Here is a 57,671-nt window from a genome sequence, read left to right on the forward strand (position 1 = left end):
AGCGCGTACCGCGAGCGCGCTGCTGTGCTTGCCAAGACGCGAACGGCAGCAGTCCAGCGCGATGCAGATGACGATGGGATCTTCATTCTGAATATGCTCAGTTAGACATCCAAAGCAGAAAACGGGTTGTTCAGACCTTCCCTTACTTTCTTTGCAGCAGCAAAGAAAGTAAGTCCCGCCCCGGACAGGGGCAGAGCCAATAGACCGACGCGAAAGCAAGTTCCACAACAGAGAAGCGCAAGCGCATCAGACGGCGTTCAACGAACCAAACCAGCCCCAACCATAAGCGCCAGCGGCAACCCTCACGGCTTGAACGAAGCAGTCCGAGGCGGCTCACTCATCGCCCGATTGCGGTGATGCGCGCCGTGGCGCAAAAGCCGCACCAGATCATGCGACATCGCATCGACGGTGAAGCGCTTCGTGAACGTGGCGAGCGCCTGCGCGCGCATCTTCGCGGCATCGGCGGCGGGCAGCGTGAGCCAGCGGCGCAGCATGTCGGCGGCACCTTCCACGGTGTCGGTCCCGACGATGCCCGCGCCATCGGTCTTCACTTCGCGCCAGATGTTGACCTTGTCGGAGATCAGCACCGGCAGCGAGCAGCCGAGCGCCTCCGCCACCGCGATCCCGAAGTTCTCCTGATGCGACGGCAGCGCGAACGCGTCGCTTGCATGGAACGCGCCCCACTTGACATCGCCCGCGAGCATGCCCGTCCAGGTGATGCGCTCCGCGATGCCCAGTTCGCGCGCGAGCGTCTGCAGTTGCGCGCCCCATTCGCCGCCATCGGGGCCGGCCATCACCAGATGCGCGCTTGCATCGAGATCGCGCACGGAAGCGAAAGCCTTGAGCAGCAGATCGCAGCCCTTCTTCTCGTGGATGCGGCCGAGAAAAAGGATCAGGCGCTTGTCGGCAAGTTGCGGATACGCGGCAAGGAAGTCCGCGCGCAGACGCTCGCCGTCGCCGGGAGGCGGGTTCGTGCCGAACGCGACGACTTCCTCGTTCGCGCGATAGAGCCGGAACGATTGCCGCGCGAGCACGCGCTCTTCCTCGGCGGTGAAGAGGACGCGCTCCGCATCGCGCAGCACGCGATATTCGGCCCACGGCCAGTAAAGCGATTTCTTCAGATGCTTGAGCGGATAGGTGCGCTTGAACCACGGGTCGAGCATGCCGTGCGGGAACACGTAGTACGGCACGCCCATGCCGCGCAGCGCCTTCCACGCGGCATAGCTATGGTATTGCCAGAGGCCGTTGACGATCACCGCATCGAAGCGCGCCGCGTGGTCGCGAAGCCACGGCACGAGGCGCGGACAGAGCCCGTAGTTCCCCTTCGACGGCCCGAGCGCGTGCACCTTCAGCGGAAAAGCCGCGAGCCAGGGCGCGTGCGGATCGTCGAGCGTCACGACTTCGACGTCGTGTCCCATCGACTTCAGGCTGATCCCGCTCTGGCGAACGCCTTCCGTAGGGCCGCCGGCGCGGGGGTCGATGGTCGAAAGCAGATGGAGGATCTTCATGTGCATGTACGGGTTGAACCGGAAGAAGCAGGAACGCGGCGCGGCGCCGTGGCCCGCGCGGATGCGTCAGGCGCCCAAGCGCCGGATGTCGTTCAGCCGAGCGGCGCGAGCGTGCTCGAGCCGGAAGGCGGCTGGTGTCGTCCATGCGTCAGGGACGGCGTCTGTGCCGGATGCGACGGCAGCATCTCCGGGCCGCCTTCGCCCATGCCCGGTTCGAACGGACCGTATTCCGGACCGAAATTCGGGCCGAAATTCGAACGATATGTCGGCCGGGCCTGCGACGGGCCGGCCATCGCACGCAGACGCATCGCGTGAGCAATGCGCCCGTAGCTCGCGACGAGCAGGCCGAGCGCGACGCCGAATACGAGCCCCGAAAAACGGTTGCCGAGCGGGTTGCCGCCGACCGAGGTCGCGGGCAGCGAGGCGAGCACGAGCAGTGCGCGGCCGAGAACCGGCAGGTACAGCACGTCGGGCGCGCGGCGGCGCCACGCGCGATAGGCCTGCGAGCCGCGCCACAGCGCGAAGATCACGCCGATCGGCAGCGCGAGCCCGAACAGGATGCCGCCCGCGAACAGCTGATAGACCCAGAAGTTGTGGCCGGCCGCCCATTCCTTGATCGCGTAGAAATCCTTCGCGCTCATCTGGCCTGCCAGGTCGGGCAGGTACGTGGGCGAATAGCGATAGTCGTGGCCGTATCCCATGCCGGCGAGCAGCGACACCGCCGACGAGGTCGTCTGATCGTACTGGTCCTTCATTTCGGCGAGGCGCGTGATCGTGGTCGGATCGCGCCCGGATGTCGTTTCCGCGGAGAAGAAGATGCGCTGCGTCCAGTGTTCCGCGACGCTTGGGAACACGGCGGCGGCGGCGAATACCATGCCGATCAGCAGCACGCCGATCATCGTCGCGCGCGCGCCGGCCTTGAGCAACAGGCGCGGCGAAGGCGCGGCGAGCCAGGTCGCGAACATGAAGAGCAGCACGGTGCCGACGAGCAGGCTGCGCGTGACGCTCAGGAGCTCGATCACGATCGTCACGAGAAAGAGCACGACCGACATCTTCGTGAGCCGTTTGGCGACGACGAATTCATGCAGCAGCAGTCCCTGCAGGCAAAGGAACGTCACGGAGACGATCCGGAAGCGGACGTTCTCGAGGCCGCCGCCCGTCGCCCAGCCGTAGGCGAAGCTGAAGAAGAGCGAGATCACCATCGACCAGAACATCACCTTTTCGATCTGCTCGAGGCGCTCCTGATTCCACGGATGACATCCGACGAAATAGCCGAGCAGCATCAGGAGAAACGGCAGGATGACGCGCAAGTAGTTGCCCATGTCGTTGCCCTGCACGAGCTGCGTGAAGACGCTGCCGAGGATGGTGACGAGCAGCGCGGCAGTGACGAAGCTGCGCAAGCGCGAGCGGCGCGCGAAGCGCGGAGCGATCAGCATCAGGGCGATGCCGCCGGCAACCGTCGGAACCACCAGAAGAATCTGCAGGATCTTGCTCGACGATTCCGCCCCCTTGAAGTCGAGCGCGAGGGGCAGCAGGAACATCCACATCCAGAAGAGGGCGTATTTGTTGCGCATATCGTTCTCTCTCGGCTCACTTGCTCTTTAAGCTCTTCATGGCGGCTGCGAGGCCGCTGCGTACTCGGCAACCCATTGTCGCGCTCCATTGGAACGCAGTCACGGACTCCCGGGTACCCCCGTATTTGTGGGTCGAATATATCAGCGGCACAAAGCGCACGCCGCCGCGGCGGCGCCTAAGAACTAGCCTTCGGCGCGAAACGACTGACGCCCGTGTGCGCCGCACCACGCTTGAGGCGCGCGTGCCGACGAGGGCCCGGAAAAGTGTTGCGGGTCGAACATCCGTGCCGTGCCGATGTCCGCGAACGACAGCATGTTGGCGGATCAAACCGGCATTCTCGGCAGAAGATTCATAGGCCGGAAAGCTTCGAGAAGACGCCAGGTAAAAAGCGCTTGCGGCACGCTGTCCGAGCCGTCGGACGCGTCGAAGAAAGGTCCGTCGCAGCGATACGAGGCGGCATTGCCAGGACCGTCATTAAACAAAGACCTTCGAATAATAGGGGGAGGCCATGGGCTTGTTCGGCGCGAAACGCACGCAAGTGGCGAAGCCGGCATCGAATTCCGCACCCGCGCGATCGATCGAACTCGATTTCATCCGCGGAATCGCGATCATTGCGGTGATGGGCTACCACTTCCACTCGTATCCGACGGGCAGCGCGTTCATTGCGGCGATCGAAATGCCGCTGAAAAGCTTCGGCCACGAGGGCGTCAACCTGTTCTTCACGTTAAGCGGCTTTCTCGTCGGCGGCCTGTTGCTCAAGCAATATTCGCAGGACGGACGCATCGACGCGGGACGCTTCATCGTCCGGCGGATGTTCAAGATCTGGCCGGCGTATTACGTGCTGATCCTCTTTCATGTGTTTGCAGGGCGCCATCCGACGAGCACCTTTCTCGTCCAGAACCTGACGCACATGCAGAACTACTTCGGGTCGTCGATTGCGCAGACGTGGAGTCTCGCGGTCGAGGAGCATTTCTACCTGTTCCTGCCGGTCCTTCTGATCGGCTTCGCGCGGCTCAAGCTCAAGGCGAACGCGATCATCGGCGTGCTGTTCGCGATCTGCATGCTGGTGCTCGTCGCGCGCAGCGCGGCGGTCGCGAACGGCGACCTGAACGGCACGTTCTTCTACACGCAATACCGCATCGACAGCCTGCTCTTCGGGGTGCTGCTCGCGACGCTCTACTGGCTCAAGCCGGCCGTCTACCGATCGATCGCCGCGCGCAAGAAGGCGTTGATCGCGGCGGTGGTGCTGCTCGTCGCGTGGCTCGTATTCGGCACGCGCAATGTCGCGCTCGACCAGAGCATCGGCTATACGCTCCAGGCCATCGGCTTCACCGCGCTCATCGTGCTGACGATCGAATACTCGGGCTCGATTCGCGATTCGTTCATCTATCGCGGCATCGGCTGGATCGGTCTCTATTCGTATGGCATCTATCTGTGGCACTCGCTCGCGCTCGCACCCGGCGACATCCTGATCCGCAAGGCGGCGGCTCTGGGCCTGCCAGCGATCCCGTCCTGGGCGTTCATCATGGCGGCGCAATTCGCGATTGCAATCGGTGTCGGCTACGTGACGACGCGCGCCGTGGAGTTTCCGTTCCTGCGCATCCGCGATGCGCTCTTCCCGGCGAAGCGCAAGGCGATCGAAGTGCCTGCGGCGGGCCACGTTTCCTGAAGCGGTTGCTCCGCAGGGCGGACATAAAGAAAGCGGCGCATGCGCCGCTTTCTTTATTGATGCGAGATTCGCGAAGCCTTCAGGCAACCGCCTGCCGCAGCGTCTGCTTGAACTGGCTGAGCGTGTTGCGTTCGAGCAGATGCTGGGCGCCCGGCGTCGCATGCGGCGCACCGGCGAGCACGGCATCGAGCGCGCGGTTGATCGTCGATGGGCTCAGTTCGTCCACGACCGGGCCCAGTTCGCCCGTGCGGCAGAACCAGCCGATGAGTCCGTCGGCCGTGGCGACCACCGGCTTGCCGAAGCGATACGCCTGCACCAGCACGCCGCTCATGCCGTAGTGCCCCTTGTAGCCGAGCCACACGACATCGCATGCCGAAAAGAGGTCGAGCTCGATTTCACTCGAAATGAAGGTGTCGAGCACGACCGGTTTCGGCACGATCTTCGCGATGACTGCCGCGAGCGTCGAGCGCACGTCCTCGTCCTGCGCGCCCGCGATTACGAGCGTCGGCGCGTTCGCGTCGGCCGGACGCGCGGCAAGCGCGGCGGCCAGTTCGAAGACGCCCTTGCGGTCGTTGATCGCGCCATACACGAGCACGTGCTTGCCGCCGCCGAGGCCGAGCCGCGCCTTCGCGAGCTGCGGTTCCGCCGCGCGCGCGTCGGGGAACGGGTCGGCGAGATATTCGATGGCAGCGGCCTGCTTCGGCGCGCGTGCGTCGCGGTGGCCGATGTCGGTCCACCAGTCGGCGAGCGTCGGATCGATCGTGAGCAGCGTCTTGAGTCCTGGCGCGCCGATCGCGCGCATGAAGAGGAGCGCCTTCGCCGCATTCACGAGCGGGCGGCGCGGTGCCCTCACGCCGACCTGCTCGTGATGGAAGTTCGAGCGCATCGTGATGCCGACCCACGGCGTCACGCCGAACGGCGAACCGAGAAACGGCAGCGCGAGAAAGAAGTAGTCGACGTAGGGCACGACGACGAGCGCGACGCGGTGGCCGCGGCTCGCGATATCGAAGGCGTGGCGGAAGTCCTGATGAAAGCGCGCGTAGCTGATCGACGACAGCCGCGACGACAGCCCCCGACGTTCATTGCGGCCCGGCGGCGCGACGAATTCGATCTGCAGTTCGGGGCGGTCCTCGGCGCGGATCTTCGTCGCGAGCGGATGGCTCGCGTTGAGCGGGTCGGTGACGATCAGACAGCGATAGCCCGCTTCCATGTAGGCGTTGGCCGCCCATTCGGCGTAGCGCCAGCGGTGGCCGCTGAAGTTCGGCTCGATGATGAGGACGGTGTCGTTTCGCATGCGTCGGTGGTATCCGAAAGGTGAGGAATCGCGGACCGTACTTTTGCGCCATCGGGCGCGAGTGCGGTGCATGAAGGGTGCATGAGCGGCATTGAGCCGACGAATCCAACACTAGCATTGCTCGATGGGCAGCACGCGCCAATTTCCCGCGATTTTCGGCGTCAGAAGACAGTGGCGAAGCACACACGATGTGAAATTTCGGGCCGATTTCGACTACGCGTTGGCGTCCATTGGGGACTTTGCCACGATACCTTTTGCATACTTCGTGGAAAAGTACGAGCGCACAGTCGTGGCGCCGAATCACACCACTTTGAAAGCGCGCCTTGCGCGTCCTGCGAGCCCATCGGTCCGCACGACGCGAGGCGCAGCGGTCCGGAACCACCAGCAGCGCGGGGAATACTTAGTGAGATCAGTCCGGCTTCCATTCTTACCGGCGCGCGCGCGATTCGATCACGATGCGGCGTTTTGGGTACTGCTTCAACAGGTCGTCGTGCGCGGGTTCGTCGCGGTCAAGTTTCTCGCCATCGGCCGCATCCTCGGCCCGGAGGCGATCGGCGCGGTCAGCATCGCGCTGCTCGCGGTCGCGATCGCGGAGTCGCTTTCCGATACGGGCCTCGCGCAGGCCGTCGTGCAAGGACGCGATGCGCCCGATTCCGGCGAACTGAGCGCCGTCTGGGCGACGCTCACCGCGCGCGGCGTGCTCATCGGCATTCTCATTGCCGTGTTCGCGCCTTTCATGAGCAGCCAGTTTCACCTCGGCGGCTCGATCGGGCTCCTGCTGCTCGCCGCGCTCCTGCCGATTCTGCGCGGCATCGCATCGCCGGCGTACTTCATCGTCACACGGCAACGCGGCTTCCAGAAGCTCGCGGGCGTCGAGACGTCGGTGGCGTTCACGGACTGCGCCGTCGGCCTCGTCTGCGCGCTCGCGGGACTCGGCGCGTATTCGGTGCTGATCGGCCTCGTCGCGGGCGAGGTGCTCAAGACGACGCTCACCTGGACCACGATGTCGCCGCGCCCGCCGCTGCGCCTGAAGTTTTCCGGCATCGGGCATTACGTGAACTTCAGCCGCTGGATCTGGGCGGGCAGCGTCGTGAACCTGCTTCTCAACCAGTTCGACAAGGTGATCGTCGCAAAGCTGCTTGGGCCGCTTCAGCTCGGCGCGTACCAGATGTCGTCGAAGCTCGCGCAGATGCTGCTCGCCGATGCCGCCATTGCGATGTCGCAGTATCTCTTCCCGACGTTCTCCGAACATCACCGCCGCGATGTGCAGTCCGCGCAGCGCCTCTTTCGCCGCTATCTCGTGCTCGCGGCGATCGGGCTTGCGCTGCTGGTGATCGTGCTGCGCCTCGTCGCGGAGCCGCTCTTTCAACTCGTGCTCGGATCGGCGTGGCTGCCCGCCGTGCCGCTCTTCAAAATCTTCGTGATCAACATGGCGATCGGCGCGGTGATCGCGGTGCTGGTGTCGTGGCTGCGCGCGGTGGGCATGCCGAAGGTGGCGACGCACGCGTCGATCATCCAGGCGATCGTGCTGTGCGTGACCGTGCCGGTCGCGACGCATTACTGGGGCGTCACCGGCATTGCCTGGGCGATGACCGTCGGACTGGGATCGGCTGCGGGCTGGATGCTCTTTAGAATCGTCAGGGAGGCGTGATGCGCATACTTCACCTGGTTCTGGCTCCGCGGTTGTCCGGCGCGGAGGTGCTGGCGAAGGATCTTGCGATACATCAGCAGCGCGGCGGCGAGACGGTCGGCGTCACGGCGCTCACGCCGGCTCACGACGATTTCGGCCCGCTCTGCGACGAGCTGACCGAAAACGGCGTGCAGTGTCTCTTCCCGGCGCGGATGCACGGGCGCGTCGGCAAGCTGTGGAATCTCTACCAGACCGTCAAGGGTTATCGGGCCGACGTGCTCTTCGCCCACGCGACGATCCCCGCGTTCTATGCGCGGACGCTGCCGCTCAAGGTGCCGGTGGTCTACGTGATGCATTCCGCGACCAACGACTTCGAGAGCTACGTGTTCCGCCGGGTCGAGCGGATGTTGTCGCGGCGCGCGCGGGCGGTGATCGCGGTGTCGCCGACGAATATCGACGATTACGTCGGCGCCGTCGGCCGTCATCCTTCGATGACGCTGATTCCGAACGGCGTCGACATGGCGCGTTTTGGCCGCCGGCCGCTCGCGGGCATCGAGGACGCGAACGGCGGTTTGCAGATCGTGCAGGTGGGACGCTACACGTCGGTGAAGAACCAGCTTTCGACGGTGCATGCGTTCGAGCGCGTGGTGCAGACCGTGCCCGAGGCGCGGCTTTTGTTGTGCGGCGTGATCGAGGACCCTGCGTATCACGCGGCCGTGGGCGATCTGGTGTCGAAGCTCGGGCTCGCTTCGCGCGTGACGCTGGACGGGCCGCGCTCGGACGTGGCGGACCTGTTGCAGCAATCGCGCGTCTTCGCGATGCCGTCGCGTTCGGAAGGGCACAGTATTGCGTTTCTGGAGGCGCTGGCCTCGGGCGTGCCGGTGGTCGCGAGCACGATCCGGCCGTTCAGCTTCGCCGCCGATTTTCCGGGCGTTCACCTGTGCGATCCCGACGATACGGCCGCCTATGCCAGCGCGCTCGTCGAGGCGCTCGGCGATCCGCGCTCGTTGCGCCCGCTTGGCGGCCTGACGCTCGCCGATACGGCGGCGCGGTATCTCGCGGTGGCGCAGGAAGTTACGCGGGGGATGCCGCGGACGGCGCCGGCGTGAGGGTTTTTTGTTTTTTTGTCTGCCGGCTGATGCGCTTTCGCTTGTGCTTCTGTGGAACTTCTATTCACGTCGGTCTATTAGCACTGCCCCTGTCCGGGGCGGGACTTACTTTCTTTGCTGCTGCAAAGAAAGTAAGCAAAGAAAGCAGCTTTTTAGTCAGCAGTCACAGCACGTCAACGCACTAGAAGTACTGAGTGGACATACCGCCTAAGTGTCACCCTCAAACATCCACGCGGCTAGGCACGCGCACGCACTGACACCTCCTGCACTTACACGGAGTGGTAAGCGCTCCGTACAGCTCCGTCCGCGCTTCGCTCGGACGAGGGGCACAACAAAAACCATCGGTTTTTAACCTTGCCCGCGAAGCTCAAGCGCGCGACTGATGTACCCCTCGTTAGCGAAGCCGAAACGGATGAATGACTGCTGTGCCAATCCCTTTGCTGTGCGATGACACAGTGGTTAATCGCACCAGGCCCCGCTTGTTCTTGAGGGCGACACTTAGGCGGTATGTCCACTCAGTACTTCGAGAGCGTTGCCGCCTCAAGGCTGCTGCTTAGAAGAGCTGCTTTCTTTGCTTACTTTCTTTGCAGCAGCAAAGAAAGTAAGTCCCGCCCTGGACAGGGGCAGTGCCATTAGACCGACGCGAAAGCAAGTTGCATAACGGAGAAGCGCAGAAGCACCGCACGGTGTCACTAGCGCCCACCCGCGGCAACGTCGGGCCCCTGGTCCCTGAAACTTTCCCCCAAATGAAGCACGATGCTGCTTGTGCCCGTCGCGAGCGGGCTGTCCGGCACGAGACCCAACCGTTGCACCAACCAAGGAGCTTCGCACGATGAGCACGATCAAGACGAAAGACGGCACCGAGATCTTCTACAAGGACTGGGGCAGCGGCAAACCGGTGGTGTTCTCCCACGGCTGGCCGCTCGATGCCGATGCCTGGGATCCGCAAATGCTCTTTCTGTCGCAGAAGGGCTATCGCGTGATCGCGCACGACCGGCGCGGCCACGGGCGCTCGGGCCAGCCGTCGGAAGGCAACGAGATGGACACCTACGCCGACGACCTCGCCGCGCTCCTCGACACGCTCGACATCACCGGCGCGACGCTCGTCGGCCATTCGACAGGCGGCGGCGAAGTCGCGCATTACATCGGCCGGCATGGCACGAAGCGCGTCGCGAAAGCCGTGCTGATCGGCGCGGTTCCGCCGATCATGCTGAAGACCGAAGCGAATCCGGGGGGCCTGCCGATCGACGTGTTCGACGGCATCCGCGCCGGCGTCGCCGCGAACCGCTCGCAGTTCTACAAGGACCTCGCGATGCCGTTCTACGGCTTCAACCGCGACGGCGCGAAGGTGTCGCAGGGCATCATCGACCTGTTCTGGCTGGAAGGCATGCGCGGCGGCATGAAAGGCCAGTACGAATGCATCAAGCAGTTCTCGGAAGTCGACTACACCGAAGACCTCAAGAAGTTCGACATCCCGACGCTCTTCCTCCACGGCGACGACGACCAGATCGTGCCGATCGCCGCCGCGGCCGAACTCGCGTCGAAGATCGTGAAAGGCTCGACGCTCAAGGTGTATCCGGGCGGCCAGCACGGCATGTGCACCGTCGAGGCCGACAAGGTCAACGCCGATCTGCTCGCGTTCATCGAGTCGTAAAGACGCGCGCCTTCGCCGGCCCTATTTCTTCAGCGGATGGGGCCGGCGGAACACGAGCCAGCGCGGCACCTTGAAGCGCACGATGCTCATGTAGAGCCACACGTAGGTCGCCGCGAACACGACGACGAAGCAGAACAGATGCACGGTATGGCGCCAGAAGAGCGTCGCGGGAATCACCGCGACGAGGCACAACAGCCAGAGATAAGGCGACGTCAGCGAATTGCGGCGCGTGAGTTCCCGTGCGTTCTGCGCGCCGACCGCCCAGCGCATCAGCCGCTTGTAGACGAGCATGTGCAGGTGCACGCCGTCGGGAATGCCCGGCGAGATGCCGCGAATGAACTTCTTCCGGTAGATCGAGAAGCACGTCTCGAAGATCGGATACATGAAGAGCAGCACCGGAAACCACGCGGAGACGTCGCGATTGCGCATCACGAGCATGATCGCGAGTTCGGCCAGCATGAAGCCGACGAAGTATGCGCCGCCGTCGCCGAGAAAGATCAGCCCCGCCGGGAAGTTCCAGATGAAGAAGCCGATCACCGCGCCCATCATGATGAGCGACGCGGACAGCACGATCGGGTCGTGCACCTGGAACGCGACATACGCGAGCGAGGCGAACATCATCACCGAGACCATCGACGCGAGGCCGTTGAAGCCGTCGATGATGTTGATCGCGTTGGCGAGCGCCGCGACCGCGAGCACCGTGACCGCGCATGAAATCACCGCATACGAGAGCAGGAAATCGAGCGGCGGCACGCTGATGCGCGTGACGTGGATGTCGAGCACGGCGTAGGCGAGGGCGGCCGCCGCCATCGTGCAGACGAGGCGCACGAGCGGGCTCACGCGCTTGGTCAGATCTTCGATCAGGCCCGAGAGGAACGCGGGCAGCCCGCAGCCGATGATCGCGAGAATGCCCGCCGAGACCACCGGATACGCCCAGTGCAACTGGATCGCGGAAGCCGACAGGCCGCACAGGATGCCGACGCCGCCGATGCGCGGCACCGGCCGCGTGTGGAATTTCTGGACGCCCGCGAGATCCGTATCGCCGATGAATCCCTCATGCAGATGCGCGAATCGCACGATCAGAAGCGTGACGAGAAGCGAAACCAGAAAAGCGAGCGCGAAACTGAGCATGAAAAATGACCGTTGATATGAAGCGGACCCGAGCGGCCCTTTAAGCGAACCCGTTGGGGTTCTGCGACTGCCAGCGCCAGTGGTCCGCGCACATGCGCGCGATGCCGTGTTGCGCGCGCCAGCCGATCAGCGTCTCGGCCGCCGAAGGATCGGCGTAGCAGGCGCCGACATCGCCCGGGCGCCGCGCCACGAGCTCGTAAGGCACCGGCTTGCCCGACGCCGCTTCGAATGCCTTCACCACGTCGAGCACGCTGTAGCCTTGGCCCGTGCCGAGATTCACGACGAAGCTGCGGTCGAGTGTCGTCAGCGCGTCGATGGCGGCGATGTGGCCGCGCGCGAGGTCGACGACGTGGATGTAATCGCGCACGCCGGTGCCGTCATGCGTATCGTAGTCGCTGCCGAAGATGCGCAGGCGTTCGAGCTTGCCCACCGCCACCTGCGCGACATACGGCATCAGGTTGTTCGGCACGCCGGCCGGGTCCTCGCCGATCATCCCGCTCTCATGCGCGCCGACCGGGTTGAAATAGCGCAGCGTCGCGATGCGCCAGGACGGATCGGACAGTTCGAGATCGCGCAGCACCTGCTCGGCGATCAGCTTCGACTGGCCGTAGGGATTGGTCGCCGAAAGCGGAAACGATTCGTCGATGGGCACGCTCTGCGGCACGCCGTACACCGTCGCCGACGAGCTGAACACGAAGTTCTTCACGTTGCGCGAGCGCATCGTGTCGAGCACGACGAGCAGGCTGTCGAGATTGTTGCGGTAATACTCGATCGGCTTCGCCACCGACTCGCCCACCGACTTCAGCGCCGCGAAGTGGATCGCGCCGGTGATCGGGTGAGTATCGAAGATCTTGCCGAGCGCGGCTTCGTCGCGCGCGTCGTTCTCGTAGAAAGCGATCTCCTTGCCGGTGATCTTTTCCACGCGCGCGATGGATTCGCGATTGCTGTTCACGAGGTTGTCCACCACGACGACGGCATAGCCGCCGTTGAGCAGTTCGACACACGTGTGCGAGCCGATGAAGCCCGCGCCGCCGGTGACGAGAATCGTGCCCTTGTTCTTTGCGTTGCCAGTCATCGAAGAATCTCCGGGATCTTGGTCAGAGTGAAATGCCGGTAATGGCGCGTATTGTGCCTTTATATCGCTCGACGACGGTTTTTTCGTCGAATTCCCGCGCGACCTTTTCGCGGCCCTTCGCGGCCATTTCCATGCGCTCGCGCGCGCCGAGGGTCAACATGCGTTCGAGTTGCTCCGCGAGACTGGCGGCGTTTTTCGCTTCGCAGAGAAAGCCGGTCACGCCGTCCTCGACGACTTCGCGGCAGCCCGGCACATCGGTCGCGACGATCGGGCGGCCCATCGCCGAGGCTTCCATCAGCGTGCGCGGCACGCCTTCGCGGTAGGAGGGCAGCACGACGCAATCCGCATTGGCGATGTGCGGGCGCACGTCGTGCGCTTCGCCGAGATAGTCGATCAGATCGTCGCGCTGCCACGCCTCGACGTCTGTGCGGCCGATCGCGCTCGGATTGTCTACACCCACCGGCCCGAGCAGTTGAAAGCGCACATGCGGGTAGGCCGCGCGCAGCCGCCGCGCGGCTTCGACGTATTCCGCGACGCCCTTGTCCCACAAGAGGCGCCCGATCAGGATGAAGACGAACGCTTCACGCTCTGGCAGCGGCGTGAACGCGTACTCGTCCAGATCGACGCCTTCGCCGTGCAAGAGCCGCGCGCGCTCCGGGTGCGCGAGCAGGTTCTGATCGAAGAAAGCCGTACGGTCGTCCTGATTCAGGAACCACACTTCGCGCGGAAAGCGGAACGCAAGGCGATAGAGGCGCTTCGCGATCATCGCGGTGCGGCTCTTCTGGATGAAGACGTAGCCGAGGCCGGTCGTCACCGCGATCGACGGCACGCGCGCGAGCCACGCCGCGATCGAGCCGTAGATGTTCGGCTTGATCGTGTAGTGAAAGACGGCGTGCGGGCGCGTCGCGCGGTACTCGCGCCAGAGCGCGGCGAGCGTCTTCAGGTCGTCGCGCGGATCGGTGCCCTTGGACGCCACCTTCAGTTCGACGAACCGGCAGCCCATCGCGACGAGCGGCTCGACGGTGCGGTCGCGCGGCGCGATCACCGTGACTTCGACGCCGCGTTCGGTCAGCGTGCGCAGGAGGCCTTGCCGGTACGTGTAGATTGCCCACGCGGTGTTGCAGACGAGTGCGATGCGAAGGCGGCTGGCGGGTGCTGTCATGGGGAAGGGGTTCGAGAAAGAGCGCGCGTCTTCAGGCGGCGCAGCGCACGATAAGGCAGCACGAGATGCGCGAGATTCTTCGCCACGCCGATCCAGTCGGGCAGGTTGCCCGCGCGGAAGTAGCGCAGTTGCAGACGCAGCGTCGAGAGAATCTGCGTGCGCCGCTTCGTGGCGCTGATGCCGGTTTCGTTCAGCTCGTAGTAGAGGCCGAACTCCGGCAGGTTCGCGCAGTCGTGGCGCTGCATGAGTCGCAGGAACAGATCGAGGTCCTCGGCCGCGCGATACCGCGCGCGGTAATTGCCCGCGTCAAGCACGGGCTCGACGCGCAGCATCATCGAGGGATGCGCGAAGCAGGTGCGCATCAGCATCACGCGGCGGATCGCGGCGGGATCGGCGGGCGGCGTGAGGTCGAAAAGCGGCGCGCCTTCGGTGCTCACCACGTGCGCCCACATGCCGAGCGCGGCCACGCGCGGATGCGCTTCCAGATACGCGCGCTGCTTCGCGAGCCGCGCGGGTGTCGCGAGGTCGCCCGCGTCGATGCGCGCCGCATAGCGGATGCCGCGTTGCGCGAGTGCGTCGATGCCCGCAGCCAGCGCGCGCTCGATGCCGCCGTTGGCGGCCAGGCGAAGCACGTCGATATCGAGGCCCGGAATCGGCGGCGCGACGATCGGCGGCGTGCTGCCGTCGTCGACGATCAGCACGCGCACCGGCGCGTCCTCGCGAAACGAAGCGAGCGTGCGTTCGACTTCGCCTTGACCGTTGAAGGCGGGAATCAGGATGGCGACGTCGTCGAGCGCGTTCATCGGCGCAACCTGAAGCGGATGTAGTAGAGATTGACGCCCGCTGCCACCAGATAACCGGCGGCGAGCCCGAGGAGCGCGCCGTGCGCGCCGAGACGCGGAATCGCGATCCAGTCGACGACGAATGCAACGCCAAGCGCAAGCAGCCACTTCGCGAGCAACACGAACTTGGCCTGGTATTTCAGCACGACGAGATTGCCGATCGCCTCGATCCCAGCCGGCACCGAGAGCCACACGGCCCAGCGGAAGATGTCGACGGCGGCCTCGAAGCCCGGCCCGAACACGCCAGTGATGATGAACGCCGCGAGCAGATCGAGCACGAGCGCGCCGGCTATCATCAGCGCGGCCGTCATCGCGGTGAGCCGCACGACGTTGCGCTTTACGCGCTCGACGTCCTGCACGCGGTACACGAATGCGGGCGCGATGGTCTGCGCGAGCATCAGCGCGAGCGTGATCCAGTTTTCGTTCAACTGCTGCGCGGCCGAATAGCGTCCGAGGTCGGCGAACGAAACGAAGCGTTCGAGCATCAGGCGGTCGAGCTTCAGGAACAGGTACATGCAGATGAGGCCGATCCAGAACACGGTGCCCGCGCTCGCGAACTGCCGGAACAGGCGCGGATCGAACCGCCAGCCGAGCGTGCCGCCACGCCGGCGCATGTAATAGAGCACCAGCACGCTTGCGATCGCCGCCGCTTCGAGCGCCCACAGCCAGCCGAAGCTCGCGAAGTTCGCGCTCGCGCGCACGAGCGCATAGACAAGCAGCGCCTTGACGATCGCGGCGGCCATGCTCGTCACGAGCTGCGGCTTGCTGTAGGTGAGGCTCTGCAGCCACGCGTTGATCACACCGACGAGCGGCTCGCGAAACAGCATCGTCACGGCGAGCCCGGCGAGCATCGCGCCGACGAGCGCATCGAGATGGCCGAACGCGATCCACGCCCAGGTGCCGACGAGCGCGAGCGCCGAGACGCCCATGCGCAGCACGAACGCGCTGCCGAGCACGCGGCCGAGCGTGTCGTCGCGTGTGTCATCCCGGCCTTTCGGTGCATGCGTCCGCCCGACGATGGTCGGCACGAGAATTTCCGCGCCGCACACCCACGTGACGGGCGCGAGCACGAGCAGCAGCGTGTTCGCGTACTGCCACTTGCCGAACGCATCGGGGCCGAAATAGCGCGCGAGCAGGCCGCTGACGGCAATCGCGACGACGATCTGCGTCGCGCGTTCGAGCCCGAGCCAGATGATATTCGCGAGCGCCTTCGCGACATCGGGGTTGCCGATGCGGGAAAGCCGACTCAGCATGGGCGAGGACCGGGCACGCGCCGTGCTCGCGTTGCTTGGTTACCCGCGTTCAGTATGTTTCGCGCCATGCCGCGCGTGCAGGAATGTGCGCTGGCCCGCTCAGGCGCCTCGTTTGGTGCCGGTTTTGACGTGTTCAGGGCTAAAGAGCGTCCGGGCATTGGATTAGAATGTTTGCGCAGGAAAATGCACAGGAGTTGCGCAGGAAAGCGCTGAAAGACTGCGATTATAAGTGTGAACGGGCACGCTCCCGATAGCTGCGCCCGGGCGCGAAGCTGCAATGTGGTATCGGCTGAATTTATTTCGTCACTTTTTCGAAATTGCCCGCACGCGTGGTCCGCATGGCGCGTGCATGTCCGTCAGTCACGACCTGCACGCCCCGCTGGCTGCATCGCCGAGAATCCATCAATTAAATAGACAGGTAGCCATTCCATGAGCCAGTCACAGATTTCCCAATCCATCTTCAAGGCATACGACATCCGCGGCATCGTCGGCAAGACCGTCGATGCGGACGTCGCACGCAATATCGGCCGCGCCTTCGGCAGCGAAATCCGCAAGCAGGGCGGCGATTCGGTCGTCGTCGCCCGCGACGGGCGGCTGTCGGGACCGGAACTCGTCGGCGCGCTCGCCGACGGCCTGCGCCAGGCAGGCGTCGATGTCGTCGATGTCGGCATGGTGCCGACGCCCGTCGGCTACTTCGCCGCGAGCGTCCCGCTGCCGCTGCCTTCGGGCGAACGCCGCGTCGATTCGTGCATCGTCGTGACGGGCAGCCACAATCCGCCCGACTACAACGGCTTCAAGATGGTGCTGCGCGGCGCGGCGATCTACGGCGAGCAGATTCAGTCGCTCTATCAGCGCATCGTCAACGACGACTTCACGCAAGGCGAAGGCACCTTCACCGAGTTCGACGTCCAGCAGATCTACCTCGACCGCATCGTCTCCGACGTGAAGCCGGTGCGTCCGATGAAGATCGTCGTCGATACGGGCAACGGCGTCGCGGGCGACCTCGCGCCGCGGCTTTTCAAGGCGCTCGGCTGCGAACTCGTGGAGCTGTTCACGGACATCGACGGCACCTTTCCGAATCACCATCCTGATCCGGCGCACCCCGAGAATCTCCAGGACGTCATCAAGGCGCTCAAGGAAACCGACGCCGAAGTCGGCTTCGCATTCGACGGCGACGGCGACCGCCTCGGTGTCGTGACGAAGGACGGCCAGATCATCTATCCGGACCGTCAACTGATGCTGTTCGCGCAGGAAGTGCTCTCGCGCAACAAGGGCGGCCAGATCATTTACGACGTGAAGTGCACGCGCAATCTCGCGAAGTGGGTGCGCGAGCAGGGCGGCGAGCCGGTGATGTGGAAGACCGGCCACTCGCTCGTGAAGGCGAAGCTGCGCGAAACGGGCGCGCCGCTCGCGGGCGAGATGAGCGGCCACGTGTTCTTCAAGGACCGCTGGTACGGCTTCGACGACGGTTTGTACACCGGCGCGCGGATGCTCGAAATCCTCTCGCGCGTGGCCGATCCGAGCAAGCTCCTGAACGATCTGCCGAACTCGCTCTCGACGCCCGAACTGCAACTGAAGCTGGAAGAGGGCGAGAACTTCGAACTGATCGCGCGCCTGCAAAAATCCGCGAAATTCGAAGGCGCCGACGACGTGCTGACCATCGACGGCCTGCGCGTCGAGTATCCGGACGGCTTCGGGCTCGCGCGTTCGTCGAACACGACGCCCGTCGTCGTGATGCGTTTCGAAGCGGACAGCGATGCGGCATTGAAGCGCATCCAGGAAGACTTCCGCCGCGTGATCCTCGCCGAGAAGCCGGACGCGAAGCTGCCGTTCTGAGCTTCATGCACCGCCAAACGGCGCGCTCCGTCGGGGCCGCGCCGTTTTTTTATGCGGCCCGCCGCTGCGCGCCGCGCTAAAATCGCCCATCTCATTTTGTCCACGCGCCGCTGTCGACTCGCGGCGCCCATCGTTCCCAGCGTGCAAAAGATCTTGATTGTCCGGGTGTCGTCGCTTGGCGACGTCGTCCACAACATGCCGGTGATCGCCGATATCCGGCGCCGTTATCCCGATGCGCAGATCGACTGGCTCGTCGAGGAAAGTTTCGCGAGTCTCGTCGAACTCGTCGACGGCGTGCGCCGCGCGATTCCGTTTTCGCTCAGGCGCTGGCGCAAGCGCTGGTTCTCGGCCGCGAACTGGCGCGAGATCGGCACGTTCCGGCGCGAACTCGAAGCCGAAAAGTACGACCTCGTGATCGATTGCCAAGGCCTCATCAAGACGGCGTGGGTCGCGAGCTGGGCGCGCGGGCCGCTCGTCGGTCTCGCGAACCGCACCGAGGGCGCGGGCTTCGAATGGCCGGTGCGCTTCTTCTACGACCGTCGCGTGCCGATCGAGCCGCGCACGCACGTGGTCGAACGCACGCGGCAACTGGTGGCCGTCGCGCTCGGCCTGCCGCGCCCCGAGCCCACCGACGACATCGACTTCGGCATGGACACGCGGCGCGCGGCGCTCGCGCTGTCGCAGACGGGGCTGAACCTGCCGGTGCCGTATGTCGTCTTCGTGCACGCCACGTCCCGCGCCGACAAGCAATGGCCCGACGCCGCGTGGATCGAGCTCGGGCAGGCGCTCGTGCGGCGCGGCGCGTCGATCGTGCTGCCGTGGGGCAGCGACGCCGAGCACGCGACGAGCGAGAAGCTCGCGAAGGAATTCGGCGCGGCGGCGATCGTGCCGCCGAAGCTCTCGCTGCCGGCGGTGGTCGGTTTGATCGAGGGCGCGGCCGCGACGGTCGGCGTCGACACCGGCCTCGTGCACATCGCCGCCGCGCTGAAGCGGCCGACCGTCGAGTTGTACAATTTCTCGACCGCCTGGCGCACGGGCGGCTACTGGTCGCCGCGCGTCGTGAATCTCGGCAGCGCGAACCATCATCCGACGCTCGCCGAGGTCAAGGCGGTGCTCGCGGGCTTCGGGCTGCTCTGAGCCGCTCACGCGTGGCGTCGACGGGAGGATTGCGCGCCGTCAATCGCGGTACTTTTCCGGCGCGGCCCGGGCGACCGGATCGACCCCTGCCGGGGCACAATCGCGGCACGGCGGCGGATACCCCGCCGCGCCCATCGGAATATCGAAGGCACATGACCGAATCTCAAATCATCGAAGTCGCGTCGGGCGACTGGCAGGGCCGGGACCTTTCGGTGCCGCGCGAGATGCTCCTCGCGGGCGTCGAGCGTGGCAAGGTGCTGTACTTCCCGAATCTGCGCTTTGCGATCGAAGGCGGCGAGGCCGCGCTGCTCGACCCCAAGATCGCCGATCCGCAACGGAAGAACATCAGTCTGGCGCCCAATGGCGGCGCGCTTGCCGGCGTGCTTGGCGACGCCGTCATGCAGTCGGCGGTACGCGCGCTCGTCGGACGCTATCAGGCGAATGCGCGCTCGCTCGTCGACGGGCTCTTTCCGGAGTACCGCGGCAAACTGCGCGTCGCGCCGACGAGCCTCCGGCTGCACCAAGTGGAAACGCGCGACACGTCCTGGCGCAAGGACGACAGCCGCCTGCACGTCGACGCGTTTCCGTCGCGCCCGAACTACGGCGAGCGCATCCTGCGCGTCTTCACGAATGTGAATCCGCACGGCGCGCCGCGCGTGTGGCGCGTGGGCGAACCGTTCGAGGACATGGCGAAGCGCTTCCTGCCGAACATCAAGGCGCAGATGCCGGGCGCCGCGTGGCTCATGAACCTGCTGCACATCACGAAGTCGCCGCGCAGCGAATACGATCATCTGATGCTGCATCTGCATGACGCGATGAAGGCAGATCTCGACTATCAGAAGTCTTCGCCGCAGCAGGACATGCCGTTTCCGCCGGGCTGCGTGTGGGTCTGCTTCTCCGATCAGACCTCGCACGCGGTGATGTCCGGCCAGTACATGATGGAGCAGACGTTCTTCCTGCCCGTCGACGCGATGGCGCAGCCGGAGTGCGCGCCGCTCGGGATTCTCCAGCGCCTGAAGGGCAGGGCGCTCGTTTGAGCGCCGCACGCGACGCGCGGACGCGCGCATGCTGAGGCTCGTCTATCGCGCGCTGTGGTGGATCGTCGCGCCGCTCGCGGTCTTGCGGCTCCTGATCCGTTCGAGGAAGGAACGCGGCTATCGCGAGCATATCGCCGAGCGCTTCGGCCGAGGCCCGGGCCGTCGTGCCGACGATCTCGCGCCGCTCATCTGGGTGCATGCGGTGTCGGTGGGCGAGACGCGCGCGGCGCAACCGCTCATCGAAGCGTTGCTCAAAGCGCATCCCGAAGCCCGCATCCTGCTCACGCACATGACGCCGAGCGGCCGCGCGACGGGCGAATCGCTGTTCGGCGATCGCGTGCTGCGCAGCTACCTTCCGTACGACGTCCCGCGCTTCGTGCGGCGCTTCCTGCGCGCATGGCGGCCGACGCTCGGCATCGTGATGGAGACCGAGGTGTGGCCGACGCTCATCGACGAATGCAAGCGCGCCGACATGCCGCTCGTCCTGGCGAATGCGCGGATGTCGGAGCGCTCGTACCGGCGCGCGGCGAAGTTCGGCCGCGCGACGCGCGAAGTGTTCGGCGGCTTCGCGCGTGTGCTGGCGCAGAGTCCCGCGGATGCGGAGCGGCTCACGGCGCTCGGCGCGCGCAACGTCGCGGTGCTCGGCAATCTCAAGTTCGACATGAGCGCGCCGCCCGAACTCGAGGCGCGCGGCCATGCGTGGCGCGCGGCGATCGGCGATCGGCCGGTGTGGGTCGCGGCGAGCACGCGCGAGGGCGAGGAGGCGCTGGTCCTGCAGGCGTTCGCCGCGCTCGATGTGCCGAACGCGCTGCTGATTCTCGTGCCGCGCCATCCGCAACGTTTCGATGAAGTCGCGTCGATGGCGGCGGGCGCGGGGCTGTCGTGCGTGCGGCGCTCGGAGTGGGCGCCGAAGGCGGTCGCGGCGGCCTCGGGGGCGGCGGCCGCGCGGCCGTTGCCGCAAAGCGTGCAGGTGCTGCTCGGCGACTCGATGGGCGAACTGGGCGCGTATTACGCGGCGGCCGATCTCGCGTTCATCGGCGGGAGCCTGTTGCCGCTCGGCGGGCAGAATTTGATCGAAGCGTGCGCGGCGGGCGTGCCGGTGCTGATCGGGCCGCATACGTTCAACTTCACGCAGGCGACCAACGATGCGATTACGGCGGGCGCGGCGTTGCGCGTCGACGATCCGCCGGGGCTCGCGCGCGGCTTGCGCGAGCTGTTCAACGACAAGCCGCGCCGGCTCGCGATGAGCGCGGCGGCTTCGGCGTTCGCCGCGCGGCATCGCGGGGCGACGGCGCGCTCGGTGAGCGTGCTCGGGGCGTTGCTCGAAGGACAGGAACTGGCGGCGAAGTGAAGCCGCTCGCGCCCTACACCGCCAGCAACCCCTTCTTCTCGATGAACGCGACCACGTCGGCCAGTCCATCCAGCGCCTTCAGATTGCACATCACGAAGGGCCGCTCACCACGCATCTTCTTCGCGTCCGATGCCATCACGTCCAGATTCGCGCCCACATGCGGCGCGAGATCGGTCTTGTTGATCACGAGAAGGTCCGATTTCGTGATGCCCGGTCCGCCCTTGCGCGGAATCTTCTCGCCGCCCGCGACGTCGATCACGTAGATCGTCAGATCCGACAACTCCGGACTGAACGTGGCCGCCAGATTGTCGCCGCCCGATTCGATGAACACGATGTCCGCATCGGGAAAGCGCGCGATCATCTGATCGACGGCTTCGAGGTTGATCGAAGCGTCTTCGCGGATCGCCGTATGCGGACAGCCGCCCGTCTCCACGCCCATGATGCGCTCGGCAGGCAACGCGCCCGCGACCGTCAGCAGGCGCTGGTCCTCCTTCGTATAGATGTCGTTGGTGATCGCGACGAGGTCGTACTTCTCGCGCATCGCCTTGCACAGCATTTCGAGCAGCGTGGTCTTGCCGGAGCCGACCGGCCCGCCCACGCCGACACGCAACGGCGGCAGCTTCTTGGTTCGGCGGGCAGCGGCGGAATAAGCGGGTGCGTTCATGTTGGATCGGTTGATTAGGAGCGAAAGAGCCGCGAATACTGCGACTCGTGCCGCGCCGACAGGATGCCGAGCTGCGGCGCAAAGGTGTTGATCTGGTCCGACGTCGTGGCGAGCGACTGCGCGACCGCGCGATGGATCGGTTCGCGCAACGCGACGATGATCCGCTGTCCCGCGAGCTGTCCGAGCGGCACCGACTTCAAGGCGGCCGCCGCCTGGTTCTCGACCCAGCTGAACGCATACGCGGCGAGCGCTGCTTCGGGCGAGACATCGTGAGCGCAGGCGGCGAACGCGAAGGCGGTCGGCAGCGCGACGGGCTTGAGCGTATCGAGTGTCGCGCGGCGGTCGTCGTCGCCCCATTCGAGCGAGGCGCACAACTGCGCGAGCGACCAGCCCATTTGCTGCGTCTCGCGCCGCAGTTCCGCCGATTCGCGGCTCGCGAGGAACTCCCCGTCGGCGATGGAAAGCGCGGCGCGATCGTGCATGCGCCAGCGTTCGATCTGATGCGCGAGAAACGGCAACTCCCCGCGCGCGAGAACATGCGCGAGGCCGCTCGCGATCCAGTCGCGGGCGCTGTCGCCATCGCGGATCAGATCGTGCTCGATCGCCGCTTCGAGTCCCTGCGAATAACTGAACGCGCCGATCGGCAGTGCCGGCGACGCCAGATGCAGCAGCGCCGTGAGTTCAGCGATGCGCATGACCGTGATGACCGTGTTCGTGTCCGCACGTCGAGTGATCGTGGTCGTGCGAATGATCGTGATCATGCGGGTGCGCATGGCCGTGATGCTCGTCGAAGACCTTTTGCGCGAGCGCGTAGTCTTCGCTGAACGTCTCGTCGTGACCGTGCTTGTGACCGCCGCCATACGCGCCGGTCTCCGGCTGGAATGGCGCCGACGCATGGTCGACCTGCGCGCCGAGGCGTCGCAGCATCGCTTCGAGCACCGGATCGGCTTCGAGCTTCAGATAGTCCGCGCCGACTTCGACGGGCGTGTGGCGATTGCCCAGATGGTAGGCCGCGCGCGTGAGCGTGAGCGCGTCCGGCGCGCGCACGACGAGCACGTCCTCTACCGCCGCGATCACGCGAACGAGCGCGCCATCGTCTGCGACGAGCACGTCGCCGTCGGCGAGCACGGTGCCGCGCGGCATCACGAGCGCCACTTCCTCGCCGCCGTCGAGCGTGGCGGCGAGGCGGCTCTTGCAGCGTGCATCGAAGGCAAGGGTGAGGGTCGCCGCGCGCTTGACGAGCACGGGCGCGAGTTTGGCGGTGAGGCGTTTGTCGATGGTGCGCATGGTCAGAAGAGGAAATAGCGTTGAGCCATCGGCAGGACGGTGGCCGGATCGCAGGTCAGCAGCTGGCCGTTCGCGACGACCTGATACGTTTCCGGATCGACCGTGACCGAGGGTTGCCAGGCATTGTGGATCATGTCGGCCTTGCTGATGTTGCGGCAGTTCTTCACCGGCACGACGAGCTTGCTGAGTCCGTAGCGATCCGCGATGCGCGCGTCCGCGGCCATCTGTGAGACGAACGTGAGGGAGGTCTTGCCGAGCGCGCCGCCGCGCGTCGCGAACATCTCGCGATAATGCACCGGCTGCGGCGTCGGAATGGAGGCGTTCGGGTCGCCCATCTGCGCGACGGCGATCATGCCGCCCTTGACGATCATCGCGGGCTTCACGCCGAAGAACGCCGGCTCCCAGAACACGAGATCGGCCCACTTGCCCGGCTCGATCGAACCGACTTCATGCGCGATGCCGTGCGTGATCGCCGGGTTGATCGTGTACTTCGCCACGTAACGCTTCGCGCGGAAGTTGTCGTTGCGCGCGTTGTCTTCGGGCAGCGCGCCGCGCTGCACCTTCATCTTGTGCGCGGTCTGCCAGGTGCGGATCACCACCTCGCCGACACGGCCCATCGCCTGCGAATCGGACGAGAGCATCGAGAGCGCGCCCAGGTCGTGCAGGATGTCTTCGGCTGCGATCGTCTCGCGACGGATGCGCGACTCGGCGAACGCGATGTCTTCCGCGATCGACGGATCGAGGTGATGGCAGACCATCAGCATGTCGAGGTGTTCGTCGAGCGTGTTGATGGTGTAGGGGCGCGTGGGATTGGTCGAGGAGGGCAGCACGTTCGACTCGCCGCAGACCTTGATGATGTCCGGCGCGTGGCCGCCGCCTGCGCCTTCCGTGTGATACGTGTGGATCGTGCGGCCCTTGAACGCGGCAACCGTCGTCTCGACGAAGCCCGCTTCGTTCAGCGTATCCGTGTGAATGGCGACCTGCGTGTCGGTGTCGTCGGCGACGGAAAGACAGTTGTCGATCGCGGCGGGCGTCGTACCCCAGTCCTCGTGCAGCTTGAGGCCGATCGCGCCCGCCTTGATCTGCTCGGTGAGCGGCTCGGGCAGGCTTGCGTTGCCCTTGCCGAGAAAGCCGAGGTTGACGGGCCAGCCGTCGGCGGCCTGCAGCATGCGCTCGATGTGCCACGGGCCCGGCGTGCAGGTGGTCGCGTTGGTGCCCGTCGCGGGACCGGTGCCGCCGCCGAGCATGGTCGTGACGCCGCTTGCGAGCGCCTCGTCGATCTGCTGCGGGCTGATGAAGTGGATGTGCGAATCGATGCCGCCTGCGGTCACGATCATCCCTTCGCCGGCGATCACTTCGGTGGCCGCGCCAATGGCGATGGTCACGCCCGGCTGGATGTCGGGGTTGCCTGCCTTGCCGATGGCGAAGATGCGTCCGCCCTTGATGCCGATGTCGGCTTTCACGACGCCCCAGTGATCGAGGATCAGCGCGTTGGTGACGACCGTATCGACGACGTCGTTGGCGACGCGCTGCGACTGGCCCATGCCGTCGCGAATCACCTTGCCGCCGCCGAACTTCACTTCTTCGCCGTAGGTCGTGAAGTCGCGTTCGACTTCGATGAGGAGATCGGTATCGGCGAGGCGGACACGGTCGCCGGTAGTCGGGCCGAACATTTCCGCGTAGGCGCGGCGGCCGATGCGTAGCGTCATTTCATGTCATCCGGAAAGAGAGTCAGAGCGGACCCATCACGAGACCGTTGAAGCCGTAGACGGTGCGGTCTCCCGCGAGCGCGACGAGTTCGACGGTGCGTTCCTGTCCGGGCTCGAAGCGCACGGCGGTGCCGGCGGCGATATTCAGGCGAAAGCCGCGCGTTTTTTCTCGCTCGAACGTGAGCGCCGTGTTGACTTCATAGAAGTGGTAGTGCGAGCCGACCTGGACGGGCCGGTCACCGGTATTCGACACGACGACCGACACGGTTTCGCGGCCCGCGTTGAGTTCGCGTTCGCCGTCGTCGATCAGATATTCGCCGGGGATCATGGCTTGCCTCTTCGTCGATTCAGGGAATCGGATGGTGGACGGTGACGAGCTTCGTGCCGTCGGGGAACGTGGCTTCGATCTGAATGTCGGGGATCATTTCGGGCACGCCTTCCATGACATCGTCGCGGGTGAGCAGCGTGGTGCCGTAGTGCATCACCTCGGCGACGGTCTTGCCGTCGCGGGCCGCTTCCATCAGCGCGGCCGAGATGAACGCTATCGCTTCAGGATAGTTCAGCTTCAGGCCGCGGGCACGGCGGCGCTCGGCCAGGAGCGCTGCTGTGAAGATCAGCAGTTTGTCCTTTTCTCTTGGAGTCAGTTTCATTTTGGCGCTCGGCGGACTGGGTTAGGGGTGAGAAACACCGTCGGATGGTTGTGCGCTTCTATGGAACTTGTTTTCACGTCGGTCTATTTGCACTGCCCCTGTCCGGGGCGGGACTTACTTTCTTTGCTGCTGCAAAGAAAGTAAGCAAAGAAAGCAGCTTTTTAGTCAGTAGTCACAGCACGGCAACGCACTAGAAGAACTGAGTGGACATACCGCCTAAGTGTCGTCCTTAAACATCCACGCGGCTAGGCGCGCGCACGCACTGAGACCTCCTGCACTCACGCGGAGTGGTAAGCGCTCCGTTCAGTTCCGTCCGCGCTTCGCTCGGACGATGGGCGTCCGAAAACCAGCGGACTGCAACCTCCACCGCGCGACTCGATTTGCCCGTCGTTCAGCGAAGCGAAAACGGATGAATGACTGCTGTGCCAATCCTGTCACTGTGCGATGACACAGTGGTTAATCGCGCCAAGTCCCTCTTGTTCTTTGAGGGCGACACTTAGGCGGTATGTCCACTCAGTACTTCAAAGGTGTTGCCGCCTCAAGGCTGCTGACTAAAAAGCTGCTTTCTTTGCTTACTTTCTTTGCAGCAGCAAAGAAAGTAAGTCCCGCCCCGGACAGGGGCAGAGCTAATAGACCGACGCGAAAGCAAGTTCCATAGAAACACAGAAAACGGGGTACCCGGAAACACCCATACTACGTACAAAAACTACATCATTGAATGAACTTGCGCAACTCGACGCTAGATGGCCGCTCGAAAATATCCTCTGGCGTGCCGCTTTCCCATACGCGCCCCTGGTGCATGAAGACCACCTTGTTGCTCACGCGCCGGGCAAAACGCATCTCATGCGTGACCATGATGAGCGTCATCCCGTCGCGGGCAAGCCCTTCGACGACGGCAAGCACCTCGCCCACGAGTTCGGGATCGAGCGCCGACGTGATCTCGTCGCAGAGCAGGACGGTAGGCTTCATCGCGAGCGCCCGCGCAATGGCGACACGCTGCTGCTGTCCGCCCGACAACTGCTCCGGGTACGAATCGAACTTGTCGGCGAGACCCACGCGCTCCAGCACCTGCTCGGCCGTCGCGCGTGCCTTCGCCCTGTGAACCTTCTTGACGACCGTCTGCGCGAGCATCACGTTCTGGCCCGCCGTCAGATGCGGAAAAAGGTTGTACTGCTGGAACACCATGCCGACTTTCAGGCGCAGCGCGCGCAGATCGGCATGGCGCGCATCCATGTGCTCGCCGTCGATTTCGATCGAACCTTCGTCGATGCTCTCCAGGCCGTTCAACGTGCGCAACAGCGTGCTCTTGCCCGAGCCGCTGCGGCCGATGATCGCGACGACCTGCCCGGGCTCGACCGAAAAATCGATGCCCTTGAGCACCTGGTTCGCGCCGAACTGCTTCTTCAGATTGCGTGTTTCAACGAGCGGCATTCCATTTCCTTTCCAGCGTGCGCGCGTAACGGGTAAGCGGATAACAGAGCACGAAATAGATCAGGGCGACGAGGCCATACACGATGAACGGCCTGAACGTCGCGTTGGAAATCATCGTGCCCGCCTTGGTAAGTTCGGTGAAACCGATGATCGAGACGAGCGCCGTGTCCTTCACGGCCTGCACGCCGAAGCCGACCGTCGGCCCGATCGCGATGCGCGCGGCCTGCGGCAGGATCACATGACGAAGCTGCTCGAAGTAGCTCATCGCAAGGCTCGACGACGCCTCCCATTGCCCCTTCGGCACCGCTTCGACGCAACCGCGCCAGATCTCCGCGAGATACGCGCTCGTAAAGAGCGTGAGCCCGACCGTCGCGGCGATCCACGGCGCGACTTCCACGCCGAGCAGCGGCAGCCCGAAGAACACGAGGAACAGTTGCATCAGGAGCGGCGTGCCCTGAAAGACTTCGATGTACGCCTTCACGATCGTGCGCAGCAGGCGCGACTTCGATACGCGCATCACGAGCAGCGCGAAGCCGACGACGCCGCCCGCGACGAACGAGACGATCGACAGCACGACGGTCCAGCGCGCGGCGAGCAGCAGGTTCGTGAGGATCTGTTCGAACGAGAATTCGATCATCGCGCGCCTCGCAGATTGCGCGAGAAAAGGCGCTTGCCCGCGGTGTTGAGCAGCCACCGCAGCACGATCGCCATCACGAGATACGCGGCCGTGATCAGGAAGTACGTCTCGAACGCGCGGAAGTTGCGCGACTGGATGTAGCTCGCGGCATACGTCAGGTCGGGCACCGAGATCTGCGAGACGACCGCCGAGCCGAGCATCGTGATGACGATCTGGCTCGACAGCGCGGGAAAGACCTTCGCCAGCGCCTGCGGCAGGATCACGTGCCAGAACGTCTGGCCGCGCGTCATCGCAAGCGATGCCGCTGCTTCGTGATGCCCCTTCGGCACCGCGGCAATCCCCGCGCGGATGATCTCGACCGAATACGCGCCGAGGTTCAGCGTCATCGCGAGAATGGCGGCCGTGTATTCGCCGAGATGCACGCCGAGCGCGGGCAAGCCGAAGAACACGAAGAAGAGCTGCACGATGAACGGCGTGTTGCGGATCGCTTCGACGTAGCCTCGCACGAGCGAGCGCAGCCACGCGTGCCGGCTGTCGCTTGCCGCCGCGCCCGCCACGCCGACACCGATGCCGAGCGCGGTCGACACCGCGGTGAGCCCGAGTGTCGTCGCGGCGCCACTCGCGAACATGCCGAGATATTCCCCGAGGTCGGCGAACTGAAGTTCATAGGCCATTAAAAGCGCTGCCTTTATCGAGTTGCACGCACATCACGCATTCACAGGCTCGCCGGCAGCGGCTGGCCGAACCATTTCTTCGACATCGCTTCGAGCGTGCCGTCCTTCTTCGACTGATCGATGGCGGCATCGACCTTCGCGAGCAGGCGCGGCTCGTTCTTGTTCAAGCCGACGAAGCACGGCGAGTTCTTGATGACGAACTTCGCTTCAGGACGGCGCGGCGGATTCTTCGCGAGGATCGCAGCGGCGACGATGTTGCCCGCCGCGATCAGTTGCACCTGGCCCGAGAGGAACGCGGAGATGGTTGCGTTGTTGTCCTCGAAGCGCTTGATGGTCGCGTTCGGCGCCATCTGCGTGAGCGCGATCTCTTCGAGCGCGCCGCGCGTCGCGCCGACCGTCTTGCCGGTCAGGTCGGCGGGGTTGCTCACCTTGATGTCGGCGGGACCGAACACGCCCTGGAAGTACGGCGCATAGGCGGTCGAAAAGTCGAGCACCTTCTCGCGCTCGGGCGTCTTGCCGAGCGACGAAATCACGAGGTCCACCTTGTTCGTCGTGAGATACGGAATGCGGTTCGCGCTATTGACCGGCACGAGTTCGAGCTTCACGCCCATCGACTTCGCGAGCAGCGCGGCCATGTCGATGTCGTAGCCTTGCGGCTTCATGTCGGCGCCGACCGCACCGAAGGGCGGATAGTCTTCCGGCACCGCGACGCGCAGCGTGCCGCTTTTTGCGATCGTGTCGAGCGCGTCGGCGTGGGCGGTGATCGGCGAGAGGGCGAAGAAGGGCACGGCGACGGAAGCGGCAAGGGCGGCGAGCGCCGCGCGACGCGCGCGAAAAAGCGTGTGGTTCATCGATGATCCTGTTGTGTGTGATGCGCGTCTTTCATCGAGCGCGCTCTGGAGCCGGATCACTTAAGCGAGAGTCGTGCCATCGCGCCGATACGCCGGAGGTGCGGGCGCTCGCGCGTTTGTCAACGCTATCACGCACAAATTCGGGGCGCAATAAAGCGCCGCGCTGGTGCGCTAAAGAGGCGGGATCAGGTGGACCACAGACGCAGCGGTTTTGCGCCGATGCCGTGAACCGCGGGTCGCAGACGCATCCAGCAATCGGTAAGGATGCGTTGCAGCGGCTCCATCGAGCAGCTCACGGCGCGCACGATCAGCACGCCGGGTGCCACGCACGAGGCGCCGGCACGCAGGCTGTCGTTGAAAGGGAGATGGTCCACGAGTGATTCGGCGAGCGCGTCGTTGCATAGAGCGCCGATGGCCCACATCGTGCCGTAGCACGCGAAATCCGCGAGACCCTGCGGGATGCCGCGCAGCGGATCGCCGGCGTCGATGCGCGCGCGCTCGAACCAGCGCAGCTGGCCGCGGTGATTGCGAATGCTCGACACGGCGCGGATCTGCCCCGCCGACCATCGCTCGCCGGCGGCCTGCCGTCCGAGCTGCATTGCATCCCAGCCGATGGCGCTCGCTTCGTCGTCGATCGTCAGCGTGAAGTCGAGTTCCACGTTCGACGAGTCGAACACGATGTTGTTCTGCGGCAGCCAGTCGAGCTTCGCGCCGGCGCCGACACGAATTGCGATGCGTTGTGTCGCGAGCTTGCCGTTCGACTTGTACCACTTGGTGGCGCCGGGTGTCGTGACAACGGCGTGGGTGTGTTCGGCGAGGTCGATATCGATGGCGAGACGGTCGCCGCCCGCGACGCCGCCCGGCGGATGCACGACGACCGCATGGCACGTCGCGTCGCCTTCGGGATAGAGCGGCCGCAGCAGACGCAGCGGCCCTTCATGCCGGCGATGCGTGAGCACCGTGCGTGCGTGCTGACGGGTAAAGCCGAGTTCGAGGCGGCCGTGCCATTCGTCGGCATGCAGGAGTGCGGCGTGGGGTGCGTGGTGCATGAACGGGAGCGTGGCCGGGGAGCCGCCATGGTACGGCGGCGCGCTGACGGAAGCAATGAGGAGGCGTTTCAGACCGCGATCAGCTCCCGCACGCCGTGCTCGTCCATCTCTGAGCCCGCGCCGCCCGCGACGATTTCTCCGCGGCTCATGACCCAGTAGCGGTCTGCGAGTTCGCGCGCAAAGTCGTAATACTGCTCGACAAGCAGCACCGTCATGCCCATTTCGTCGACGAGCTGGCGCAGCGTGCGCCCGATGTCCTGGATGATCGAAGGCTGGATGCCTTCGGTGGGTTCGTCGAGGATGAGCAGTTGAGGGTCGCTCATCAGCGCGCGGCCGATGGCGAGCTGCTGTTGCTGACCGCCGGAGAGGTCGCCGCCGCGACGGTTTTTCATGTCGCGCAGGACGGGGAAGAGTTCGTAGATGCGGTCCGGCACCTTCGACGGCGCCTTGCGGCTTGCCGCGCCGACGAAGAGGTTTTCTTCTACCGTCAGGCGCCCGAAGATGTCGCGGCCCTGGGGCACGTAAGCGAGGCCGGTTGCGACGCGCTTGTAGGTGGGCATCGACGAGATCTTCGTGCCGCGCCAGGCGATGGTGCCGTTTCGGGTCGGCACGACGCCCATCAGGCAGCGCAGGAGCGTGGTCTTGCCGACGCCGTTGCGGCCGAGCAGCACGGTCAGCTTGCCATCGGGGACGGTCATCTTCACATCGCGGAGGATGTGGCTGCCGCCGTAGTACTGGTTCAACGAGTCGACTTCTAGCATTTGCACGCGTCCTTTCTTGACTGCGTCGTGGCAGTCATACCGGTTGATGGTTTGATGCTTTTGCGCTTCTGTGGAACTTGCTTTCGCGTCGGTCTATTAGCACTGCCCCTGTCCGGGGCGGGACTTACTTTCTTTGCTGCTGCAAAGAAAGTAAGCAAAGAAAGCAGCTTTTTCAGTCAGTAGTCACAGCACGGCAACGCACTAGAAACACTGAGTGGACATACCGGCTAAGGGTCGCCCTCAAACATCCACCCGGCTTGGCGCGCAGTACGACTGACACCTCTCGAACTTCAACAAAGTGGTATGCGCTCCGTTCAGTTCCGTCCGCGCTTCGCTCGGACGACGGGCAGAACAAAAACCAGCGGCTTTCAACCTCAGCCGCGAAGCTCAACCGCGCGACTGATGTACCCCTCGTTAGCGGAGCGGAAACGGATGGATGACTGCTGTGCCAATCCGGGTCGCTGCGCGGTTTCACAGTAGTTAATCGCACCAAGCCCCTCTTGTTCTTTGAGGACGACACTTAGGCGGTATGTCCACTCAGTACTTCGAGAGCGTTGCCGCCTCAAGACTGCTGCTTAGAAAAGCTGCTTTCTTTGCTTACTTTCTTTGCAGCAGCAAAGAAAGTAAGTCCCGCCCCGGACAGGGGCAATGCCAATAGACCACTAAGAAAACAAGTTCCACAGAAGAAGCAGAAGCATCGAAAATCACCCGCGCATCAGCGCCCCAAGTACGATTCGATAACCGTCTCATTGCGCTTGACATCGTCAAGCGTGCCCTCGGCGAGCACGGACCCCTCGGCCATGACAGTGACCTTCCCGACAGCCCCCGACAGAGCCGCAACGAACTCCATATCATGCTCGACGACCATCATCGAACAGGTGCCGCGCAGCTTGTTGAGCAAATCGGCGAGTTCCATCGTCTCGTGATCGGTCATGCCGGCCGCCGGCTCGTCGAGCAGCAGCAATGCCGGCTGCTGCATGAGCAGCATGCCGATCTCGAGCCGCTGCTTCTGTCCGTGCGAGAGCTCACCCGCAAGCCGCGTCGCTTCATGCTGAAGACGGATCAGCTCAAGCGTCTCCTCGATGCGCGCCTGCGCCGTGCGGTCGAGCCGGGCGCGTAACGACGCAAACCAGCGCTTGTCCGTTTTCATCGCAAGCTCGAGGTTCTCCCACACCGGATGATTCTCGAACACCGTCGGCTTCTGGAACTTGCGGCCGATGCCCGTGCGTGCGATCACCGGCTCCGACATGCGCGTCAAGTCGAGCGTCTGGCCGAGAAACACCTTGCCGCCGTCCGGCCGCGTCTTGCCCGTGACGACGTCCATCATCGTCGTCTTGCCCGCGCCGTTCGGGCCGATCACGCAACGCAATTCGCCGACGTCGATCGAAAGCGTCAGCTTGTTCAGCGCACGAAAGCCATCGAAGGAAACGGTGACGTCCTCCAGGTACAGGATCGTGCCGTGCGACACGTCGATCTCGCCCGGCGCCAGCACGTGGCCGAGGCCGGTGATGCCGTTGATGTTGCGTTCGCTCGTTTCCGGCAGCGGCGGCAAGTCGACGATCAAAGCGTTGTGAGCGGTCAAGGCGCATGCCCTCCGGTTTTGTTCCTGCGCAGCGCCGCGTCGATGAGGCCCATGATTCCGTTCGGTAAAAGGAGCGGCACGAGCGTGAAGATGAGGCCCAGAAAAAAGAGCCAATATTCGGGGAAATTCGCCGTGAAGAAGCTCTTCGCGCCATTCACCGCGAACGCGCCGACGATCGGTCCGATCAGCGTGCCGCGCCCGCCGACGGCCACCCAGATCGCCATTTCGATCGAGTTGGCCGGCGACATCTCGCTCGGGTTGATGATGCCGACCTGCGGCACGTAGAGCGCGCCCGCGATGCCGCACAGCACCGCCGATACCGTCCAGATGAAGAGCTTGTACGCGAGCGGACTGTAGCCGAGGAACATGAGGCGCGCTTCGCCGTCGCGCACGCCGGTGACGACACGCCCGAGCTTCGACGTGACGATCCCGCGCGCCGCGAGAAACGCGAGCACGAGCACGGCGAACGTGATCAGGAAGAGGGCCGTGCGCGTGCCCGGATGCGTGATCGGAAACCCGGCGATGCGCTTGAAGTCGGTGAAGCCGTTGTTGCCGCCGAAACCCGTCTCGTTGCGATAGAAGAACAGCATCGCGGCGAAAGTCATCGCCTGTGTGATGATCGACAGATACACGCCTTTCACGCGCGAGCGGAACGTGAAGAAGCCGAATACCCACGCCAGAATCCCGGGCACCAGCACGACGAGCGCAAGCGCATACCAGAGGTGTTCCGTGCCTTGCCAGTACCACGGCAGCTTGTGCCAGTCGAGGAACACCATGAAGTCGGGCAGGTCGCTCTGATACGTGCCCTCGCGGCCGATCGAGCGCATCAGGTACATGCCCATCGCATAACCGCCGAGCGCGAAGAAGAGCGCATGGCCGAGGCTGAGAATCCCGCAGTAGCCCCACACGAGATCGAGCGCGAGCGCGCCGATCGCGTAGCACATGAGCTTTCCGATGAGCGTCATCGCGTAGGCGGACAGATGGAACGTGCTCGTCTCCGGCAACACGAGCGCGGCGACCGGCACGCAGATACCCATCGCGACGATGAGCGCGACGAGCGCAAGCCAGCCGCTGCGCGGCAGAAGCGCGGCGCGCGGCGGCAGACCGAGCGCGAAACCTTCGCGACGCGCGCGGTCGTCGGGTTGCGGAGCGACGTCGAGGTTCGCGCCGACGTCGGGTGAAGAAGCGGTCATCTCAAGCCTCCGCGCTGCGGCCCTTCAGGGCGAACATGCCCTGCGGACGCTTCTGGATGAACAACACGATGAGCACCAGCACCGCGATCTTCGCGAGCACCGCGCCCCAGAACGGCTCGATCGTCTTGCTGATGAGCCCGAGGCCGAAGCCGCCGATCACCGTCCCCGCGAGCTGCCCGACACCGCCCAGCACCACCGCCATGAACGAATCGATGATGTAACTCTGGCCGAGATCGGGACCGACATTGCCGATCTGCGAGAGCGCGCAGCCGCCGAGTCCCGCGATGCCCGCGCCGAACGCGAACGCATACGAATCGACGCGCGCTGTCTTCACGCCGACGCACGCCGCCATGCGTCGGTTCTGCGTGACCGCGCGCACGAAGAGGCCGAGGCGCGTCTTGGTGAGCACGCCCCACGCGATCAGGACGACGACGAGCGAGAAGCCGAGGATCGTCAGGCGGTTGTACGGCAGGATCAGGTTCTGCATCACGTTTACGCCGCCGCTCATCCACGAGGGGTTCGTCACCTGCACGTTCTGCGCGCCGAAGATCATGCGCGTCGCCTGAATCAAGATCAGGCTGATGCCGAAGGTGGTGAGCAGCGTTTCGAGCGGACGGCCGTAGAGATGCTTGATGACGAGCCGCTCGATTACGATGCCCACCGCCGCCGCAGCCACGAAAGACACGGGCACGGCAAGAAGCGGATACCAGTTGAACGCGGCGGGCGCGTAATGCTGCACGAGGTTCTGCACGACATAAGTGGCATACGCGCCGATCATCAGGAACTCGCCGTGCGCCATGTTGATGACGCCGATCAGCCCGTAGGTGATCGCAAGGCCGAGCGCCGCGAGCAGGAGCACGCTGCCGAGCGAGAGCCCGGCGAAGAGCGTGCCCGCGATCTGGCCGCGCCGCTGGATCGAATCGAGGTCTTCGATACCCGCCTGCGCTGCCTTACGCACGCGTTCGTCGGATTCGTTGTAGCTGCCGTCCGCCTTCTTCGCGACGATCGGGCGCAGCAGTTCGTTCATGTCGAGGTCGTGGCGCGCAGCGACCAGTTGCACGGCCTCAAGCCGCTTGCCCGCATCGGGATCGTGCAGGGCGGTCATCGCCCACAGGGTATCGAGGCGCTTCTTGAGGTCGGCGTCGGTTTCGGCGGCGCGCGCCTTGTCGATCAGCGGCTTGGCCGACGGATCGGGGTTCTTCAGCAGCGCGGCAACGGCTTCGCGGCGCTTCGTCACGTCGGTCGATGCGAGTTGCAGCGCCGACAACGCGCCCGCGACTTTCGCGCGCAGCAAGTTGTTCAGCGTGATAGCCTGCGCATCGGGTGCGTCGACGATCTTGCCCGTCAGCGGGTCCTTGTTGCCGTCGTCGCTCTGCACGAGCACCTGGCCCTTGTCGGTCGCGACGAGCGAACCGTCCGCGAGCGCCGAGAGCACGACGACCGACGTGGCGTCGGCGTTCGCGGCGAGCTTGTCGATGGCGGCGGATTTGGCGTCGAAGTCGTCGGCGCCGAGCGGGGCGAGATCGTCGGCGCTAAGGGCGCTAAGGGCGCTAAGGGCGCTAAGGGCGGCGAAGGCGGCGAGCGGCGCGCAGGCGATCATCACTGCGCAGATCGCGCGCCGAATCATCCGCGCGAAGGTGTGGCTGGGCAAACCGGTCATGATGGCCTTTCAGATCGAGCGGGGTCGTGCGTGAAGACGTCCCGCCCGTTGCGACGGATCGCGACAGGGCGGGACGGTACGACGCTCAGGCGGTTACGCCACGCGCGAGCGCCGCAGGAACGCCGGGATCGACGTGACGATTTCCGGCTTGCCCTGGTTGCCGGCGATATACGGGCTCCACGGCTGTGCGCGGACCGCGGTCTTCGTTTTCCAGACGACGTTGAACTGACCGTCGCCGCGAATCTCGCCGATCATCACGGGCTTGTGCAGATGATGGTTGCCGTCCATCGTCAGCGTGAAGCCGGAAGGCGCGGCCATCGTCTGGCCGATCATCGCGACGCGCACCTTGTCCACGTCCGTGCTCTTCGCCTTCTCGACGGCCTGCTTCCACATGTGGATGCCGACGAAGGTCGCTTCCATCGGATCGTTCGTTACGCGCTTCGTGCCGCCCGGCAGGTTCTGCGACTTGACCCACTCGGCCCATTGCGTTTCGAACTTCTTGTTGGTCGGGTTCTTCACCGACATGAAGTAGTTCCATGCCGCGAGATGCCCGACGAGCGGCTTCGTGTCGATGCCGCGCAGTTCTTCCTCGCCGACCGAGAACGCGACGACGGGAACGTCGGTCGCCTTCAGGCCCTGGTTGCCGAGTTCCTTGTAGAACGGCACGTTCGAGTCGCCGTTGATCGTCGAGATGACCGTCGTCTTTCCGCCCTGCGAGAAGGTCTTGATGTTCGCGACGATGGTCTGATAGTCGCTATGTCCGAACGGTGTGTAGACCTCCTGAATATCTTCATCCTTGACTCCCTTCGAGTGGAGGAAGGCGCGCAGGATCTTGTTGGTCGTGCGCGGGTACACGTAGTCGGTGCCGAGCAGGAAGTAGCGCTTGGCGCTGCCGCCTTCGGGTCCCATCAGATACTCGACGGCGGGAATCGCCTGCTGGTTGGGCGCGGCGCCCGTGTAGAACACGTTGCGCGACATCTCTTCGCCTTCGTACTGGACGGGGTAGAAGAGGAGGCCATTGAGTTCCTCGAAGACGGGCAGCACCGACTTGCGCGAGACCGAGGTCCAGCAACCGAACACGACGGCGACCTTATCCTGCGTGAGCAACTGACGCGCCTTCTCGGCGAAGAGCGGCCAGTTCGACGCCGGGTCCACGACGACCGGCTGGATCTGCCGGCCCATCACGCCGCCGTTCTTGTTGATGTCGGCGATGGTCATGAGCGCGGTGTCTTTCAGCGACGTCTCGGAGATCGCCATCGTGCCGGAGAGCGAATGCAGAATGCCGACCTTGATCGGACCGGTATCGGCGGCTTGAGCCTTGGAGATCGGCAACTGGCCTGCGAGGGCGAGCGCGCCGGACATCGAGCCGAATTTCAGGAGACTGCGTCGTTTCATGTGTTTCCCCTTGCCGATATGTTGTGGTGAGTCGTGGTGGACAGGCGGTCCGCCCTTGCTTGGGCGGACGGGCAGCGCATTTGTTACTGCAAGGGGTATGCCAATGTGCAATAGATGCTGGATTGGCGCGGGTTCGCGCGGCGTTTGGGTCGACGTTCGGAACGGGAAGGAGAGCGCCTTTGGGGGCGTTTTGGTGCATCGCGCCGGGACTGTGCCTCGCGGCGGTGCGTGCGGGAGGAGGTGAAGTCACCTTCGCGGGGCGAAGGCGACTGATTGCCCGCGCTCGCGGGCGAGATCAGGGTGGCGTGCTCGAACGGTGTCGAGCGCGGCGCCCCAAGCGCAAGTGCCTACCGATTGACCATCCGCGCCGGCACGCTCAACACGAGCACCGCGCCAAGAATAAGAAACGCGGCGAGCATATACATCCCGCTCGAATTCGAGCCCGTGACCTGCTTGAGCCATCCCACGAGATACGGACTCAGAAAGCCAGCGAGATTTCCGAGCGAATTGATCATCGCAATGCCAGCCGCGGCGCCCGTTCCTGCCAAAAACGCCGTCGGCAGACTCCAGAAGAGCGGCAGCGTCGTGAGAATGCCCATCGTCCCGAGCGTGAGGCCGAGCATCGCGAGCGCCGTGTTGTTCGCCCAGATCACCGACAACACCAGTCCGATCGAACCGATCACCGCCGGAATCGCGATGTGCCAGCGGCGCTCGCCGCGCTTGTCCGCGCTTCTCGCGACCAGCAGCATCCCGACCACCGCCGCGCCATACGGAATCGCCGAGAGCAGGCCGATGCTCAGGGCATCCGTGACGCCGGTCGCCTTGATGATCGTCGGCAGCCAGAAGCTCACGCCGTAAAGCCCCATCACGAACGAAAAATAGATGAGGCTCATCATCCATACACGCGGGCTCGACAGGATCTTGCCGATCGGCATGTCTTCCTTCTCGACGTTATCCGCCGCGATATTGCGTTCGAGCAGGTCGCGTTCCTCGGCCGTCAGCCACTTCGCCTTCGCGATACGATCATCGAGCAGCATCAGCACCATGATCCCGACGACGATCGACGGAATGCCCTCCAACAACAGCAGCCATTGCCAGCCGTGCCAGCCGTTCGCACCGTCGAAGCTCTTCATGATCCAGCCCGAGACTGGTCCGCCGATCAGCCCCGACAGCGCGATCGCGGTCATGAACAGCGTGGTCATGCGGCCGCGCCGATGCGCCGGATACCAGTACGTGAGGTACAGGATGATGCCGGGAAAGAATCCCGCTTCCGCGACGCCGAGCAAAAAGCGCATGACATAGAACATCGTCGGCGTGGTGATGAACATCGTCAGCGCCGAGACGATGCCCCAGGTGATCATGATCCGCGCGATCCATACGCGCGCGCCGACCTTGTGCAGGATGACGTTGCTCGGAATCTCGAAGATGAAGTAGCCGAAGAAGAAAATGCCGGCGCCGAAGCCGTAGACAGCATCCGACAAACCGAGATCGGCGCTCATCTGCAGCTTCGCAAAGCCGACGTTCACGCGATCCAGATACGCCACCACATAACAGAGCAGAAGAAGCGGCGAAAGCCGCCACGCGACCTTGCGATAGGTCGCTTCCTCGAAGGCGGAAGGCGCGCCTGCGCCGGGGCGATGCAGCGGCGGTGCGGTACTGGTCATGGGTTGTCTCCTCGATTTTTTAGTAGAAAGCGCTTTGCAAGAAAACGCCCGATGCTGCTGGATTCTAGCCGCTCGGATGGGCGCCAAACAGCTGAATTCATTGGGGAAAACACGGATGCGCGGGCGCGCTGGCGCGCCCGCTTGTGCACGCTCAGACGCAGCGTCCGCCGTCCACTTCGAGACTCACGCCGGTGATGAACTCGGCGTCGTCGGAGGCGAGATAGAGCGCGGCGTTGGCGATGTCCTGCGGCGTCGAGAGGCGCCCGAGCGGAATCGTCGCGAGGAATTTCTGGCGGTTCGCGGGCGTGTCTTCCATGCCCATGAATTCGGACAAGAGCCCCGTTTCACCCATCACCGGATTGATGCAGTTCACGCGGATGCGGTCCGGCCCGAGCTCGACGGCAAGCGCCTTGCTGGCGATGATCACCGCCGCCTTGCTGCCGTTGTACCAGACGAGGCCCGGACGCGGCCGCACGCCCGCCGTCGACGCGATGTTGATGAACGCGCCGCCGCCCTGGGCTCGAAAGTACGGCACGAACTGCTCGACGCTCCAATAGAGGCTCTTCACGTTCACCGCGTAGACGCGGTCGAACTCGGCTTCGGTTACGTCCAGCACCGGCTTGTTCCGGTGCGTCGTGCCCGCGTTGTTCACGACGACCTGCACGCTGCCGAAGTCCTCGATGGCCGCATCGAAGAGCGTCTGCCAGTCCTCGTGCTTCGTGACGTCGCCCTGCACCGCGATCGCGCGCCCTCCCGCCAGCGCGATCTCGCTCGCGACGCGCTCGGCGCCGGGTCCGTTCAGATCGTTCACGACGACGTTCGCCCCTTCGCGCGCGAACGTCTTCGCGATGCCCTCGCCGAAACCCGAGCCCGCGCCCGTCACGATGGTCGTTTTGCCTTGCAGTCGCATGGTGTCTCCTTTTCTGCCGGCTCGATCAGCCGTGTTTGATTGCAATCGTCTTCAGGACCGTGAAGCCGTAGAGCGCCTCGAAGCCTTTCTCGCGGCCGTGCCCGGAATGCTTCACGCCGCCGAACGGCAATTCGACGCCGCCGCCCGCGCCATAGTTGTTGATGAACACCTGTCCCGAGCGCACGCGGCGCGCAAGGCGCATCTGACGGCCGCCGTCGCGCGTCCAGATGCCGGCGACGAGGCCGTAGTTCGTATCGTTGGCGAGCCGCAATGCGTCGTCTTCGCTGTCGAACGGCAGTGCCGCGAGCACCGGGCCGAACACTTCCTCGCGCGCGAGACGGTGCGTCGGCGGGACATCGCGTAACAGCGTCGGCGCCTGATAGAAACCCGCTTCCGGCGCCTCGGCGACCACTTCGCCGTGCGCGGCCATCGCGATGCCGTCGTGCTGCGCGTCGGAGAGGAAATCCCACACGCGCTGCTGCTGCTTCGCGCTGATGAGCGGCCCGCAGTCGAGATCGAGCCTGCTCGGCCCGACCTTCAGCGCCGAAAAGGCCTCGGCGAGCCGCTCGACGAGCGGCTCGTAGGCGGCGCGCTCGATCAGCACGCGGCTGCCCGCCGAGCACGTCTGGCCGGCGTTCTGCACGATCGCCGCGACGAGCACGGGCAGCGCGGCGTCCATGTCGGCATCGGCGAAGACGATTTGCGGCGATTTCCCGCCGAGTTCCAGCGTCACGGGGACGTGGTTGTCGGCGGCCATTTTCGTGACGGCCGCGCCGGTCGCGGGCGAGCCGGTGAACGAGATGTGATCGATGCCCGGATGCCGCGCGAGCGCCGCGCCCGCCTCGTGGCCGTAGCCCGTCACGATGTTGAGCGCGCCTTCGGGCAGGCCCGCCTCGGCGGCCAGTTCGGCGACGCGCAACAGCGACAGGCACGCGTCCTCGGCCGGTTTCACCACGCACGCGTTGCCCGCCGCGAGCGCCGCCGCGACGCTGCGCCCGAAAATCTGCAACGGATAGTTCCACGGCACGATGTGGCCGGTCACGCCGTGCGGTTCGCGGATCGTCAGCACGGTGTAGCCGGTCTGGTAGGGCAGCGTTTCGCCGTGCAGCTTGTCGGCGGCGCCCGCGTAGAACTCGAAATAGCGTGCGATGCCCGCTGCGTCGGCGTGCGCCTGTTTGAGCGGCTTGCCGGTGTCGCGCGCTTCGAGCTGCGCGATCTCGTCCTGGCACGCGGCGATCAGCATCGACAGCCGCGCGAGGATGCGTCCGCGGTCCGCGGCGCTCGTGCGGCCCCAGGCGCCGTCGTAGGCGGCGCGCGCCGATTGCACGGCGCGGTCGATGTCGGCGGCGTTGCCGCGCGCGAGTTGCGCGAACACCTGTCCGTCGGAGGGATCGACGACGGGAATCGTTTCGCCGACCGCCGGCGCGACCCAGCGGTTGCCGATGAAGTGCTTTGCTTCTTCCATGCGCTGTCTCCGTTATTTTGCGGTGTGTCCGTCGGACGCCGTCGGTCGATTATCGCGCCATCGGGCGCGTCCGAACCCAAATCCCGATTGGCTATAATGACGCATTCGCGCGTTTTCATTTCCAATGCGTCCCGTTCGCGCGTCGCGCGGTGCGCGTCACCGGCTTCAGAACCTCAACTTTCTCAGAGAGCGCTCATGAGCTTCAACAACGTACCCCCGGGCAAGGACCTTCCGCACGATTTCAACGTCATCATTGAAATCCCCGCGCAAAGCGATCCGGTCAAATACGAAGCCGACAAGGACATGGGCCTGCTCGTCGTCGACCGTTTCATCGGCACCGGCATGCGCTATCCCGTCAACTACGGCTTCATTCCGCAGACGCTCTCCGGCGACGGCGATCCGGTCGACGTGCTCGTCATCACGCCGTTCCCGCTCCTGGCAGGCTCGGTCGTGCGCTCGCGCACGCTCGGCATGCTGCAGATGACGGACGAATCGGGCGTCGACGCGAAACTGATCGCCGTGCCGCACGACAAGATCTGCCCGATGACGGCGCACATGAAGTCCATCGACGACGTGCCCGAGTACCTGAAAGACCAGATCAAGCACTTCTTCGAACACTACAAGGCGCTCGAAAAGGGCAAGTGGGTGAAGGTCGAAGGCTGGGCGGACGCCGATGCCGCACTGAAGGAAATCACCGACGGCGTCGCGAACTACAAGAAGTAAGCGGTTCGTCGAGCGGTTCAAAGAGCCGCGCGTGCTCCGGGCAATCCGGGCACGCGCGGCTTTTTTGCGTTTGATGCGTCCGGTGCGTCCGACGCGCTAGGCGGATGTCTCCGGCGACGCGTCGGCTTCGCGCGCCGGCAGCACCGAGTCGAGCGTGCGCACGCCCGCCACCAGCGCGCGTTTTTCCATCGCGGAGAGCCGCTTGACCCAGTATTCCGCGCGCGACGCCTCCGAGCGCCCGGCCAGTTCGAACGACGCCAGCACGGCAAGCGGCTTTCTCGAGCGCGTATAGCGCGCGCCCTTGCCGCTCGAATGCTTTTCGAAGCGTGCGTTCACGTCGGTCGCGATGCCGGTGTAGATGCTGCCGTCGGCGCATTCGATCAGATAGAGAAACCACGGCATGGCGAGCGGGACCGCGTTGAGTTGGCGGCATTATCGCCGAGAGCACCGCTTTGGGGCGAGCCATCGCGCCGAAGCGGACGGCGCATTTTTTCGACTTGCGCGAGAATAGGCCCTTTCGCGGCGCGCTCCGTTCAATGAATCGACGGCGCCGCGCTTCGGATCACCCTGCGAGGACGCCTCTTGAATCGCGATGTCGAAATACATGTGGTCGATACGCTCGAAGGCGTGAGCGCCGACGACTGGAACCGCCTCGCCGGCGACAATCCGTTCGTGCGTCACGCATTCCTCTCAGCGCTGCAGGACACGCGCTGCGCGATTGCGCGCACCGGCTGGCGCGCGCAGCATCTGCTGCTCAAGCGCGGCGGGCAACTCGCCGGCGCGATGCCGCTCTATCTGAAATCGCATTCGCGCGGCGAGTATGTCTTCGATCACGCCTGGGCCGACGCCTTCCAGCGCCACGGCATCCGCTACTACCCGAAGGCGCTGTCCGCGGTGCCGTTCTCGCCCGTCACCGGACCGCGCCTGATCGCGCCGAATCACGAGGACCGCGTGACGCTCGCGCGCGGTGCCATCGAATTGACGAAGCGTCTCGATCTTTCGTCGCTGCATGTGCTGTTTCCGCAGGCCGAGGACGTCGAAGCGCTGACGGAGGCCGGCTACATGCTGCGCGAAGGCGTGCAGTTCCACTGGGAGAACCTGCCCGGCGACGGCTACGAGAACTTCGCCGCCTTCCTCGCGACGATGAGCCACGACAAGCGCAAGAAGGTGAAGCAGGACCGCCGCCGCGTCGCCGATGCGGGCGTGACTTACACGTGGTTACGCGGCGCGCAGATCGACACCGCGGCGCTCGACTTCTTCTACGCGTGTTACGAGAACACCTACCGCGAGCACTGGAATCCGCCGTACCTGAGCCGCGAATTCTTCGCGCAGGTTCACGCGGCGGCGCCGGACAGCATGCTGCTCGTGATCGCGGAAGCGGACGGCGAGCGCCTCGCGTGCGCGCTCAACATGATTGGCGGCGACGTGATGTACGGACGTTACTGGGGCACGCGCGAGTTCATCTCCGGGCTGCACTTCGAGACGTGCTACATGCAGGGCATCGAATATTGCATCGAGCACGGGCTCGCGCGCTTCGAGGGCGGCGCGCAGGGCGTGCACAAGATGTCGCGCGGCATGTTGCCGACGCCGACGTGGTCCGCGCACTGGATCGCCGACCGGCGTTTTGCCCACGCGATCGGCGAATTTCTCGACGCCGAAACCGCCGCAATGGACCAGCACATCGAAGAACTGGAAGCGCATACGCCGTTCAGGAAGAAGACCTGAGGCACGCGCGAGGACGCAAAAGCCCCATGCGATAATCGTTTGCCTTCGAGCCCCGTTTCAGCGCTTCACACGACTCCCGACATGAAAACCCGAATTGCACTAGCCCAGATCAACGTCACGGTCGGCGATTTCGCCGGCAACGTCGCGAAAATCGTCGATGCCGCGCGCGCCGCGCATCGCGATGGTGCGAAGCTTCTGATCGCGCCCGAACTCGCGCTCTCGGGCTATCCGCCGGAAGACCTGCTGCTGCGTCCCGCGTTCTATCGCGCGAGCGCAGACGCGCTCGCTTCGCTCGCCGCGCAACTGAAGGCGTTCGCGGGCTTGCATGTGGTCGTCGGCCATCCGCATCGGGAGAACGACGGCGCGCCCGATCTGCCGATTGCGCGCGGCGTGCCGCCCGTCGATACGTTCAACGCGGCGTCGCTCATTGTCGACGGGGACATCGTCGGGACCTATCTGAAGCAGGATCTGCCGAACGCCGAAGTCTTCGACGAGAAGCGCTACTTCGCCTCCGATCCCAAGCCGTTCGTCTTCGATCTCGACGGCGTGCGCTATGGCGTCGTGATCTGCGAGGACGCGTGGCACGCGTCGGCGGCGCAGCTCGCGAAGGCGGCGGGCGCTCAGGTGCTGCTGATCCCCAACGGTTCGCCGTTTCATCTCGACAAGGAGTCGGTGCGCTACGACATCCTGCGCGCGCGCATCCGCGAGACCGGCCTGCCGATGGTCTACGTGAACCTCGTGGGCGGTCAGGACGAACTGATCTTCGACGGCGGCTCGTTCGTGCTCGATGCGAACGGCGCACTCGTCGCGAAGATGCCGCAATTCGAGGAAGCCGTGGGCTATGTCGAATTCGACGGCACCACGCCGGTGCAGGGCACGATCGCCGCGGACCTGTCGGTCGAGGCGCAGGTGTATCGCGCGCTCGTCGTCGGCGTGCACGACTACATCGGCAAGAACGGCTTTCCGGGCGTGATCATCGGCTTGTCGGGCGGCGTGGATTCGGCGCTGGTGCTGGCCGTCGCGTGCGATGCGCTTGGGCCCGATCGCGTGCGCGCGGTGATGATGCCCTCGCGCTACACCGCCGACATCTCCACGACGGACGCGCGCGACATGGCCGAACGCGTCGGCGTGAAATACGACGAGATCGCGATCGCGCCGATGTTCGAGGCGTTCCGCGGCGCGCTCGCGACGGAGTTCGAAGGCCGCGCCGAAGACGCGACCGAGGAGAACATCCAGGCGCGCATCCGGGGCACGCTCCTGATGGCGCTCTCGAACAAGTTCGGCTCGCTCGTGCTCACGACGGGCAACAAGAGCGAGATGGCGGTCGGCTACTGCACGCTCTACGGCGACATGGCGGGTGGTTTCGCGGTCATCAAGGACATCGCGAAGACGCTCGTGTACCGCGTCTGCCACTATCGCAACGGCACCGACGCATACGGCCGCCGCGACGTGATTCCGGAGCGCATCCTGACGCGCGCGCCGTCGGCGGAACTGCGCGAGAACCAGACCGACCAGGACAGCCTGCCGCCCTACGAAGTGCTCGACGCGATCATGCGCATGTACATGGAAGAGGACCGTTCGCTCGCGGAGATCGTCGCCGCCGGCTACGCGAGCGACGACGTGAAGCGCGTGACGCGGCTCATCAAGATCAACGAATACAAGCGCCGCCAGGCGCCTATCGGCATCCGCGTGACGCATCGCGCGTTCGGCCGCGACTGGCGTTATCCGATCACCTCGCGGTTTACCGAACCGCTGGCTTGATCAAAGACGTCTAGAATCAATTGCATCTGTCCTGAGTTCCGACCATCCGAAAGATTCACCGAAACGAGGCACGCCATGAAACGTATCACCGCAGTCATCAAACCGTTCAAGCTCGACGAAGTCCGCGAAGCGCTGGCCGAGGTCGGCCTGACGGGTCTGACGGTCACGGAAGTGAAGGGCTTCGGCCGCCAGAAGGGGCATACCGAGCTGTATCGCGGCGCGGAATACGTCGTCGATTTCCTGCCGAAAGTGAAGATCGAAGTCGTGGTCGCGAATGACCAGACCGATCGTGTCATCGACGCGATCATCGGCGCCGCGCGCACCGGCAAGATCGGCGACGGCAAGATTTTCGTCGCCGACGTCGAGCGCGTCATCCGCATCCGCACCGGCGAGGAGAACGAAGCGGCCGTCTGACGCCGTTCCTTTTTCTGTCCGCCTCATCGCCGGCCCGGCGCGTGCACCATTGCGGCGCGCGTCGCGAGCCGCGCATCATCCGGCGCCGTCGCGACGCGTGCCGACTCACTCCCGACGTTTTTTCGAACGACTGCGACCGGCACGGGTCCATGCGGTAACATCGCCGTCTCCGTATACTTTTTGTAAGGAATTGTGGATGCACCACGCGATCGGCTTCATTCAGGATCTGGCAGTGATCATGGCCATCGCGGGCGTCGTAACGGTGCTGTTCCATCGCCTGAAGCAGCCGGTCGTGCTCGGCTACATCGTGGCGGGTGTCATCATCGGGCCGTACACGCCGCCGTTCCAGCTGATCCACGACGAAGCCACGATCCAGACGCTCGGCGAACTCGGCGTGGTGTTCCTGATGTTTTCGCTCGGGCTGGAATTCAGCCTGCGCAAGCTCTTCAAGGTCGGTGCGACGGCGTTCGTCGCGGCGCTTTCCGAAATCGTGCTGATGATCTGGCTCGGCTACGAGATCGGCCGCTGGTTCGGCTGGAACGCGATGGATTCGCTGTTTCTGGGCGCGATGCTCGCCATCTCCTCGACGACGATCATCGTCAAGGCGCTCTCCGAACTCGGCATGAAAGGCGAGGGCTTCGCGCAACTCATTTTCGGCATCTTGATCGTCGAGGACATTCTCGCGATCGCGATGCTCGTGCTGCTGTCGGGCATCGCACAGACGGGTTCGGTGAGCGCGGGCGTCGCGTTCACGACGCTTGGGTCTTTGCTGCTCTTCATGACGGTCTCGCTCGTGGTCGGCATTCTGATCGTGCCACGCGCGCTCGATTACGTCGCGCGCGCGAAAAGCGACGAGATGCTGCTCGTCACCGTGCTCGGCTTCTGTTTCGGCTTTTGCCTGCTCGTCGTGAAGCTCGACTACAGCATCGCGCTCGGCGCGTTCCTGATCGGCGCGATCATGGCCGAGGCACGCAGCCTGCATCGCATCGAAAAGCTGATTGCGCCGGTGCGCGACATGTTCTCGGCGATCTTTTTCGTGACCATCGGCCTCCTGCTCAATCCGGCCGTGCTGATCGACTACGCGTGGCCGATCGCGGTGATCACCGTCGCGGTCGTGGTCGGCAAGATCGTGTCGTGCGGGCTCGGCACGTTCCTCGCGGGCAAGGACGGCCGCACGTCGATGCGCGTCGGCATGAGCGTCGCGCAGATCGGCGAGTTCTCGTTCATCATCGCGTCGCTCGGGTTGTCGCTGAAGGTGACGAGCCCTTTTCTCTATCCGATCGCGGTCGCCGTCTCCGCGCTGACGACGCTCTTCACGCCCTACCTGATCCGCGCTGCCGATCCGATCACGATGCGCCTCGCGCGCTCGATGCCCGTGCCGCTCGCCAACACGTTCGGGTTGTATTCGCAGTGGCTCGCGAGCATCGGCCCGGATTCGGGCGGGCCGACCCTCTTCAGCATGACGCGGCGGATCGTGGTGCAGATCGCCGTGAACCTCGCGCTCGTCGCCGCGATCTTCCTGGGCGCATCGTACTCGGCGCCGTACGCGACGGAGTATCTGTCGCGCTGGCTGCAAACCGACGACATGCAACGCGTCGTCTTGTGGAGCGCGGCGCTCGCTGTCTCCATGCCGTTTCTCGTCGCGGTCTATCGCAAGCTCGATTCGCTCGCGCTGTTGCTCGCCGAGGTGAGCGTGCAGCCGGCGAAGGCGGGGCGTTTCACGAGCGCGATCCGCTCGGCGATCTCCGGGCTGATTCCGATCGTCGCGATGTTCGGCGTGTTTTTGCTGGTGGCGGCGCTCTCGGGCGCGATCCTGCCGCCGTTCGGGCTGATGATCGCGGTCCTGCTTTGCGCGGCCCTGTTGCTCACGGTATTGTGGCGCTGGTGCGTGAAGATTCACGCGACGATGCAGATCGCATTGCGCGAGACCTTCGAGGAACCGCGCGATCATTCCTGATTCTCTTCTCAGGTTCTCGATTCGTTCAGTTCAAGCAATAATGTGAGCAATTGTTTGATGGTTTGCCGCGTCCGGACCAGAGGCGGATAATCAAATTCTGTCCATTCTCACAGCGCTTCATGCGCCTGAAACGGAATGAGCGAAAACAAAACGCCTGACGCCGGCCCCGCCGGCATTCAATCTTCTTCCGGCACCGCCGCATCGTCGGCCGGCGCCGACAGCAAAGCGGCTTCGTCCGCTGCATCTGCTACTGGCTCCCAGGCGAGCGCCGCCGAGCGCGCATCGACCGACCAGCCCGCGAGCGCCTCCAACGTCGAACCCGTCGACAAGGCCGCCGCCCAGCGCGCGGATGCGCGCGAGGCGCGGGCGTCGGCGGCGAGCGCGACGGCCGCGCAAGAGGCGGCCGCCCGCGCGGTCGGATCGACGTCGGCGAAGGCGAGTCTCGCGGCAAACGTCGAATCGGCGACCGAAGCCGAAGCCGCCCTCGCCGCCGGGGAAGGCGACACCATCGACATGCCCGCGACCACCGCATCGCCGCGCGCGCTGCCGCCGGAATTCAGCTCGACGCCCGACATCACCGCCGCCAACCCGCCGCCGCCGATTCCGCCCGAAGCGCAGGCGCCGCCCGCGTATCTGCGCAAGACGGATTCGGCGTGGTCGGTGTTCGGCCGCGTGATCGCGGCGCGCACGCGTCAGCTCTTCGATCGCGCCGGGCAGCGGATCACGCAGCGCACGTTGCGCATCGGCGTGTCGGCGCGGATCTTTCACCCGGAGCCGGGCGCGAAAGGCCTGCGCGGCAAGACGCTGCAATATCTGGAGGAATCGATCGCGCACTGGGTCATGTCGCGCGACGTGCTCGTGTTCATGATCCCGACGGTCGGCCATCAGGGCATGCTGCATCCGAGCAACATTCGTCTGCGCGACTACGCGAAGCATCTCGACGGCCTGCTGCTGCAAGGCGGCGCCGACGTCTCGCCGCAGTCCTACGAGGAAGCGGCGACGCGTCCCGAATGGCCCGGCGACCGAGTGCGCGACATGTACGAGCTGGAACTGCTGCACGAGTTCATCGAGTCGGGCAAGCCCGTGCTCGGCGTGTGCCGCGGCTGCCAGCTGATCAACGTCGCGTTCGGCGGGACGCTGTATCAGGACATCGCCACCGATGTTCCGACCGCGGGCATCCACGTCAACGAGCAATACGACCAGCACCGCCACTCGATCCGCTTTCCCGACGGCTCGACGCTCGCGAACATGTTTCCGGGACGCCGCGACGCCATCGTGAACTCGATCCACCACCAGGCGGTGCGGACCATCGGGCGCGATCTGAACATCGAAGCGGTGTCGGCGTCGGACGGGATCATCGAGGCCGTGCGCTACCGGCGCGCGCCGTTCGTGGTCGGCGTGCAGTGGCATCCGGAGTTCCATCGCGCGGGCGGCGAGGAATTGCTTGACTGCACGCCGCTCCTCGATACGTTCCTGCGCGTCGCGCGGGAAACGCGGTTCTAGCAACGCGATTGCAGCACCGTTGAAAAGCAGAAAGCCCGCTTGCATGCGGGCTTTCTGCTTTCCTGCGATCGGGAACGGAACGGCTCAGCGCTCCGACGCGCCGAGCGAAGGCAAGCCGGACTCCGTCTGACGCTGAAGCTGCTCGACCTGCAACTGCAACGCGCGCAACTTGCGTTCGGCTGTGAGCTTGTCGCCCTGAAGCGTCGCCGATTCCGCCTGCAACTGCTGCTGCCGCTGCGAGACTTCGTTGTCCTGCGCCCGCGCGATCGACAGATCGGCGGAAAGGCGTTTCGCGCGGTCGTCGGAGACGGCGATCACGCGTTCCAGCAGCGCCTTCTGCGCCTGCAACTGCATGCGGCGAATCTCGTTTTCCGCCAGATCGTAGCTCTTGCGCGCGAACTGGGCGTAGACCGTATCGGCGCGGACGTCGTCCTGGGTCTTCACGACGCGCCAGAAGCGCTTGTCCTGAAAGAGCGCGACGTAATACACCATCTCCTGCGGATAGAAGAAGAGCGTCGCGCCGTAGCTGCCGTTGTAGGTCGTCCGCAGTTCGGTGAGCTGTCCGGTCGGCACCATCTGCCTGAGTTCCGCGACGTTGCCCTGCGCCTGTGACGGGGAGAGCGCGTCGGAGAGATCGTCGACGTCGCCGGCCGGGAGCGCCGCGGGTTTCGGCGCTGTCGCGGCGCTTGCCGGGCGGGGCGCCGCGAGCAATTCGAGCGCATGCGCGGCGGGCGCGAGCGCACCGCAAAAGGCGAAGGCGACGGCAAGCGCCGCGTGCCGCAAATGAAGGGTAGACGTCATGGTGGCCTGGCGCCGAAAAAGTGGATGAAGCGAATGAAGGCGCGCTCGCGAGGCGGGCCGGGCGAGCGCGGATAAAAACCGTGGGCGGATCACTTCATGAACTCGCCGGGCGCATCGGTGACGCGCTGCTTCGACAACTGCACGCCGGCGCTCGACGCGTTGCCCGCCTGCGCACGGCCGCGCGGTCCGGAACGGGCGAGCGAACTGTTGTCGTCGAGGGTGGGCGAATGCTGGAGCATGTCGTACATCTCGGCGACGCTCATCGTGCGACTCGCCGGCGGCGCGGCCGGTTTGTCATCCTGATGCACGACGACCGGCACGGCCGCGCGACGGCTGATGCGAGTCGCGTCCGCTTGCGCGTCGCGCGTCGCGGTGAGCCGATCGTGGGCGACGGCGCGCGCCGAATTCGCCGATGCATCAGCGACGCGCCGCTTGCCGCGATGCTGATCGACGCTGGCTTCGCGCGTCGCGCGCAGCGACTTCGTCGTGACATGCGATGGCGCGGGATAGACCTCGCTCGCTTTCGAGTGCGCCGCTGCGGTTTTGACTTCGCTCTTCGCCGCGATTTTCGAAGACTTTGGCAAGGCGCGGGCCCGGCTCGACGTCTTGCTGGAAAGCGACGGCACAGCGGACACGACATCGCGCGCGACGCTATTCGTGGCCTTCGCGGCGACCGGATCGGTCGCGGCCGGGAACGCGCGCGCGACGACCGGGCCTGCGCTTGCAGCAGCCATATGAAGCGCGCTTGCCGCACTGGCCGGAGCCGCGCTCACCGAAACAACCGGCGTGGCGCTTGGCGGCGCGGCATGCTCCGCAACGACCGGTGCAGCTTGCGTGGCCGGCGTGATCGCCTGCGGCTGCTCGTCGCGCTTCGGGCCGTGCTCGGTGCCGAACATGAGCCACGCGAGAGCGCCGGCGCTCGCAAGCGCGATCGCGCCTCCCGCGAGCTTCCTGCTGGCGACGCGCTTGACTGGAGGAATCGCAGAGGGGGCCGCCACGCCCGACGTGGTCGATTCGAATGGGACCGGCGACGGAGCCGCGCCCCCGGTGAGGCGCCCCAGGAGCGCGTCGAAGTCCGGGCGGGAGAGGTTGTGCCAGAGACTGGCGGGCGTGTACGAGGAAGTGGCGTCGCGGATCGTCAGCGCGCTGACATAAGCGGTCAGCAGCCTGGCGGCGTAGAACGGCACCTCGTACTCGGAGAACACGGGCCGCGCATGAACCGCCATCCATTCGCGCCCGAAGGACGCGGCCTGATTGGCGAGTGGGTACAAGGTGGGCAAAAGCAGATCGCCTTGTACATCGATCATGGGAGCGGTCATGGGTCTTCTCGGGTCCGAATTCGTGCGTCTTGAGTGCTCATCTTTTCATCGAGCAACCTGCACGTGCTAGCCAGATGGCTATGTGCCAGACACGGGTATCGGATGCGCAATACCCGGAGCAGCGACGAAAGCCCGGCGATCATACGGACCGGCGAAGTCGAAAACGATAAGAATTGTCCGATTTAACTTTTTAACAAACGGCTCGGCTTGACACGCTTCAGTCGATGCGATAAACGCGGCGCCCGTCTCATTCCAGCGCGAACACATAGACGAGAGACACGACGCCGATGCCGCCCATGCGATCGTCCTCGCGTGCGGCGAAGCGCCAGCCGCGCGATTCGTAGAAGCCGATCGCGGCCTGATTGCCTTCGAGCACCGACAGATGCAGCCGGCGCGCGCCGCGTTCCCGCGCCCACGCCTGTGCGGCGGCGAGCATGGCCGTGCCCGCGCCGGCGCCCTTGAATCCCGGCAGCGCATGGAGGTTGTCCACGAGAACGCTGCCGTTGGCGTCGGGATCGACGAGGCAGACGAAACCGACCGGCGCGCCGTCCAGTTCCGCGATCCACGCGATGCCTTCGCCCGCATCGATCTCTTCCATGCGTTTTATCCAGTGCGCCGTGCGCTCCGCCGGCGCTTCGTTGTCGAGGAACGTGTCGGGCAAGATGCCGCGATACGTCGCCGCCCAGCTTTGCGCGTGCATCTGTGCGATCAGCGCAGCGTCAGTGTGCGTCGCCTTGCGAAGACGTAAGAAATCAGCTTTTGGCGTATGCTTGAAGATAGACGTATGCAAGGCAATTTTAAAGTAAAAATGATCGAAATTAGCCGACGTTGAGGCGCGCGCAATCCGCTTGGCGGCGTTAATATTGGGCGTTCCCGGATTTCAAAAGTCCTACGGGAAAACCCTTATGTCGGCAGCCGGTGCTGCCACCGTCGACAGCGCTCGGCGGCGGCTCGTTTTCAGCAAGCACCGGCGCCGGGCCCAATCGAGAGAGTCATGTCCACGTCACACCCCATTCCCGCCAACGAGTCCAAGTTCAAGACGGTGTTTCGCGTCGTCAGCGGTAACTTTCTTGAAATGTACGACTTCATGGTCTACGGCTACTACGCCTCGGCGATCGCCAAGACCTATTTTCCGAGCGGCGACGAGTTCGCCTCGCTGATGCTCGCGCTGTCCGTGTTCGGCGCGGGCTTCCTGATGCGGCCGGTCGGCGCCATCGTGCTCGGCGCGTATATCGACCACCACGGCCGGCGCAAGGGCCTCATCCTCACGCTCACGCTGATGGCGATCGGCACCGCGTGCGTCGCGCTCGTGCCGGGCTACGCGACGATCGGCGCGCTCGCGCCGATCATCGTGCTCGGCGGGCGTCTGCTGCAGGGCTTTTCGGCGGGCGTCGAACTCGGCGGCGTGTCGGTGTACCTGTCGGAGATCGCGACGAAGGGCAACAAGGGCTTCTATTGCTCGTGGCAGTCGGGCAGCCAGCAGGTCGCGGTCGTGTTCGCCGCGCTGATCGGCGTGATCATGAACCGCGTGCTGCCGCCCGAGCAGATGACCGCGTGGGGCTGGCGCGTGCCATTCCTGATCGGCTGCCTGATCGTGCCGTTTCTCTTCATCATTCGCCGCTCGTTGCGCGAAACCGACGAGTTCCTCGCCCGCAAGCATCGTCCGAGCATGGGCGAGATCGCGAAGTCGATGGTGCAGAACTGGAACATCGTGATCGCGGGGATGGGCATGGTCATCATGACGACCGTGTCGTTCTACATGATCACCGCCTACACGCCGACGTTCGGCAAGGAAGTGCTGAAGATGTCGGCGATCGACACGCTCGTCGTGACGGTGTGCGTCGGCTTGTCGAATCTCGTGTGGCTGCCCGTGATGGGCGCGGTGTCCGATCGCATCGGCCGTCGTCCGGTGCTGCTCGTCTTCACGATCCTCACGATCCTGACGTCGTATCCGGCCGTGCAGTGGCTCGTCGCGGACCCGTCGTTCCTGCGTCTGCTCGGCGTCGAACTGTGGCTCTCGTTCCTCTACGGCAGCTACAACGGCGCGATGGTCGTGGCGCTGACCGAAGTCATGCCGGTCGACGTGCGCACCACGGGCTTCTCGATGGCCTACAGCCTCGCGACGACCATCGGCGGCTTCACCCCTGCGATCTCGACGTACCTGATCCACGCAACCGGCAACAAGGCGGCGCCGGGCCTGTGGATGGGGCTCGCGGCGATCTGCGGCCTGGTCGCGACGCTCGTGCTGTACCGCTCGCCCGAGGCGCGCAACCAGTACAAGACGGCGTAACGTTCGCGCCGGCGACGACCCCTCGCGCCCATCGGGCGCGAGGGGTTTTTTCATGCGTCGCGCACCGCCGCCGCGACCTGCGCGACGACGTCCGCCCACGCACCGGGCGCGCTCTGTCGATAAAGCCGCGCCTTCGGATACCACGCGCTCGACGGGGTATCGATGCCCCAGCGCCAGTCAGCGGCATGCGGCAGCATCAGCCAGAGCGGCTTGCCGAGCGCGCCGGCCAGATGCGCGACCGACGTATCCACCGACACCACGCCATCCAGCCGGTCCACGATCGCACCGGTATCGGCGAAATTGCCGAGCCTGCCGTCGAGCCGGTGAATCGAATGCGCGTGGGGATGCGCATCGAGCGCGGCGCGTTCCTCGCCCGTGAGGACCGGCTGCAGCGCGATCCAGTCGATGCCTTCGAGCGCGAAAAGCGGATCGAGCAGCGCGAGCGATATCGAACGCGTCTCGCCCGGTTGCAGCCGCCCCGACCACGCGATGCCGATCTTGCGTTTCGCCTGTCCGCCGATCGACCCGCGCCACTTGCGCCGGTACGCCGCCGCAATCACGAGATACGGCGTGCGGGCGGGCATCGATTCGAGCGTCGTCATGCCGAGCGCGAGCGGCAGGCTCATCAGCGGACAGAACGCGTCGGCTTTCGCAGGGGAATCGGCGCTGCTCGCGAGTTCGATCCGCGCCGCCTGCGCCGCGGGTGCGAGCAGCGGCAGGAGCGCGGGCTGCACCTGCAAGACGAGACGCCCGACGCGCTTCGCGGCGAACGGCGCGAAGCGCATGAACTGCAGCGTGTCGCCGAAGCCCTGCTCGCCGCGCACGAGCAGCGTGCGGCCGGGCATCGGTTCGCCATTCCAGCGCGGCAGCGGTGGCGCTTTTTCCGCGCCGGGCGTGGCGAGGCGCCATTCGTAGGCGGGCAGGCCGCGCGCATAGTCGCCCAGGGCGAGCAGCGCGAGCGCGCGGTTCAGGTGCGCGGCCGGTTGCTCGCGATCGAGGCGCAGCGCCTGATCGAACGCGCGGATCGCCGCCGGATGATGGCCGAGCGCGAGATGCGCATTGCCGAGTTGCAGCCACGCGACGCCATACTTCGGATCGAGTCCGACCGCGCGCTCGAAGCGCGGCAGCGCTTCCTCGTAACGGCCGAGCGCGGCGAACGCATGCCCGAGCGCGAAATGTCCCGGCGCGAACTGCGGCTGCATGCGGATCGTCGTCGCGAGCGCCTCGATGGCTTGGGCGGGCTCGCCCGCCGCATCGAGCAGATTGCCGAGGTTGAAATGCGCGGCGACGTAATTCGGCTCGGCATCGATGGCGGCGCGAAACTGCGCGATCGCGCCGTCGCGGTCGCCGAGTGCGTTGAGCGCCATGCCGAGATTGTTGTGCGCGCCCGCGTGACGCGGACGCAGCGCGAGCGCGCGGCGAAACGCCTTCGCGGCATCGTCGAAACGGGAGAGCGCGGCGAGCGCGTTGCCGAAGTTGTTCCATGCCGCGGCGTCGCCGGGTTGCAGGCGCAGCGTTTTTTCGAACGCATCGGCGGCGTCTTCGTGACGGCCCACCGCCGTGTAGGCGTTGCCGAGGTTGTACTGCGCGAGCGTGAAACCCGGCTTCAGCGTGAGCGCGTTGCGAAAGCGCTCGATGGCGTCGTCGATGCGTCCGAGCGCCTTCAGCGCATTGCCGAGATTGAGCTGAAGCCCCGCGTCGGACGGACGCAGGTCCACCGCGCGGCGCACGAGCTCGGCCGCTTCCGCGTGCTGGCCTTGCTGGTGGCGCAGCACGCCGAGCAGATGCAAGGCGTCGACGTGGCGAGGTTCGGCGGCGATCGCGGCCTGATAGTCGCGTTCCGCTTCGGTCAGGCGGCCGTCACGATGGGCCGCGAAACCGCGGGCAAATACAGTGTCCATGACGGGAAAAGAATGCAAACGCCGCATTTTCCCACATCGGCGATGCCGGTCCGCAAGATTGACAGACCGCGTGGCGAATCTATAACATATGAACACGTATTCACATGTTATGGGATGAAGGGCACCGTGGGCTCGATCTTCACCGCTTCCGACGACCGCGTGGTTCCGCTCGCGGATCTCTTTCGACTGCTCGGCGATCCGACGCGCCTGCGTATCGTGCTCGCGTGCGTCGACGAGAAGCGCGCGGTGGGCGCGATCGCGGAGACGCTCGGCTTGTCGGGCTCGCTCGTGAGCCATCACTTGCGCCTGTTGCGGGCTGCGCGCGTCGTGCGGGCCGAACGGCAGGGCAAGCAGGTCTTCTATCTCGCGGCCGACCGTCACATCAGCACAATGATCGGTGAACTGCTCGAACACGTCGCCGAGCCGCAGGCCGATTTCCGACCGGACAACGAGTCATGAACACGCACACGCACGACCACCACGGGCATTCCCAGGATCACGATCACGATCACGGCCACGGCGGCCACCATCATCACCACGCGCCGCAAAAAGGCCAGGGCCGCGTCTTCGCGCTCGCGGTCGGGTTGAACATGGTGATCGTGGTCGTGCAGGGCATCTACGGTTTCCTTGCCCATTCGACCGCGCTGCTCGCCGACGCCGGCCACAATCTCTCCGACGTCCTCGGCCTTCTGCTCGCCTGGGGCGCGGTGTGGCTCGGCACGCGCCAGCCGTCGCAGCGCTATACCTTCGGCCTCGGCAGTTCGTCGATTCTCGCCTCGCTCGCGAATGCCGCGCTCCTGCTGTTCGCGTGCGGCGCGATCGCGCTCGAAGCGATCCAGCGGCTTCTGAACCCGGCGCCCGTCGCGGGCTTCGACGTGTTCGTGGTCGCGACGCTCGGCCTCGTCGTGAACGGCTTCTCGGCGTGGCTCTTCATGCGCGGCAGCAAGGAAGACCTGAACGTGCGCGGCGCCTTCCTGCACATGGCCGCCGACGCCGCGATCTCCGCCGCCGTCGCCGTGAGCGGCCTCGTGATCCTGTACACGGGCGCAAGCTGGATCGATCCGCTGATGAGCCTCGTCGTGGTCGCGGTGATCGTCTACGGCACCTGGGGCCTCGGGCGCGACGCGATGCGCCTCGCGATGGCGGCCGTGCCGCCTTCAGTCGACATGCCGCGCATCCGGCAATACCTGGCGGAGATTCCGGGCGTCGACGACGTGCACGACCTTCACGTGTGGGCGCTCTCGACGACCGAAAATGCCATGACCGCGCATCTGGTGATGTCGAAGGGCCATCCCGGCGATGCGTTCGTCGACGGCATCGTGAACACGTTGCGCGCCGACTACGCGATGCATCATGCGACGCTGCAGGTCGAGCTCGGGACGACGCATCACCGTTGTGCGCTGCAAGCCCGCGCGTAAGGGTGCGGCCACACAGCGAGGCTTCCCTCAGCCGAAACAGGGCACGCGCGGCGTACACTTGAGGACGTGATGATTCAGGGAGGAGTGCATGTTCGCGCCAAAGGTGAATCCCCACGACAAGCTCGATGTGGCGCCGGTCCTGATCGTCGGCGCGGGCCCGACGGGTCTCGCCGCCGCGATGAGTCTCGCCCGCGCGCACATTCCGGTGCGGCTCGTCGACCGCGCCCGCGAGCCGTCCCCGTATTCACGCGCGATCGGCATCCAGGCGCGCACGCTCGAACTCCTCGAGCAGCATCGCATCGCGCAGCCGTTCCTCGAACTCGGCCATCGCGCGCGCGTCGCGAATCTCTACTCGAACGGCCAGCGGCTCGCGCGGCTCGATTTCGATCCGCTCCAGACACGCTATCCGTATCTGCTGTTTCTCGACCAGTCTCAAACCGAGCGGCTGCTCACCGAGCATCTGAAGACCTTCGGCGTGTGGATCGAACGCGGCGTCGAGCTCACCGATTTTTCGCAGGGCGCGGCGGGCGTGCAGGCGACGTTGCGTCACGCGAACGGGCGCGACGAACTGTTGCGTCCGTCGTACATGATTGCCTGCGACGGCGCGCACAGCATGGTGCGGCATCGGCTCGACATCGGCTTTACCGGCAAGACCTTCGAGCAGACCTTCCTGCTCGCGGACCTGCAGGCCGACTCCGACTGGCCCGACGACGAGTTCCACATCTTCGCGTCGGGCGCCGGGCTTGCCGCGCTCTTCCCGATGGGCGACGGCCGCGCGCGCCTGATCGCCGACCTGCATTCGCCGCCCGAGTCCGACCACGGTCCGTCGCTCGACGACTGCCGCGCGATCGTCGAGCGGCGTATCCATCATCGGGTGACGCTGTCGGACATCGGCTGGTCGTCGTATTTCCGGCTCAACAGCCGCATGGTCGACCGGCTGCGCGTGGACCGCATCTTCCTCGCCGGCGACGCGGCGCACGTGCACAGCCCCGCCGGCGCGCAGGGCATGAACAC

General features: G+C 65.1%; 49 protein-coding genes and 1 pseudogene (1 of these 50 running past the window's edge). 18 read left to right on the top strand and 32 right to left on the bottom strand.

All coding sequences use genetic code 11. From position 1 onward, the window contains the following. Positions 1–302: 302 nt before the first annotated feature. The gene (locus AWB66_RS24010) at positions 303–1,508 is read right to left on the bottom strand and encodes a glycosyltransferase (protein WP_087632673.1); all 1,206 of its coding nucleotides are present in this window, start codon (positions 1,506–1,508) and stop codon (positions 303–305) included. Positions 1,509–1,600: 92 nt separating this feature from the next. Continuing rightward, positions 1,601–3,082, bottom strand: coding sequence for a hypothetical protein (locus AWB66_RS24015; RefSeq protein WP_087632592.1), 1,482 nt, complete (start codon positions 3,080–3,082; stop codon positions 1,601–1,603). Between the two features lie 509 nt (positions 3,083–3,591). Here AWB66_RS24015 and AWB66_RS24020 point away from each other — a divergent pair. Further along, complete coding sequence (locus AWB66_RS24020) at positions 3,592–4,752, top strand: acyltransferase family protein (RefSeq protein WP_087632593.1); 1,161 nt, start codon at positions 3,592–3,594, stop codon at positions 4,750–4,752. A 79-nt stretch (positions 4,753–4,831) separates the two neighbouring features. Here AWB66_RS24020 and AWB66_RS24025 read toward each other — a convergent pair whose 3' ends face one another. After that, the gene (locus tag AWB66_RS24025; RefSeq protein ID WP_087632594.1) at positions 4,832–6,046 is read right to left on the bottom strand and encodes a glycosyltransferase; all 1,215 of its coding nucleotides are present in this window, start codon (positions 6,044–6,046) and stop codon (positions 4,832–4,834) included. A 403-nt stretch (positions 6,047–6,449) separates the two neighbouring features. On the opposite strand from AWB66_RS24025, the gene AWB66_RS24030 reads away from it, so the two are divergent. The 3 genes from AWB66_RS24030 to AWB66_RS24045 all read left to right on the top strand — a co-directional run bounded on the left by AWB66_RS24030 (position 6,450) and on the right by AWB66_RS24045 (position 10,439). Further along, entirely contained in the window at positions 6,450–7,697 is a 1,248-nt protein-coding gene (locus AWB66_RS24030; RefSeq protein ID WP_087632595.1) for an oligosaccharide flippase family protein, read from the top strand. Next, entirely contained in the window at positions 7,697–8,785 is a 1,089-nt protein-coding gene (locus tag AWB66_RS24035) for a glycosyltransferase family 4 protein (protein WP_087632596.1), read from the top strand. The genes AWB66_RS24030 and AWB66_RS24035 overlap by 1 nt, the downstream gene beginning before the upstream one ends. An 832-nt stretch (positions 8,786–9,617) precedes the next feature. After that, positions 9,618–10,439, top strand: coding sequence for an alpha/beta fold hydrolase (locus tag AWB66_RS24045; RefSeq protein ID WP_087632598.1), 822 nt, complete (start codon positions 9,618–9,620; stop codon positions 10,437–10,439). 21 nt (positions 10,440–10,460) lie between these two features. On the opposite strand, the gene AWB66_RS24050 is transcribed toward AWB66_RS24045, so the two are convergent. The 5 genes from AWB66_RS24050 to AWB66_RS24070 are packed head-to-tail and all read right to left on the bottom strand — an operon-like array spanning position 10,461 to position 15,902. Further along, entirely contained in the window at positions 10,461–11,570 is a 1,110-nt protein-coding gene (locus tag AWB66_RS24050) for an MraY family glycosyltransferase (RefSeq protein WP_087632599.1), read from the bottom strand. Positions 11,571–11,610: 40 nt separating this feature from the next. Then, positions 11,611–12,645, bottom strand: a complete 1,035-nt coding sequence (gene galE / locus AWB66_RS24055; RefSeq protein ID WP_087632600.1) for a UDP-glucose 4-epimerase GalE — start codon at positions 12,643–12,645, stop codon at positions 11,611–11,613. A 22-nt stretch (positions 12,646–12,667) separates the two neighbouring features. After that, entirely contained in the window at positions 12,668–13,807 is a 1,140-nt protein-coding gene (locus tag AWB66_RS24060) for a glycosyltransferase family 4 protein (RefSeq protein ID WP_087632601.1), read from the bottom strand. Next, entirely contained in the window at positions 13,804–14,610 is an 807-nt protein-coding gene (locus tag AWB66_RS24065; protein WP_087632602.1) for a glycosyltransferase, read from the bottom strand. The genes AWB66_RS24060 and AWB66_RS24065 overlap by 4 nt, the downstream gene beginning before the upstream one ends. Beyond that, complete coding sequence (locus AWB66_RS24070) at positions 14,607–15,902, bottom strand: oligosaccharide flippase family protein (protein ID WP_087632603.1); 1,296 nt, start codon at positions 15,900–15,902, stop codon at positions 14,607–14,609. The genes AWB66_RS24065 and AWB66_RS24070 overlap by 4 nt, the downstream gene beginning before the upstream one ends. A gap of 429 nt (positions 15,903–16,331) precedes the next feature. On the opposite strand from AWB66_RS24070, the gene AWB66_RS24075 reads away from it, so the two are divergent. The 4 genes from AWB66_RS24075 to waaA all read left to right on the top strand — a co-directional run bounded on the left by AWB66_RS24075 (position 16,332) and on the right by waaA (position 21,263). Next, positions 16,332–17,738: a phosphomannomutase/phosphoglucomutase gene (locus tag AWB66_RS24075; protein WP_087632604.1), complete on the top strand. Its 1,407-nt coding sequence runs from the start codon at positions 16,332–16,334 to the stop codon at positions 17,736–17,738. A 141-nt stretch (positions 17,739–17,879) separates the two neighbouring features. Continuing rightward, positions 17,880–18,875 (top strand): lipopolysaccharide heptosyltransferase I, encoded by a 996-nt coding sequence (gene waaC / locus AWB66_RS24080; RefSeq protein WP_087632674.1) that lies wholly within the window; start codon positions 17,880–17,882, stop codon positions 18,873–18,875. A 152-nt stretch (positions 18,876–19,027) separates the two neighbouring features. Then, positions 19,028–19,912, top strand: a complete 885-nt coding sequence (locus tag AWB66_RS24085; RefSeq protein ID WP_087632605.1) for a Kdo hydroxylase KdoO — start codon at positions 19,028–19,030, stop codon at positions 19,910–19,912. Positions 19,913–19,940: 28 nt separating this feature from the next. Beyond that, on the top strand, positions 19,941–21,263 hold the full coding sequence (gene waaA / locus AWB66_RS24090) for a lipid IV(A) 3-deoxy-D-manno-octulosonic acid transferase (protein WP_087632606.1): 1,323 nt from the start codon (positions 19,941–19,943) through the stop codon (positions 21,261–21,263). Between the two features lie 13 nt (positions 21,264–21,276). Here waaA and ureG read toward each other — a convergent pair whose 3' ends face one another. The 19 genes from ureG to AWB66_RS24190 all read right to left on the bottom strand — a co-directional run bounded on the left by ureG (position 21,277) and on the right by AWB66_RS24190 (position 40,845). Next, complete coding sequence (gene ureG, locus AWB66_RS24095; RefSeq protein WP_087632607.1) at positions 21,277–21,927, bottom strand: urease accessory protein UreG; 651 nt, start codon at positions 21,925–21,927, stop codon at positions 21,277–21,279. A gap of 14 nt (positions 21,928–21,941) precedes the next feature. Further along, complete coding sequence (locus AWB66_RS24100; RefSeq protein WP_087632608.1) at positions 21,942–22,622, bottom strand: urease accessory protein UreF; 681 nt, start codon at positions 22,620–22,622, stop codon at positions 21,942–21,944. Next, entirely contained in the window at positions 22,609–23,214 is a 606-nt protein-coding gene (ureE, locus tag AWB66_RS24105; protein WP_087632609.1) for an urease accessory protein UreE, read from the bottom strand. The genes AWB66_RS24100 and ureE overlap by 14 nt, the downstream gene beginning before the upstream one ends. 2 nt (positions 23,215–23,216) lie before the next feature. Continuing rightward, complete coding sequence (ureC, locus tag AWB66_RS24110; protein WP_087632610.1) at positions 23,217–24,923, bottom strand: urease subunit alpha; 1,707 nt, start codon at positions 24,921–24,923, stop codon at positions 23,217–23,219. Positions 24,924–24,945: 22 nt separating this feature from the next. Continuing rightward, positions 24,946–25,251 (bottom strand): urease subunit beta, encoded by a 306-nt coding sequence (locus AWB66_RS24115; RefSeq protein ID WP_087632611.1) that lies wholly within the window; start codon positions 25,249–25,251, stop codon positions 24,946–24,948. 19 nt (positions 25,252–25,270) lie between these two features. Further along, positions 25,271–25,573 carry an urease subunit gamma gene (gene ureA, locus AWB66_RS24120; protein WP_087632612.1) on the bottom strand — a complete coding sequence of 101 codons (303 nt, stop codon included), beginning with the start codon at positions 25,571–25,573 and terminating at the stop codon, positions 25,271–25,273. 711 nt (positions 25,574–26,284) lie between these two features. Further along, the gene (locus AWB66_RS24125) at positions 26,285–27,004 is read right to left on the bottom strand and encodes an amino acid ABC transporter ATP-binding protein (RefSeq protein ID WP_087632613.1); all 720 of its coding nucleotides are present in this window, start codon (positions 27,002–27,004) and stop codon (positions 26,285–26,287) included. After that, on the bottom strand, positions 26,991–27,641 hold the full coding sequence (locus AWB66_RS24130) for an amino acid ABC transporter permease (protein ID WP_087632614.1): 651 nt from the start codon (positions 27,639–27,641) through the stop codon (positions 26,991–26,993). Before AWB66_RS24130 ends, AWB66_RS24125 begins: the two co-directional genes overlap by 14 nt. Next, positions 27,638–28,315: an amino acid ABC transporter permease gene (locus tag AWB66_RS24135; RefSeq protein WP_087632615.1), complete on the bottom strand. Its 678-nt coding sequence runs from the start codon at positions 28,313–28,315 to the stop codon at positions 27,638–27,640. Before AWB66_RS24135 ends, AWB66_RS24130 begins: the two co-directional genes overlap by 4 nt. A gap of 41 nt (positions 28,316–28,356) precedes the next feature. Further along, positions 28,357–29,166, bottom strand: coding sequence for a transporter substrate-binding domain-containing protein (locus AWB66_RS24140; protein ID WP_087632616.1), 810 nt, complete (start codon positions 29,164–29,166; stop codon positions 28,357–28,359). Positions 29,167–29,351: 185 nt separating this feature from the next. Next, positions 29,352–30,215, bottom strand: a complete 864-nt coding sequence (locus tag AWB66_RS24145) for an urease accessory protein UreD (protein WP_087632617.1) — start codon at positions 30,213–30,215, stop codon at positions 29,352–29,354. A gap of 68 nt (positions 30,216–30,283) precedes the next feature. Further along, positions 30,284–30,976, bottom strand: coding sequence for an urea ABC transporter ATP-binding subunit UrtE (urtE, locus tag AWB66_RS24150; RefSeq protein WP_087632618.1), 693 nt, complete (start codon positions 30,974–30,976; stop codon positions 30,284–30,286). A gap of 715 nt (positions 30,977–31,691) precedes the next feature. Next, positions 31,692–32,519, bottom strand: a complete 828-nt coding sequence (gene urtD, locus AWB66_RS24160) for an urea ABC transporter ATP-binding protein UrtD (protein ID WP_407642312.1) — start codon at positions 32,517–32,519, stop codon at positions 31,692–31,694. Positions 32,520–32,554: 35 nt separating this feature from the next. Further along, positions 32,555–33,751, bottom strand: coding sequence for an urea ABC transporter permease subunit UrtC (urtC, locus tag AWB66_RS24165; RefSeq protein WP_087632620.1), 1,197 nt, complete (start codon positions 33,749–33,751; stop codon positions 32,555–32,557). Position 33,752: 1 nt separating this feature from the next. Next, the gene (urtB, locus tag AWB66_RS24170; protein ID WP_235021218.1) at positions 33,753–35,351 is read right to left on the bottom strand and encodes an urea ABC transporter permease subunit UrtB; all 1,599 of its coding nucleotides are present in this window, start codon (positions 35,349–35,351) and stop codon (positions 33,753–33,755) included. A gap of 153 nt (positions 35,352–35,504) precedes the next feature. Continuing rightward, complete coding sequence (gene urtA / locus AWB66_RS24175; RefSeq protein ID WP_087632621.1) at positions 35,505–36,806, bottom strand: urea ABC transporter substrate-binding protein; 1,302 nt, start codon at positions 36,804–36,806, stop codon at positions 35,505–35,507. Between the two features lie 347 nt (positions 36,807–37,153). After that, a complete protein-coding gene (locus AWB66_RS24180) occupies positions 37,154–38,470 on the bottom strand; it encodes an MFS transporter (RefSeq protein ID WP_087632622.1) in 1,317 nt (438 codons plus the stop codon). Positions 38,471–38,621: 151 nt separating this feature from the next. Then, a complete protein-coding gene (locus AWB66_RS24185; protein ID WP_087632623.1) occupies positions 38,622–39,380 on the bottom strand; it encodes an SDR family oxidoreductase in 759 nt (252 codons plus the stop codon). A gap of 25 nt (positions 39,381–39,405) precedes the next feature. Next, the gene (locus tag AWB66_RS24190; RefSeq protein ID WP_087632624.1) at positions 39,406–40,845 is read right to left on the bottom strand and encodes an aldehyde dehydrogenase family protein; all 1,440 of its coding nucleotides are present in this window, start codon (positions 40,843–40,845) and stop codon (positions 39,406–39,408) included. A 195-nt stretch (positions 40,846–41,040) separates the two neighbouring features. Between AWB66_RS24190 and ppa the strand changes: the two genes are divergently transcribed. Further along, positions 41,041–41,568 carry an inorganic diphosphatase gene (gene ppa / locus AWB66_RS24195; protein ID WP_087632625.1) on the top strand — a complete coding sequence of 176 codons (528 nt, stop codon included), beginning with the start codon at positions 41,041–41,043 and terminating at the stop codon, positions 41,566–41,568. Between the two features lie 132 nt (positions 41,569–41,700). Here ppa and AWB66_RS24200 read toward each other — a convergent pair. Continuing rightward, positions 41,701–41,970, bottom strand: a pseudogene (locus AWB66_RS24200) (GIY-YIG nuclease family protein); the annotation flags it as partial. 180 nt (positions 41,971–42,150) lie between these two features. On the opposite strand from AWB66_RS24200, the gene AWB66_RS24205 reads away from it, so the two are divergent. The 5 genes from AWB66_RS24205 to AWB66_RS24225 all read left to right on the top strand — a co-directional run bounded on the left by AWB66_RS24205 (position 42,151) and on the right by AWB66_RS24225 (position 48,928). Then, positions 42,151–43,293: a GNAT family N-acetyltransferase gene (locus tag AWB66_RS24205; RefSeq protein ID WP_087632627.1), complete on the top strand. Its 1,143-nt coding sequence runs from the start codon at positions 42,151–42,153 to the stop codon at positions 43,291–43,293. An 81-nt stretch (positions 43,294–43,374) separates the two neighbouring features. Beyond that, positions 43,375–45,054: an NAD+ synthase gene (locus tag AWB66_RS24210; RefSeq protein ID WP_087632628.1), complete on the top strand. Its 1,680-nt coding sequence runs from the start codon at positions 43,375–43,377 to the stop codon at positions 45,052–45,054. Between the two features lie 75 nt (positions 45,055–45,129). Next, complete coding sequence (locus AWB66_RS24215; RefSeq protein WP_087632629.1) at positions 45,130–45,468, top strand: P-II family nitrogen regulator; 339 nt, start codon at positions 45,130–45,132, stop codon at positions 45,466–45,468. A gap of 196 nt (positions 45,469–45,664) precedes the next feature. Next, positions 45,665–47,425 carry a cation:proton antiporter gene (locus AWB66_RS24220; RefSeq protein WP_087632630.1) on the top strand — a complete coding sequence of 587 codons (1,761 nt, stop codon included), beginning with the start codon at positions 45,665–45,667 and terminating at the stop codon, positions 47,423–47,425. Between the two features lie 135 nt (positions 47,426–47,560). Continuing rightward, a complete protein-coding gene (locus AWB66_RS24225) occupies positions 47,561–48,928 on the top strand; it encodes a gamma-glutamyl-gamma-aminobutyrate hydrolase family protein (protein ID WP_087632631.1) in 1,368 nt (455 codons plus the stop codon). Between the two features lie 84 nt (positions 48,929–49,012). Here AWB66_RS24225 and AWB66_RS24230 read toward each other — a convergent pair whose 3' ends face one another. From AWB66_RS24230 to AWB66_RS24240, 3 genes are all read right to left on the bottom strand, one after another. Beyond that, positions 49,013–49,729, bottom strand: a complete 717-nt coding sequence (locus AWB66_RS24230) for a DUF2968 domain-containing protein (protein ID WP_087632632.1) — start codon at positions 49,727–49,729, stop codon at positions 49,013–49,015. An 89-nt stretch (positions 49,730–49,818) separates the two neighbouring features. Continuing rightward, positions 49,819–51,048, bottom strand: coding sequence for a hypothetical protein (locus AWB66_RS33765; protein WP_159462933.1), 1,230 nt, complete (start codon positions 51,046–51,048; stop codon positions 49,819–49,821). A gap of 247 nt (positions 51,049–51,295) precedes the next feature. Continuing rightward, positions 51,296–51,838, bottom strand: a complete 543-nt coding sequence (locus AWB66_RS24240; RefSeq protein WP_327355266.1) for a GNAT family N-acetyltransferase — start codon at positions 51,836–51,838, stop codon at positions 51,296–51,298. A gap of 204 nt (positions 51,839–52,042) precedes the next feature. Here AWB66_RS24240 and tcuC point away from each other — a divergent pair, with 204 nt between their 5' ends. Beyond that, positions 52,043–53,338: an MFS transporter gene (gene tcuC, locus AWB66_RS24245; RefSeq protein WP_087632634.1), complete on the top strand. Its 1,296-nt coding sequence runs from the start codon at positions 52,043–52,045 to the stop codon at positions 53,336–53,338. A 50-nt stretch (positions 53,339–53,388) separates the two neighbouring features. Here tcuC and AWB66_RS24250 read toward each other — a convergent pair whose 3' ends face one another. Then, positions 53,389–55,239, bottom strand: a complete 1,851-nt coding sequence (locus AWB66_RS24250) for a tetratricopeptide repeat protein (protein WP_087632635.1) — start codon at positions 55,237–55,239, stop codon at positions 53,389–53,391. A gap of 114 nt (positions 55,240–55,353) precedes the next feature. On the opposite strand from AWB66_RS24250, the gene AWB66_RS24255 reads away from it, so the two are divergent. The 3 genes from AWB66_RS24255 to AWB66_RS24265 all read left to right on the top strand — a co-directional run. Beyond that, positions 55,354–55,698 carry an ArsR/SmtB family transcription factor gene (locus AWB66_RS24255; protein WP_087632636.1) on the top strand — a complete coding sequence of 115 codons (345 nt, stop codon included), beginning with the start codon at positions 55,354–55,356 and terminating at the stop codon, positions 55,696–55,698. Further along, positions 55,695–56,657 carry a cation diffusion facilitator family transporter gene (locus AWB66_RS24260; RefSeq protein WP_087632637.1) on the top strand — a complete coding sequence of 321 codons (963 nt, stop codon included), beginning with the start codon at positions 55,695–55,697 and terminating at the stop codon, positions 56,655–56,657. Before AWB66_RS24255 ends, AWB66_RS24260 begins: the two co-directional genes overlap by 4 nt. Positions 56,658–56,745: 88 nt before the next feature. Further along, on the top strand, positions 56,746–57,671 hold the 5' portion of the coding sequence (locus AWB66_RS24265; protein WP_087632638.1) for an FAD-dependent monooxygenase. 793 nt of this gene lie beyond the right edge of the window; only the first 926 of its 1,719 coding nucleotides appear in the window; it begins with the start codon at positions 56,746–56,748; its stop codon lies off the right edge, out of view.

Source organism: Caballeronia telluris (assembly GCF_001544495.1).
Classification (GTDB): domain Bacteria; phylum Pseudomonadota; class Gammaproteobacteria; order Burkholderiales; family Burkholderiaceae; genus Caballeronia; species Caballeronia telluris.

Coding starts and splice junctions, on each gene's coding strand:
- AWB66_RS24230 (WP_087632632.1), bottom strand. CDS start 49,729: ATGACGTCTACCCTTCATTTGCGGCACGCGGCGCTTGCCGTCGCCTTC.
- waaA (WP_087632606.1), top strand. CDS start 19,941: ATGCTGAGGCTCGTCTATCGCGCGCTGTGGTGGATCGTCGCGCCGCTC.
- ureA (WP_087632612.1), bottom strand. CDS start 25,573: ATGAAACTGACTCCAAGAGAAAAGGACAAACTGCTGATCTTCACAGCA.
- AWB66_RS24140 (WP_087632616.1), bottom strand. CDS start 29,166: ATGAACCACACGCTTTTTCGCGCGCGTCGCGCGGCGCTCGCCGCCCTT.
- AWB66_RS24255 (WP_087632636.1), top strand. CDS start 55,354: ATGAAGGGCACCGTGGGCTCGATCTTCACCGCTTCCGACGACCGCGTG.
- tcuC (WP_087632634.1), top strand. CDS start 52,043: ATGTCCACGTCACACCCCATTCCCGCCAACGAGTCCAAGTTCAAGACG.
- urtA (WP_087632621.1), bottom strand. CDS start 36,806: ATGAAACGACGCAGTCTCCTGAAATTCGGCTCGATGTCCGGCGCGCTC.
- AWB66_RS24075 (WP_087632604.1), top strand. CDS start 16,332: ATGAGCCAGTCACAGATTTCCCAATCCATCTTCAAGGCATACGACATC.
- AWB66_RS24035 (WP_087632596.1), top strand. CDS start 7,697: ATGCGCATACTTCACCTGGTTCTGGCTCCGCGGTTGTCCGGCGCGGAG.
- urtC (WP_087632620.1), bottom strand. CDS start 33,751: ATGACCGCTTCTTCACCCGACGTCGGCGCGAACCTCGACGTCGCTCCG.
- AWB66_RS24145 (WP_087632617.1), bottom strand. CDS start 30,215: ATGCACCACGCACCCCACGCCGCACTCCTGCATGCCGACGAATGGCAC.
- ureC (WP_087632610.1), bottom strand. CDS start 24,923: ATGACGCTACGCATCGGCCGCCGCGCCTACGCGGAAATGTTCGGCCCG.
- AWB66_RS24210 (WP_087632628.1), top strand. CDS start 43,375: ATGAAAACCCGAATTGCACTAGCCCAGATCAACGTCACGGTCGGCGAT.
- AWB66_RS24260 (WP_087632637.1), top strand. CDS start 55,695: ATGAACACGCACACGCACGACCACCACGGGCATTCCCAGGATCACGAT.
- AWB66_RS24250 (WP_087632635.1), bottom strand. CDS start 55,239: ATGGACACTGTATTTGCCCGCGGTTTCGCGGCCCATCGTGACGGCCGC.
- AWB66_RS24020 (WP_087632593.1), top strand. CDS start 3,592: ATGGGCTTGTTCGGCGCGAAACGCACGCAAGTGGCGAAGCCGGCATCG.
- AWB66_RS24190 (WP_087632624.1), bottom strand. CDS start 40,845: ATGGAAGAAGCAAAGCACTTCATCGGCAACCGCTGGGTCGCGCCGGCG.
- ureG (WP_087632607.1), bottom strand. CDS start 21,927: ATGAACGCACCCGCTTATTCCGCCGCTGCCCGCCGAACCAAGAAGCTG.
- AWB66_RS24065 (WP_087632602.1), bottom strand. CDS start 14,610: ATGAACGCGCTCGACGACGTCGCCATCCTGATTCCCGCCTTCAACGGT.
- AWB66_RS24115 (WP_087632611.1), bottom strand. CDS start 25,251: ATGATCCCCGGCGAATATCTGATCGACGACGGCGAACGCGAACTCAAC.
- galE (WP_087632600.1), bottom strand. CDS start 12,645: ATGACTGGCAACGCAAAGAACAAGGGCACGATTCTCGTCACCGGCGGC.
- AWB66_RS24220 (WP_087632630.1), top strand. CDS start 45,665: ATGCACCACGCGATCGGCTTCATTCAGGATCTGGCAGTGATCATGGCC.
- AWB66_RS24185 (WP_087632623.1), bottom strand. CDS start 39,380: ATGCGACTGCAAGGCAAAACGACCATCGTGACGGGCGCGGGCTCGGGT.
- ureE (WP_087632609.1), bottom strand. CDS start 23,214: ATGCGCACCATCGACAAACGCCTCACCGCCAAACTCGCGCCCGTGCTC.
- AWB66_RS24045 (WP_087632598.1), top strand. CDS start 9,618: ATGAGCACGATCAAGACGAAAGACGGCACCGAGATCTTCTACAAGGAC.
- AWB66_RS24070 (WP_087632603.1), bottom strand. CDS start 15,902: ATGCTGAGTCGGCTTTCCCGCATCGGCAACCCCGATGTCGCGAAGGCG.
- AWB66_RS24135 (WP_087632615.1), bottom strand. CDS start 28,315: ATGGCCTATGAACTTCAGTTCGCCGACCTCGGGGAATATCTCGGCATG.
- ppa (WP_087632625.1), top strand. CDS start 41,041: ATGAGCTTCAACAACGTACCCCCGGGCAAGGACCTTCCGCACGATTTC.
- AWB66_RS24130 (WP_087632614.1), bottom strand. CDS start 27,641: ATGATCGAATTCTCGTTCGAACAGATCCTCACGAACCTGCTGCTCGCC.
- AWB66_RS24085 (WP_087632605.1), top strand. CDS start 19,028: ATGACCGAATCTCAAATCATCGAAGTCGCGTCGGGCGACTGGCAGGGC.
- urtB (WP_235021218.1), bottom strand. CDS start 35,351: ATGATCGCCTGCGCGCCGCTCGCCGCCTTCGCCGCCCTTAGCGCCCTT.
- AWB66_RS24050 (WP_087632599.1), bottom strand. CDS start 11,570: ATGCTCAGTTTCGCGCTCGCTTTTCTGGTTTCGCTTCTCGTCACGCTT.
- AWB66_RS24025 (WP_087632594.1), bottom strand. CDS start 6,046: ATGCGAAACGACACCGTCCTCATCATCGAGCCGAACTTCAGCGGCCAC.
- AWB66_RS24180 (WP_087632622.1), bottom strand. CDS start 38,470: ATGACCAGTACCGCACCGCCGCTGCATCGCCCCGGCGCAGGCGCGCCT.
- AWB66_RS24225 (WP_087632631.1), top strand. CDS start 47,561: ATGAGCGAAAACAAAACGCCTGACGCCGGCCCCGCCGGCATTCAATCT.
- AWB66_RS24010 (WP_087632673.1), bottom strand. CDS start 1,508: ATGAAGATCCTCCATCTGCTTTCGACCATCGACCCCCGCGCCGGCGGC.
- AWB66_RS33765 (WP_159462933.1), bottom strand. CDS start 51,048: ATGACCGCTCCCATGATCGATGTACAAGGCGATCTGCTTTTGCCCACC.
- AWB66_RS24125 (WP_087632613.1), bottom strand. CDS start 27,004: ATGCCGCTCGTTGAAACACGCAATCTGAAGAAGCAGTTCGGCGCGAAC.
- AWB66_RS24060 (WP_087632601.1), bottom strand. CDS start 13,807: ATGACAGCACCCGCCAGCCGCCTTCGCATCGCACTCGTCTGCAACACC.
- urtE (WP_087632618.1), bottom strand. CDS start 30,976: ATGCTAGAAGTCGACTCGTTGAACCAGTACTACGGCGGCAGCCACATC.
- AWB66_RS24100 (WP_087632608.1), bottom strand. CDS start 22,622: ATGCGCATCGCTGAACTCACGGCGCTGCTGCATCTGGCGTCGCCGGCA.
- AWB66_RS24015 (WP_087632592.1), bottom strand. CDS start 3,082: ATGCGCAACAAATACGCCCTCTTCTGGATGTGGATGTTCCTGCTGCCC.
- AWB66_RS24215 (WP_087632629.1), top strand. CDS start 45,130: ATGAAACGTATCACCGCAGTCATCAAACCGTTCAAGCTCGACGAAGTC.